The 44,272-nt window shown below is 69.9% G+C and carries 41 protein-coding genes and 1 tRNA gene; 15 read left to right on the forward strand and 27 right to left on the reverse strand.

Annotated features, from left to right (window positions below; genetic code table 11):
- The 11 genes from MFF55_RS10800 to MFF55_RS10850 form a co-directional block, all read right to left on the reverse strand.
- A partial coding sequence (locus MFF55_RS10800) for a UDP-glucose dehydrogenase family protein (RefSeq protein ID WP_238244096.1) occupies positions 1-821 on the reverse strand: 821 nt, incomplete at its 3' end.
- Positions 822-979: 158 nt separating this feature from the next.
- Positions 980-1,180 carry a hypothetical protein gene (locus MFF55_RS10805; RefSeq protein WP_238244097.1) on the reverse strand — a complete coding sequence of 67 codons (201 nt, stop codon included), beginning with the start codon at positions 1,178-1,180 and terminating at the stop codon, positions 980-982.
- A 50-nt stretch (positions 1,181-1,230) separates the two neighbouring features.
- A complete protein-coding gene (locus tag MFF55_RS10810) occupies positions 1,231-2,277 on the reverse strand; it encodes a formate dehydrogenase subunit gamma (RefSeq protein ID WP_238244098.1) in 1,047 nt (348 codons plus the stop codon).
- Between the two features lie 36 nt (positions 2,278-2,313).
- Positions 2,314-2,910, reverse strand: coding sequence for a formate dehydrogenase FDH3 subunit beta (fdh3B, locus tag MFF55_RS10815; protein WP_238244099.1), 597 nt, complete (start codon positions 2,908-2,910; stop codon positions 2,314-2,316).
- A 15-nt stretch (positions 2,911-2,925) separates the two neighbouring features.
- Positions 2,926-5,868, reverse strand: a complete 2,943-nt coding sequence (locus MFF55_RS10820) for a formate dehydrogenase subunit alpha (RefSeq protein WP_238244100.1) — start codon at positions 5,866-5,868, stop codon at positions 2,926-2,928.
- Positions 5,869-5,875: 7 nt separating this feature from the next.
- Entirely contained in the window at positions 5,876-6,109 is a 234-nt protein-coding gene (locus MFF55_RS10825; protein ID WP_238244101.1) for a formate dehydrogenase, read from the reverse strand.
- Between the two features lie 40 nt (positions 6,110-6,149).
- Complete coding sequence (locus MFF55_RS10830; RefSeq protein ID WP_238244134.1) at positions 6,150-6,725, reverse strand: TorD/DmsD family molecular chaperone; 576 nt, start codon at positions 6,723-6,725, stop codon at positions 6,150-6,152.
- Positions 6,726-6,883: 158 nt separating this feature from the next.
- Positions 6,884-7,654: a DUF3306 domain-containing protein gene (locus MFF55_RS10835; protein WP_238244102.1), complete on the reverse strand. Its 771-nt coding sequence runs from the start codon at positions 7,652-7,654 to the stop codon at positions 6,884-6,886.
- Positions 7,654-8,178, reverse strand: coding sequence for a DUF3305 domain-containing protein (locus MFF55_RS10840; protein WP_238244103.1), 525 nt, complete (start codon positions 8,176-8,178; stop codon positions 7,654-7,656). Before MFF55_RS10840 ends, MFF55_RS10835 begins: the two co-directional genes overlap by 1 nt.
- Positions 8,175-9,182 (reverse strand): DUF6352 family protein, encoded by a 1,008-nt coding sequence (locus MFF55_RS10845; RefSeq protein WP_238244104.1) that lies wholly within the window; start codon positions 9,180-9,182, stop codon positions 8,175-8,177. Before MFF55_RS10845 ends, MFF55_RS10840 begins: the two co-directional genes overlap by 4 nt.
- Complete coding sequence (locus MFF55_RS10850; RefSeq protein WP_238244105.1) at positions 9,179-9,742, reverse strand: DUF6505 family protein; 564 nt, start codon at positions 9,740-9,742, stop codon at positions 9,179-9,181. Before MFF55_RS10850 ends, MFF55_RS10845 begins: the two co-directional genes overlap by 4 nt.
- 180 nt (positions 9,743-9,922) lie before the next feature.
- On the opposite strand from MFF55_RS10850, the gene MFF55_RS10855 reads away from it, so the two are divergent.
- The 3 genes from MFF55_RS10855 (at position 9,923) to MFF55_RS10865 (ending at position 12,790) form a co-directional block, all read left to right on the forward strand.
- Positions 9,923-11,044 (forward strand): FAD-binding domain-containing protein, encoded by a 1,122-nt coding sequence (locus MFF55_RS10855; RefSeq protein ID WP_238244106.1) that lies wholly within the window; start codon positions 9,923-9,925, stop codon positions 11,042-11,044.
- A gap of 184 nt (positions 11,045-11,228) precedes the next feature.
- Positions 11,229-11,483, forward strand: coding sequence for a helix-turn-helix domain-containing protein (locus MFF55_RS10860; RefSeq protein WP_238244107.1), 255 nt, complete (start codon positions 11,229-11,231; stop codon positions 11,481-11,483).
- The gene (locus MFF55_RS10865; RefSeq protein WP_238244108.1) at positions 11,483-12,790 is read left to right on the forward strand and encodes a type II toxin-antitoxin system HipA family toxin; all 1,308 of its coding nucleotides are present in this window, start codon (positions 11,483-11,485) and stop codon (positions 12,788-12,790) included. Before MFF55_RS10860 ends, MFF55_RS10865 begins: the two co-directional genes overlap by 1 nt.
- A gap of 57 nt (positions 12,791-12,847) precedes the next feature.
- Here MFF55_RS10865 and MFF55_RS10870 read toward each other — a convergent pair.
- From MFF55_RS10870 to MFF55_RS10890, 5 genes are all read right to left on the reverse strand, one after another.
- A tRNA-Ile gene (locus MFF55_RS10870) sits at positions 12,848-12,923 on the reverse strand.
- A 59-nt stretch (positions 12,924-12,982) separates the two neighbouring features.
- Entirely contained in the window at positions 12,983-13,375 is a 393-nt protein-coding gene (locus MFF55_RS10875; protein ID WP_238244109.1) for a hypothetical protein, read from the reverse strand.
- 143 nt (positions 13,376-13,518) lie between these two features.
- Positions 13,519-14,178 (reverse strand): 3-oxoacid CoA-transferase subunit B, encoded by a 660-nt coding sequence (locus MFF55_RS10880; protein ID WP_238244110.1) that lies wholly within the window; start codon positions 14,176-14,178, stop codon positions 13,519-13,521.
- 14 nt (positions 14,179-14,192) lie between these two features.
- Positions 14,193-14,930 carry a CoA transferase subunit A gene (locus MFF55_RS10885; RefSeq protein ID WP_238244111.1) on the reverse strand — a complete coding sequence of 246 codons (738 nt, stop codon included), beginning with the start codon at positions 14,928-14,930 and terminating at the stop codon, positions 14,193-14,195.
- Between the two features lie 285 nt (positions 14,931-15,215).
- Positions 15,216-16,235, reverse strand: coding sequence for a magnesium transporter CorA family protein (locus MFF55_RS10890; protein WP_238244112.1), 1,020 nt, complete (start codon positions 16,233-16,235; stop codon positions 15,216-15,218).
- Between the two features lie 254 nt (positions 16,236-16,489).
- Here MFF55_RS10890 and MFF55_RS10895 point away from each other — a divergent pair, with 254 nt between their 5' ends.
- Entirely contained in the window at positions 16,490-17,962 is a 1,473-nt protein-coding gene (locus tag MFF55_RS10895; RefSeq protein ID WP_238244135.1) for a carbohydrate porin, read from the forward strand.
- Between the two features lie 4 nt (positions 17,963-17,966).
- Here MFF55_RS10895 and MFF55_RS10900 read toward each other — a convergent pair whose 3' ends face one another.
- Positions 17,967-18,437, reverse strand: coding sequence for an SRPBCC family protein (locus tag MFF55_RS10900; protein ID WP_238244113.1), 471 nt, complete (start codon positions 18,435-18,437; stop codon positions 17,967-17,969).
- Positions 18,438-18,467: 30 nt separating this feature from the next.
- On the reverse strand, positions 18,468-18,878 hold the full coding sequence (locus MFF55_RS10905) for a VOC family protein (protein WP_238244114.1): 411 nt from the start codon (positions 18,876-18,878) through the stop codon (positions 18,468-18,470).
- Positions 18,879-18,941: 63 nt separating this feature from the next.
- On the opposite strand from MFF55_RS10905, the gene MFF55_RS10910 reads away from it, so the two are divergent.
- Positions 18,942-19,130, forward strand: a complete 189-nt coding sequence (locus MFF55_RS10910; RefSeq protein WP_238244115.1) for a hypothetical protein — start codon at positions 18,942-18,944, stop codon at positions 19,128-19,130.
- Between the two features lie 100 nt (positions 19,131-19,230).
- Here the strand turns inward: MFF55_RS10910 and MFF55_RS10915 are convergent, their stop codons facing one another.
- From MFF55_RS10915 to MFF55_RS10925, 3 genes are all read right to left on the reverse strand, one after another.
- Positions 19,231-20,496 carry an RNA polymerase sigma factor gene (locus MFF55_RS10915; protein WP_238244116.1) on the reverse strand — a complete coding sequence of 422 codons (1,266 nt, stop codon included), beginning with the start codon at positions 20,494-20,496 and terminating at the stop codon, positions 19,231-19,233.
- Positions 20,493-20,894, reverse strand: a complete 402-nt coding sequence (locus tag MFF55_RS10920) for a YciI family protein (protein ID WP_238244117.1) — start codon at positions 20,892-20,894, stop codon at positions 20,493-20,495. The genes MFF55_RS10915 and MFF55_RS10920 overlap by 4 nt, the downstream gene beginning before the upstream one ends.
- A 79-nt stretch (positions 20,895-20,973) precedes the next feature.
- Positions 20,974-22,398 (reverse strand): TAXI family TRAP transporter solute-binding subunit, encoded by a 1,425-nt coding sequence (locus MFF55_RS10925; protein ID WP_238244118.1) that lies wholly within the window; start codon positions 22,396-22,398, stop codon positions 20,974-20,976.
- Between the two features lie 144 nt (positions 22,399-22,542).
- Here MFF55_RS10925 and MFF55_RS10930 point away from each other — a divergent pair, with 144 nt between their 5' ends.
- Both MFF55_RS10930 and MFF55_RS10935 read left to right on the forward strand, forming a co-directional pair.
- Positions 22,543-23,073, forward strand: coding sequence for a regulatory protein RecX (locus MFF55_RS10930; protein ID WP_238244136.1), 531 nt, complete (start codon positions 22,543-22,545; stop codon positions 23,071-23,073).
- 544 nt (positions 23,074-23,617) lie between these two features.
- Entirely contained in the window at positions 23,618-24,898 is a 1,281-nt protein-coding gene (locus MFF55_RS10935) for a leucine-rich repeat domain-containing protein (protein WP_238244119.1), read from the forward strand.
- A 31-nt stretch (positions 24,899-24,929) separates the two neighbouring features.
- Here the strand turns inward: MFF55_RS10935 and MFF55_RS10940 are convergent, their stop codons facing one another.
- A complete protein-coding gene (locus MFF55_RS10940; RefSeq protein WP_238244120.1) occupies positions 24,930-25,814 on the reverse strand; it encodes an HpcH/HpaI aldolase/citrate lyase family protein in 885 nt (294 codons plus the stop codon).
- Positions 25,815-25,994: 180 nt separating this feature from the next.
- Between MFF55_RS10940 and MFF55_RS10945 the strand changes: the two genes are divergently transcribed.
- Positions 25,995-26,999 carry a DUF2336 domain-containing protein gene (locus MFF55_RS10945; protein WP_238244121.1) on the forward strand — a complete coding sequence of 335 codons (1,005 nt, stop codon included), beginning with the start codon at positions 25,995-25,997 and terminating at the stop codon, positions 26,997-26,999.
- 28 nt (positions 27,000-27,027) lie between these two features.
- Here the strand turns inward: MFF55_RS10945 and MFF55_RS10950 are convergent, their stop codons facing one another.
- The 3 genes from MFF55_RS10950 to MFF55_RS10960 all read right to left on the reverse strand — a co-directional run bounded on the left by MFF55_RS10950 (position 27,028) and on the right by MFF55_RS10960 (position 29,220).
- Positions 27,028-28,374, reverse strand: a complete 1,347-nt coding sequence (locus tag MFF55_RS10950) for an MATE family efflux transporter (RefSeq protein WP_238244122.1) — start codon at positions 28,372-28,374, stop codon at positions 27,028-27,030.
- A gap of 191 nt (positions 28,375-28,565) precedes the next feature.
- Positions 28,566-28,829, reverse strand: a complete 264-nt coding sequence (locus tag MFF55_RS10955; protein WP_238244123.1) for a hypothetical protein — start codon at positions 28,827-28,829, stop codon at positions 28,566-28,568.
- A 58-nt stretch (positions 28,830-28,887) separates the two neighbouring features.
- Positions 28,888-29,220, reverse strand: coding sequence for a DUF6460 domain-containing protein (locus MFF55_RS10960; RefSeq protein ID WP_238244124.1), 333 nt, complete (start codon positions 29,218-29,220; stop codon positions 28,888-28,890).
- A gap of 210 nt (positions 29,221-29,430) precedes the next feature.
- Between MFF55_RS10960 and MFF55_RS10965 the strand changes: the two genes are divergently transcribed.
- Genes MFF55_RS10965 through pdeM form a run of 3 tightly spaced genes read left to right on the forward strand, consistent with a single transcriptional unit; the run spans position 29,431 to position 33,747 of the window.
- Positions 29,431-30,393 (forward strand): alpha/beta hydrolase, encoded by a 963-nt coding sequence (locus tag MFF55_RS10965; RefSeq protein ID WP_238244125.1) that lies wholly within the window; start codon positions 29,431-29,433, stop codon positions 30,391-30,393.
- Positions 30,386-32,992, forward strand: a complete 2,607-nt coding sequence (locus MFF55_RS10970; RefSeq protein ID WP_238244126.1) for a ligase-associated DNA damage response DEXH box helicase — start codon at positions 30,386-30,388, stop codon at positions 32,990-32,992. The genes MFF55_RS10965 and MFF55_RS10970 overlap by 8 nt, the downstream gene beginning before the upstream one ends.
- Before the next feature lie 41 nt (positions 32,993-33,033).
- Positions 33,034-33,747 carry a ligase-associated DNA damage response endonuclease PdeM gene (pdeM, locus tag MFF55_RS10975; RefSeq protein ID WP_238244127.1) on the forward strand — a complete coding sequence of 238 codons (714 nt, stop codon included), beginning with the start codon at positions 33,034-33,036 and terminating at the stop codon, positions 33,745-33,747.
- Here pdeM and MFF55_RS10980 read toward each other — a convergent pair.
- Positions 33,744-34,181: a DUF3429 domain-containing protein gene (locus MFF55_RS10980; protein WP_238244128.1), complete on the reverse strand. Its 438-nt coding sequence runs from the start codon at positions 34,179-34,181 to the stop codon at positions 33,744-33,746. The genes pdeM and MFF55_RS10980 overlap by 4 nt on opposite strands.
- Positions 34,182-34,338: 157 nt before the next feature.
- Positions 34,339-37,677, reverse strand: coding sequence for a tetratricopeptide repeat protein (locus MFF55_RS10985; RefSeq protein ID WP_238244129.1), 3,339 nt, complete (start codon positions 37,675-37,677; stop codon positions 34,339-34,341).
- Positions 37,678-37,958: 281 nt separating this feature from the next.
- Between MFF55_RS10985 and MFF55_RS10990 the strand changes: the two genes are divergently transcribed.
- The 4 genes from MFF55_RS10990 to MFF55_RS11005 all read left to right on the forward strand — a co-directional run bounded on the left by MFF55_RS10990 (position 37,959) and on the right by MFF55_RS11005 (position 44,041).
- The gene (locus tag MFF55_RS10990) at positions 37,959-39,752 is read left to right on the forward strand and encodes an acyl-CoA dehydrogenase C-terminal domain-containing protein (protein WP_238244130.1); all 1,794 of its coding nucleotides are present in this window, start codon (positions 37,959-37,961) and stop codon (positions 39,750-39,752) included.
- 217 nt (positions 39,753-39,969) lie between these two features.
- Entirely contained in the window at positions 39,970-41,178 is a 1,209-nt protein-coding gene (locus tag MFF55_RS10995) for an acetyl-CoA C-acetyltransferase (protein ID WP_238244131.1), read from the forward strand.
- Positions 41,179-41,291: 113 nt separating this feature from the next.
- Positions 41,292-41,774, forward strand: coding sequence for a hypothetical protein (locus MFF55_RS11000; protein ID WP_238244132.1), 483 nt, complete (start codon positions 41,292-41,294; stop codon positions 41,772-41,774).
- 65 nt (positions 41,775-41,839) lie between these two features.
- Positions 41,840-44,041 (forward strand): 3-hydroxyacyl-CoA dehydrogenase NAD-binding domain-containing protein, encoded by a 2,202-nt coding sequence (locus MFF55_RS11005; RefSeq protein ID WP_238244133.1) that lies wholly within the window; start codon positions 41,840-41,842, stop codon positions 44,039-44,041.
- Positions 44,042-44,272: the final 231 nt, after the last annotated feature.

Here is a 44,272-nt window from a genome sequence, read left to right on the forward strand (position 1 = left end):
GTCTTGACCAGCGCCAGGATGTCCTTGGGGAAGCAGGAGCCGCCGTAGCCCGGCCCGGCATGCAGGAACTTCGCGCCGATGCGGTTGTCGAGCCCGATGCCGCGGGCGACCTCCTGCACGTTGGCGCCGACCTGCTCGCAGAGGTCGGCGATCTCGTTGATGAAGGTGATCTTGGTGGCCAGGAAGGCGTTGGCCGCGTACTTGGTGAGCTCGGCCGTGCGCCGGCCCGTCACCAGGATCGGCGCCTGGTTGAGGTAGAGCGGACGGTAGATCTCGCGCATCACCTCCGCCTCGCGGGCGCCCTCGGCACCGATGACGATGCGATCGGGCCGCTTGAAGTCGGCGATCGCCGCGCCCTCGCGCAGGAACTCGGGGTTCGACACCACGGCGACCTCGGCCTCGGGCCGCACCTCGCGGATGATGCGCTCGACCTCGTCGCCGGTGCCGACCGGCACGGTCGACTTGGTGACCACCACCGCGTAGCCGGTGAGCGCCTGCCCGATCTCGCGGGCCGCGGCGTGGACGTAGGAGAGGTCGGCAAAGCCGTCGCCGCGGCGGGACGGCGTGCCGACCGCGATGAACACGGCGTCGGCGCCCGCGACCGCCTGGGGTAGGTTGGTGGAGAAGGTGAGCCGGCCCTGGCGGACATTGTCGGCGACCAGCGTGTCGAGGCCCGGCTCGAAGATCGGGATGCGGCCGGCCTCGAGCGCGGCGATCTTGTCGGGATCCTTGTCGACGCAGGCCACCACGTGCCCGAAATCGGCAAAACACGCCCCGGACACCAGGCCGACATAGCCCGACCCGATCATCGCGATCTTCATGCGATTGCCATCCCGCTCCGCGTCGGCCCGCCGTCTCGGCGGGCAGGACGCCCGACAGGCCCTATGCCATCGAAACGCCGCGCGCGGAACGTCCGCGCCGACAGGCGCTCAGCGATGGAGCGGGGATGCGAAGGCTGGATGACAGGGCCGGCAGCGGCTCACGAGCCGTGGGACTTGTGCTCCGCCCCGCCGGCATTGCCGGACCATTGCGGGCCCACGAGGTTGCTGCCCGGGTGGGACACGCGGGCGCCCGAGGTGGCGTAGGCCTCGTAGGCGAATTTCTGGTTCTCGTTGAGGAGGAACGAGGCCGCGACCGCGAGCGCGACGGCGGCGATCACGGACACGAGGAAGACCTTCATCGCACACTCCTGACTGTCTCAAGGCCCGACCGAGTTCGGCCGGGCGCCGCTCATTCCGCCGGAACCTGGTGAGGGCTGACCGGGCGCTTGCCGACCTGAGGCCCGCTCGCGGTCTTGGCCTGCTGCTCCTCGACCCAGAGGTCGTGGTGCGACTTGGCCCAGCCGAGATCGACCTTGCCGCTGCCCATGGCGTCGTAGGCGCCCTCCATCCCGATCGAGCCGATGTAGATGTGGGCGAGGATGCCGGCGATGAACACGACGCCGATGAGCGAGTGGATCACCTGCGTCACCTGCATCCCGTTAATGTCGGTGACCGAGAAGGGGAACATCATCACGAGGCCCGTGACGCTCATGGCCGCGCCGAAGCCGACGACCATCCAGAACACCACCTTCTGACCGGCGTTGAAGCGCCGCGCATGCGGATGGCCGCGGCCGACGAGGCCGCCGCCGGCCTTGATCCACTCCCAGTCGAGCTTCTCGGGGATGTTGTCCCTCACCCAGACGACCAGCATGATCGCGATGCCGAGCATGAAGGGCCAGGCGAGGTAGAGGTGGGCGTACTTCGCCCACTGCGCGAGGGCGCCGAAGGCTTCCGGTCCGATCAGCGGCATGAGCAGGCGCTTGCCGAAGATGTAGTTCAGGCCCGACAGCGACAGGATGATGAAGCAGGTCGCCGTCATCCAATGCGCGAAGCGCTCGAAGCTGTTGAAGCGCAGGATCTTCTTGCCCGTGTCCGGCCCCGGGTCGTCCAGCGGGATGCGCCCCCGCAGCAGGAAGAAGGTCGCGAGCAGGCCGAGGATGCCCAGCACGGCGATGCCGCCGATCCAGGGCAGGTAATCCTCACGGAAAGCCCGGTACTCGCGCCCCTGCGGCTGGATGAGGTTCGCGGATTTCTGATCGGGGATGCTGACCCGGCCGCCGATCTTGGGCTCCTGCTTGAACAGGAACTCCTCGTTGACGGAGTTGGCGGTCGGGTTGGCGCCCGTCGGGTTCAAGCCGTCCTTCGTCATCTGGGCGGAGCTCGGCGCTAAGGCGCCCGCCGCCCAAAGGCTGAGCGCTACGATCCCGGTCCTGACGAGTCCTGACACCCGCGCCATCGGCATTCCCTCTCGAAATCTGACCTGCGGCCGGCGTTAGATCGCGACGGTCTCGCGGTAGGCGGTCTTCCAGCCCCAGGCCCCGGAGCCGTAGCCGCGCTTGACCACCCGCTCCTTGTAGATCTGGGCGATCATCTCGCCGTCGCCGGCCAGCAGCGCCTTGGTCGAGCACATCTCGGCGCAGAGCGGCAGCTTGCCCTCGGCGAGCCGATTCGAGCCGTACTTCTCGTACTCTACGGTCGAGAGGTCGGCCTCGGGGCCGCCGGCGCAGTAGGTGCACTTGTCCATCTTGCCGCGCGAACCGAAGTTGCCGACCTTCGGATATTGCGGCGCGCCGAACGGGCAGGCGTAGAAGCAGTAGCCGCAGCCGATGCAGATGTCCTTGGAGTGCAGCACCACGGCGTCGGCCGTCGTGTAGAAGCAGTTCACCGGGCACACCGCCGCGCAGGGCGCGTCGGTGCAGTGCATGCAGGCCATCGAGACCGAGCGCTCGCCGGGCTTGCCGTCATTGAGGGTGACGACGCGACGGCGGTTGATGCCCCAGGGCACCTCGTGCTCGTTCTTGCAGGCCGTGACGCAGGCGTTGCACTCGATGCAGCGATCCGCGTCGCAGAGGAACTTCATGCGAGCCATGACGACGAGATCTCCTTAGACGGCCCGGATCTGGCAGAGGGTGCACTTCGTTTCCTGCATGCCCGTCACAGGATCGAAGCCGTAGGTCGTGGTGTTGTTCGAGCTCTCCCCCAGCACCACAGGATCGGTGCCCTCGGGATAGAACTTCCGCATGTCGTCGCCCTGGTACCACCCCGAGAAGTGGAAGGGCATGAAGGCGACGCCCTTGCCGACGCGGTCGGTGACGAGGGCCTTCACCTTCGCCTTGGCCCCGTTCTCGGGGCCGGTCACCCAGACGAACTGACCGTCCTTGATGCCCCGCTCGGTCGCGTCGCCGGTGTTGATCTCGACGAACATGTCCTGCTGCAGCTCGGCGAGCCACGGGTTCGAGCGGGTCTCCTCGCCGCCGCCCTCGTACTCGACGAGGCGGCCCGAGGTGAGGATGATCGGGAAGTCCTGGGCGACGTTCTTCTCCACGGCCGCCTTCTGCACCGAGAAGCCGATATTCGGCATCCGGAACTGGCGGTCGTCGGGCCGCGTCGGGTACTTCGCCACGAGGTCGGGGCGCGGCGTGTAGATCGGCTCGCGATGCACCGGCACGGGATCGGGCAGGTTCCAGGCATTCGCCCGCGCCTTGCCGTTGCCGAACGGGATGACGCCGTGGTCGAGGCAGACCCGCTGGATGCCGCCCGAGAGGTCGGTCGCCCAGCTCACCGCGTCGATGTTGTTGCCGCCGATCTTGGTGATCGTCGCCATCTCCTCGGCCGTCAGGTCCTTGTCCCAGCCGAGCTTCTTGAACACGGCCATCGTGAATTCCGGGTAGCCGTCGGTCAGGTCCGAGCCCTTCGTGAAGGAATCCTCGGCGAGCAAGGTCTGGCCGTTGCGCTCGACGCCGAAGCGCGCCCGGAAGGTGCTGCCGCCGTCCTTCACGTGCAGGTTCGTGTTGTAGAGGATGTGCGAGCCCGGGTGCCGAAGCTCGGGCTTGCCCCAGCACGGCCAGGGCAGGCCGTAATAGTCGCCGCCCACCTCGGGATCGTCCTTGGGCGCGCGCAGGGTGATCAGGTCGAACTTGTGCTGGTTGCGCATATGCGCCTTCAGCCGCTCGGGCGACTGGCCGCAATAGCCGGTCGACCAGCCGCCGCGGTTGATCTCGCGCAGGATGTCCTCCGCGGCCGGCACGTTGTTCTCGACCTTGACGTGCTTGAACATCGCTTCCGCGAAGCCGAGCTTCTTGGCGAGCAGGTACATCACCTCGTAGTCGTTCTTCGACTCGAAGGCCGGCTTCACGATCTGCTCGCCCCATTGCAGCGAGCGGTTCGAGGCCGTGCGCGAGCCCTCCATCTCGAGGGAGGTCGCGATCGGCAGGAGGTAGGTGTTGTCGCGCCGGGCATCGAGCGCCGCGAAGGTGGTCGGATGCGGGTCGGCGACGACGAGGAGGTCGAGCTTGGCCAGGCCCTTCACGGCCTCCGGCAGGCGGGTCACGGTGTTGCCGCCGTGGCCGAACACCATCATCGCCTTGATGCCGGTGCGCTGGTCGATCTTGTCCTCGGGCAGGTTCACGCCGTCGAACCACCGCGTCGAGGTGATGCCGGGCGCCTCCATGCTCTCCTTGCGGGTCTTGCCCTTGCGTCCGTCCTTGGCGGGCACCTCGTCGAAGCGCGATTGCAGCCACTCGTAGGGCACGTCCCAGACGCGGGCCCAGTGCTTCCAGGCGCCCTCGACGAGGCCGTAATAGAGCGGCAGCGTCGTGACATCGAGGCCGAGGTCGGTCGCGCCCTGTACGTTGGTGTGGCCGCGGAAGATGTTGGCGCCGGTGCCCGGCTTGCCGACGTTGCCGGTGGCCAGGCACAGGATGCAGAGCGCGCGCACGTTGGCTGTGCCGACCGTGTGCTGGGTCGCGCCCATGCACCAGATCAGGGTGGCAGGCTTCTCGGTCGCGAAGAGCTTGGCGACGCGCTTGAGCTGCTCGCCCGGCACGCCGGAGACCCGCTCCACCTCCTCAGGGTTCCACTTCTCGACCTCCTTGCGGACGTCCTCCATCGCGTAGACGCGCTGGGCGATGAATTCCTTGTCCTCCCAGCCGTTCTGGAAGATGTGCCAGAGGATGCCCCAGATCACCGGGATGTCGGTGCCTGAGCGGATGCGGACGTAATCGGTGGCGTGGGCCGCCGTCCGGGTGAAGCGCGGATCGACGACGATCACGTTGGCCCGGTTGATCTCCTTGCCCGACAGCACGTGCTGGAGCGCCACCGGGTGTGCCTCGGCCGGGTTGCCGCCGAGGATGATCATGGTCTTGGCGTTGCGGATGTCGTTGTAGGAATTGGTCTGCGCGCCGTAGCCCCAGGTGTTGGCGACGCCCGCCACCGTGGTCGAGTGGCAGATCCGGGCCTGGTGGTCGACGGAGTTCGTGCCCCAGAAGGCGCCGAGCTTGCGGAACTTGTAGGCCGCCTCGTTCGTGAACTTGGCCGAGCCGAGCCAGTAGACGGAATCGGCCCCGTGCTGGTCGCGCAGCGCGGTGATCTTGTCGCCGATCTCGTTGATCGCCTGATCCCACGAGATGCGCGTCCACTGCCCGTCGACGATCTTCATCGGGTACTTGAGGCGCCGGTCGCTCGACACGAGCTCGCGGATCGCCGCGCCCTTGGCGCAATGCGTGCCGCGGTTGATCGGGCTCGCGTAGGAGGGCTCCTGCCCGACCCAGACGCCGTTCACGACCTCGGCCGTGATCGTGCAGCCCACCGAGCAGTGGGTGCAGATGTTCTTCTTGATCGCGACGGCCTCGCCGCTCACCGAGGCGCCGGCGGCCTGCGCCTGGCGCATCGCGCCGAGCTGGATCGACCCGGCCGCGGCGAGGCCGCCGGCCACGAGACCCGATTGCTTCAGGAAGGCGCGGCGGTCGACGGCGGCCGGCGCCTGATGACCTGCCACGATCCCCGAACCGGTGCGGCTCGGGCCGCCGCTCTTGCGCTTGATCAGCATGGCGCTCTCACTTCTTCAGGGTCTCGTAGCCGTTGCTGCGGTAGAAGGCCTTGACGTGGTCGGTCTCGCGGTACCGCGCCTTGGTCTCGTCCGCGCCGGGGTCGTAGGCCTGGGCGCTCGTCGCGGTCATCGGCTGGGTCGCGATCGCCGCCGCGGCGGCCACGGATCCGCCGCCGAGCGCGCGAAAGAACTGGCGCCGGCCCAGCCCGTCCTTCCGATCCCCTTGCCGATCCTCTGACATCCTCGTCCCTCCCAATCCGCAATCCCCTCGCACGCGATCGTCACGCGTCGAGGGCGTAGGCCTCGGCCTCGATATCCATGAACGCGCGGCCGAGCCCGCCGACGGCGCGGTAGAAGCGGGCGGCCTTCGCCCCCTCCACATCCGCGAAGAAGCGGGCGGCCCAGGGCTTCAGGTGCCGCTCGAAGAAGGCGCGGTCGACGCCGGGTTCCGCCTCGAAGCGGCCGGAGGCGAGCCCCGCCATCGCCTCGAGCAGCATGGCGATGTGATCCTCGGGCTCGCTCATGCCGCCCGTGCTCTCGAGACCGAGCCGGGCGAGGTCGTCCCGCACCCGGGCGAGCGGCCGCTCGTTCAGGAAGCCCGTCAGGTAGTAGGAGGCGAAGGGCACGAGCTCGCCGCGCCCCACGCCCACGAATAGATCGAAGAATTCCCGCTCGACCGCGTGGACCCTCGCGTCCGCGGCTGCCGCAGCCAGCGCGGTGCAGGCCTGGCCCAGCGGGCTCGCATCGCCCCGGAGGCCGGCGAGCTGGTCCAGGATCTCCTGCGAAGGCGTGCGGCCCAGGATGGCCGCGAGAAGGTCGTAGTGCCGGGATCGAAGCGCGTCGATCTCGTCGATCATCGGCGTTTGGGAACTCGCACCCGACACGCCCTCGCACCCGATGTCGCGAACCAACTCGAGCGGACGCATCACATTCCTCGCGCCCCTTCGCGGGGCCTTGCTCACGTTCCCGTCATCATAGCCGGGATCGGGAGGTGCGCAATCCAGTTTTTAACGGCTCAAATCGGCACGGCACCGCCATGTCGCCGCACCCGGGCCGGTTCAGGCGTGCCGGTCTCGGCCGGACCGGACTCACGAACGGCGTTGCCGCCCTGCGCGGGAACCGAGACGGGCTCCCCCTCCCACGGGGAGGGGGCTGGGGCGAGGGGAGCGAACTCTCCGGTAAGCGCACCCCCCTCACCCTGTCCCTCTCCCCCTAGGAGAGGGGACCCGCGCTCGACCTGACGGGCGCTCTGGAGGTGTTCGCGATGGTCCTCGGCTGAGATGCCTGACGACCGTGAGACCTCGGTCTCCGTCCCAGCCGTCCCAGCAGGCTCCGCGCTCTCGATCCCCCCCTCCGCAACGGGTTGAGGCTCGACCTCTTCGATCACGTCCGTCCCCGCGAAGACCTGGCGGAGCATCCCCTCGACGTCGTCCGTCGGGAGCAGGGGACCTTGCCCGGGCACGCCGCCGACGACGTTCCAGTCATAGGCGTACTCGCGGGCCTCGCAGAGGTAGTCCCGAATGCTCGGGTCGAGGGACCACATCCGCCGCAGGGCGGCGTTGCGCAGCACGTGCGGAACGCCGGCGCGCAGGAACTGGCCGATGTCCGATTCCGCCGTCAGGCTCTCGATCGGAGGCAGCGCCGCGATCGCCTCGGCCGTCTCCGCATCGGGTTCGGAACCCTCCTCGAGGGGCGCGTCGGGGGCCGCGACCTCGGGCGCCTTGCCCTCCGCCTCGATGATCTCGCGCTTGCGGCGCGACCAGCGGCCGAGAAACCCGTCGCTCATCACGGCTCCTCCTTCCGGCGGGTGCCCATGCCCTGGCGGGCGAGCGCCTCCGGGTCGGCACGGTCGCGCTTGCGCTTGTGGAAGGAACGTTCCACGTGAAACCTGTCGAAGAAGGCCGCGACCCAGGCCTGGACCTCCGCGGGCATCGGCACGGCCTCGACGATCTCGCCGATTCCCTCCGCCATCGCCTCGCCCTCGTAGGGGTCGGCCGTCACCGCCGCGATCTCGTAATCCTCGCCCCCCGTGGAGCGGAGGGCGATCCAGAGCGAGGGCCGGCCGGAGACGAGGTTGTCGCGGTAATGCGAGGTCTCGGCCGGGTGCAGCGTCACCTCGTAGGCGCCGGCGTAGAAGGTCTCCTCGTCCTCGCTCGCCGAGAGCCTGGTCCAGGGCGCCGCCGCGGGCACGGCCGGCAGCGCCGCGACGGGCAGCCAGGCATGGCTCGCCCAGATGCCCTTGAGCCTGCGCTTGGCGACGATGATGCCGACCGTGAAGCCGTCATCCGGTGGGCTCTGGGTTTCGCTCACGCGCTCTGCCCTCCGGCGACGAGGGGCAGGCCCGCCACGAGGTTCTGGGGCTTCAGGGTCACGCGCTTGTCCGCATCCATGGCGAGCAGCAGGTACACGGGCCGCCCGGCCGCCCTGGGGTCCACCGGCGTTCCGTCTGCAAAAGCGAGGCGGAACAGGGCGAGCAGCCGCGACTGCACCGCCGCGTCGAGGGCCTCGCCGTTCCAGAGAGCGTTGCCGATCCGGGTCGCCTCAGCGTCGAGGCCGACGAACCAGCGCCAATCGGGGTCCTCCATGGCGAGGATCGGCTCGACGCGGCATTCCGCGTTGAGGAGGTGGCGGATCCAGGCCTCCACCGCCCGCGCCAGCCCTTCGCGGCTGCGGGGATTGGCGCCGAGATCCAGCACCATCGAATGGGCGTCCGAGCGGCTCCAGTAGCTCCAGGCGTTCTCGTCGACGAGCACGTCGAGCTCGCTCGCCGGCTCGTGGCCGAACATGGCGAGCAGCGGCGATTGCCCGCCGGCCTCGCGCGCCTCGATCACCTCGGCATCCGCCAGGAGGACGCGGCCCTCGTGGAACGACACGCGCTGAGTCCGGAAGAACAGCTCGCCGGCCCGCAGCACGTAGGGGTCCTCGCAGCCGTCGAGCGCGTTGCGCAGGATGAGGTGGACGAGCTGGTTGAGGAAGAGCGGCGGCGTGCCCTTGAGCCCGTTCCGGACGAGATCGAGATACGCCGCCTCGACGGAGCGGGCGGCGAGCAGCCGCTCGCGGAAGGCGAGCATCATCGCCCAGTTCTCGCGGGCATCGGAATCGGCCAGACCCGCGACCTCCTCCGGCGCGACGGGCCGGCGCGGTTCTGCGAGCAGCGTCGCGTGCAGGTCGCGCTCGGCCGGGCAGGCCTCCTCCGGCGGCACCAGCTCGGGCCTTGCCAGGTAGGCGAGGATCAGTTCGTCGGTGACGGCGAGGCCGCCGCCCTCCGTGCGACCGGCGAGGTGGTGCCCGCTCGCGACCCAGAATTCCCTCATCGCGGGCCCGCCTTCAGGAGGCCGATCAGGTCGGCCCGTTCCTCCGGCTCCTCCTCGTCGGTCTCGACGAAGTGGAAGGCGCGGGCATGGGCGTGCAGCCGGTCCGCGCCCGGGATGCCCTCCCGCGGCCGCAGGGTCCGGAAGGCCTCGCGGATCTCGCCCGCCTCGACCGTGCGGTGCATCGCGAGCACGGTGCCGACCTCCGGCGCGCAGAGAGAGGCCGCCACCGCGATCTCCTCCCGTGCGGCGGCGAGTGCGGCCTCCTGATCCGGCGCGCCGAGGCGCTCGTGGATATGGCGGGCGAGCGTCGCCACGGCCGCCTCCCGCTCCGCCTCGCTCACCTCGCTGACCACCACGAGGGTCGAGAAGCCGAGCGAGGTCACTCCGACGAAGGCGGACCGGAACGCGGCCTGGGCCTTGCCCGTCAGGTCCCCCGCCTCGACGTCGAAGAACAGGAACGAGCCCGTCACCGCCCATTCGCCGGGCTCGGCCGGGTGCTCGAAGACGAAGGTGTCGGACGGGTCGAGGCGAAGCGTGCGCGGCAGCTTCAAGTGGGGCATTCGGTCTCCGGAAGAGCCGCGAGCGGCGGCCTTCGCCACATCATAAGCCTGCCGCGTCGGCCCGTCACGCAGGCGTGATCGCGCGCACGCCTGTCCTTCGGTCGCGGCGCAGGCCGGAGGTCTCGGCCGGACCCCGCCGGCACGGCGCCCTATCTCGCCGGCATGGATCGCACTTTCCCCATGACCCGCGCCGCCGGGCTCGACCGCCTCGCCCGCTTCACCGAGCATATGGGCGCGGCCTATGCCGGCGGCCGGAATACGGATCGGGGGCCGGACCAGGAGGCGTCGACCTCGGCCCTCTCGCCCTACCTGCGCCGCCGGCTCATCACCGAGCAGGAGGTCGTCGCGGCCGCGCTCGCCGCGCACGGGCCGGAGGGGGCGGAGCGCTTCGTCCAGGAGGTATTCTGGCGGACCTACTTCAAGGGCCACCTCGAAACCCGTCCCGCGCTGTGGACGCAGTACGAGGGGCTGGTCGCCGAGGGGCATCGACGACTGGCCGCGGAATCCGGCCTGCGCAGGACCTACGAGCGCGCCGTCGAGGGCCGCACCGGGATCGACGGGTTCGACGACTGGGCGCGCGAGATCGTCGAGACGAACTGGCTGCACAACCACGCCCGGATGTGGTTCGCCTCGATCTGGATCTTCACCCTGCGCCTGCCCTGGGCGCTGGGCGCCGCGTTCTTCCTGGAGCACCTCGTCGACGGGGACCCGGCGAGCAACACCCTGTCCTGGCGCTGGGTCGGCGGTCTCCACACCCGCGGCAAGCACTACCTCGCCCGGCGCGAGAACATCCGCCGCTACACCGAAGGGCGCTTCGATCCCGCCGGCCTCGACGAGGATGCGGAGGCCCTGCGGGAGCCCGAATCGCCCCCGGCGACGCGGCTTCGACCCACCGATCCCGTCCCCACGGGCCAGGTCGCCCTGCTGCTCCACCTCGACGACCTCCACCCCGAGAGTCTGCCGCTCGGCGGCGCCGAGGTGGTGCGGGTCGGCGGCCTCCTGTCGCATGCGGCGGGCGCGGTCGAGCGCGTGCGCCGCGCGGATCGCGAGGCGATGGACGACGCCCTGGCGCGGGCGGCCGCGCATTTCGGTTGCCCGGCCGGCCCCGTCGAGGCGGATTGGGCCGGAACGCTGCCGGTCGTCGCGGCCTGGGCCCCCGTTGGCCCCTCGGCCGCAGCCCTGCCGCCCTGCGCAAGGGTCCAGCGAGACTGGGACCGCCTAATCTGGCCCCGCGCCACCCGCGGGTTCTTCCAGGTCAAGGCGGCTATTCCGGAGATTCTCGCTGCGGTCGAGGTGCGATAGCCGCTCCCTTCATCCGTTCCGGTTGCGTGGTCCTCGGCTGGTTCCCGAATTGAGCCGACGGAGCGGCCTCGCGATGCAAGGTGGCAGGCCACAGCAGACGGACTCGCGTATATATTGCCCTCATGCGCGAATGCGTATATCTCGGTTTTATGCGCAGATGCGTATATCGCCAGTTGAGGTCGCCATGAGGGAGCAGATCGCCAGGACCGAGAAGCAGCTCGGAGCGATCCTGCGTCGCGCCCGCAAGCAGGCTGGCTTGACCCAAGGCAGCCTGGGAGACCGCATTCACCTCCGGCAAGGCACCATCTCTCGCCTCGAGGCGGGCGAGCCCGCCGTCCAGCTCCGGACCCTCATGGAAGTGCTCTCAGCGCTCGATCTCGAACTGGTCGTGCGGCTGCGCAGCCAAGGAAGCGATGCGGATATCGAGGATCTCTTCTGATGTCTCGACGTAGGATGCATCGGCCACTGAACGTCTTTCTGAATGGACGCTTCGTCGGCATCCTCCGCCGCGAAAGCACCGGCGCCATCGATTTTCAGTACGCCCGCGATTGGCTCGACCTGCGAGGCACGTTCCCCGTTTCTCTGTCCTTGCCGCTCCGGGAGGACCGCTACGTCGGCGGCGCCGTCACCAATGTCTTCGACAACCTCCTCCCCGACAGCGACCCGATCCGGCGCCGGGTCGCCGAGCGTGTCGGAGCCGAGGGCACCGACGCCTACAATATGCTCGCCGCGTTGGGGCGCGACTGCGTCGGGGCTCTGCAGTTCCTGCCGGACGGCGTCGATCCCGGCCCCGTCGGCGTCATCGTCGGCGAAGCCGTGTCAGATGACGAGATCGCCGACCTCCTCGGCAACCTCGCCACTGCCCCGCTCGGCGTCGGGCAGGATGAGGATTTCAGGATCTCCATCGCCGGCGCTCAGGAGAAGACCGCGCTCCTCCGCCGAGACGGCCAATGGTTCAAGCCGACCGGCACAACACCGACGACGCACATTCTCAAGCCACAGATCGGTCGATTGCCAAACGGCGTGGACCTCTCGAACAGCGTCGAAAACGAGTATCTCTGCCTCACGCTGATGGCGGCGCTGGGCGTACCGGCCGCTCGAGCGGAGATCGCGGATTTCGGAGGCCTGCGCACGCTCGTCGTCGAGCGCTTCGATCGCCGCTGGGCGAGAGACGGCCGATTGCTCCGCCTTCCCCAGGAGGATTGCTGCCAAGCGTTGTCGGTGCCGCCGACGCGCAAATATCAGTCGGACGGCGGCCCCGGCATCCGCGACGTGGTCTCTCTCCTGAAAGGCAGCGACACTCCGGAGGCCGACATCGCCACCTTCCTGCGGGCCAACGTCATCTTCTGGATGCTCGGCGCGACGGATGGGCACGCAAAGAACTTCAGCGTGTTCATCACTCCGGGCGGCCGGTTCCGGATGACTCCTGCCTATGATGTTCTGACAGCCCAGCCGAGCCTGGATGCGGGGCGGATACAGCCCAAGACGTTCAAGCTCGCGATGTCCGTCGGGAAGAACCGGCACTACGGCGTGCATGACATCCTGCCGCGCCACTTTCTGCAGACGGCGGACCTTGCAGGCGTCGGATTCCCGCTGGTGCGTGTCATCTTCCAGGAGCTCGCAGGAACGGCGTTGGCGAAGGCCGCCGTCGCGGTCGAGGAGCTTCCCTCGGGCTTCCCCACTCAGCTTATCGATTCCGTGATGGCGGCCATCGAGCACCGAGCGCGGCTACTGGGCGATGCCTAGCGCGTCGATCCGAGAAGCAGTCAGCGTTCGGAGGATTCCGGCGCGCCGGCCGGTAGGTGGTGGGCCCGGCAGGACTTGAACCTGCAACCAGACCGTTATGAGCGGCCGGCTCTAACCATTGAGCTACGGGCCCGGCACCGCGGGCGGCGAGGTTCAGTAATCCGTCCCGCCGCCGCCGTCACCCCGGAGGAGTCAGGCTGGCCGATCGAACAGGAAATCGTCGATGGCGGGGATCGTCACCGCGAGGCTCGCGCCGTAGCTCGCCTTCGAGAGGCGCCAGGGCCGCTCGCCCCGCGCCCGGATCGCCTCGGAGGGGCGCAGGCGGCGGTGGCCGCCGTCCTCCTCGACCTCGTCGATGGCGAGGAAGCCGTAGACCTGCAGGCGGGAGGCGATGAGCTTGGTCTCGCGGTCGCCCGCCGCCACGGCGAGCGTCCCGGTGGCGTAGACCGCGTCCATCAGGGCGCGCTGGTCGCCGCGGCGCGCGGCGGCCGAGCCCGCCTGGCGCAGGATCGGCGAGGACCTGGCGGAATGCCCCGCGCGCCGGAACGGCACGACGTTGTCCATCGACGCAGGAACACCACGCATACGCTATCCTCGCCAGGCTCGACACGGCCGGGGGCGGCGGGCGCCCCCGGAGATGCCGAGGTTTCGACGAGTCGGCTTAACGTCCGCTTAGCCATGCGCGCCCGCGGAAGGGCGGGATCGTCCCGAAACGAACCGCGCGCGGCTCAGGCAAGGGCGACCGAATAGGCGGCCTCAGTCTTGGCGCGGACCTCCGCCTCGGTGACGCCGGAGGCGAGCTCCACCAGGCGCATGCCGCCCTCGCCCTTCTTGTCGATGGTGAAGACGCCGAGATCGGTGATGACCATGTCTACGACGCGGGTGCCGGTCAGCGGCAGGTCGCAGGCGGCGAGCAGCTTCGGGCTCTCCGAGCCGTCCTTGCCCTTGGCCACGTGCTCCATCACCACCACGACCTTCTTGACGCCGGCCACGAGGTCCATGGCGCCGCCCATGCCCTTCACCATCTTGCCCGGGATCATCCAGTTGGCGAGATCCCCGTTCTGGGCGACCTGCATGGCGCCGAGGATCGACAGGTTGATGTGCCCGCCCCGGATCATCCCGAAGGAATCGGCCGAGGAGAAGTAGCTCGTGGTCGGCAGGGCCGTGATCGTCTGCTTGCCGGCATTGATGAGGTCGGGGTCCTCCTCGCCCTCGTAGGGGAAGGGGCCCATGCCGAGCATGCCGTTCTCCGACTGGAGCTGCACCGACATGCCCTCGGGGATGTAGTTCGAGACGAGCGTCGGGATGCCGATGCCGAGGTTGACGTAGAAGCCGTCCTCGAGCTCCCGGGCGGCGCGCGCCGCCATCTCTTCGCGGGTCCAGGCCATGATCGTCTCCCTGATCAGATCGCGCCGCCGCCGGCTGCGGCCGGGGCGGTCTCGTTGCGCGGGCGGGTGGTGCGCTGCTCGATCCGCTTCTCGCGGTTCGGCACGTGGATGATGCGCTTGATGAAGATGCCGGGCGTGTGGATCGAGTCCGCGTCGATCTCGCCGGGCTGCACCAGGTGCTCAACCTGCGCCACCGTCACCTTGGCGGCCGAGGCCATCATCGGATTGAAGTTCCGCGCCGTGCGCCGGTAGACGAGGTTGCCCTCGGTGTCGCCCTTCCAGGCATGGACGATGGCGAGATCCGCGAAGAGCCCGCGCTCCATCACGTAATCCTCGCCGTCGAATTCCCGCACCTCCTTGCCCTCGGCGATGAGCGTGCCCACGCCCGTCTTGGTGAAGAAGGCGGGGATGCCCGCACCCCCGGCCCGGATGCGCTCGGCCAGCGTGCCCTGCGGGTTGAACTCGATCTGCAGCTCGCCGCCGAGATACTGGCGGGCGAATTCCTTGTTCTCGCCGACATAGGACGAGATCATTTTCGCGATCTGACGGGTCTGGAGGAGGACGCCGAGGCCCACGCCGTCGATGCCGGCGTTGTTCGAGATGACGGTGAGCTCCTTCACCCCCGAATCGCGGATCGCGGCGATCAGCACGTCGGGGATGCCGCAGAGGCCGAAGCCGCCGGCCATGATCGTCATGCCGTCCTGGAGCAGCCCGGCGAGCGCGGCCGTCGCGTCGGAATGTACCTTCTTCATCGCCGTTCCTTCGAGCCTCCGTCCTCAAGGGACTTTTCGCGCCGACGCAGGGACGAGGCCAGCCGGCCCGTCCGCAGGCAGGCTTGTCCCCGCGCCGCTGTCTTTGGTTCAGAAGGGCCCGGCGGGCAAGCGCTTACGGCGGTTCAACTCAGGTGAGACGGCCGGCTCGCGGTAGCGCGGCGCCTCGCGTCACAGTCGCGACGGTCTGCCTGGCAATCTTTCCGTGACGTTGATCGTCCAGCGATCCACCCAGAGTTATCGAAGCGGTGTAAAAGGCTCGAATTCCTAAAGCCAGCGCTTCATCTTGAAATAATAATAGGGGGCGATGGATGACAGGACCATCAGGAATATCGCCAGCGGGTACCCATATTCCCATTTCAGCTCGGGCATCTTTTCGAAGTTCATGCCGTACACGGTGCCGACGAGCGTCGGCGGTAGGAAAAGAACCGCCGCGATCGAGAACACCTTGATGATCCGGTTCTGCTCGAGGTTGATCAGGCCGATCGTGGCTTCATGCAGAAATGCGATCTCCGCCGACAGCTGGGTCTCGTAGGCGGTCAAGGATCGCAGGTCGCGGTCGAGCTGTTTCAGGCGGGCGGGTCCGCCATCGGCCAGCCAGGTCGCGGCACCCTGCTTCACGTAAGGCACCAGACGGACGAGCGACAGCAGGCTTACCCGCAGGATCGCCAATGTCAGGTTCTGACGGCCAAGCAGCCTGATCGTGTTCTGCAGGTCGTCGGCGACAGGGGGCGCCTTCCCGGGCACCCCGGCACCGTCGATGAACAGGCGGGTGGAGACGTCGTTCAATCCGGCCTGGACGGATTCGAGCACGTCCGCGGCGCGTTCGATGATGGATTCGAGGAGGGAGGTCAGAACACGGTCGCCCGTGGTCTGCTGGCCGGGCTGGCGCTGGCATTTCGCTTCGAAGGTTCGAAACGGCACCGGGTCGGCGTAGCGCACCGACACCAGATGCGTCGGCGTCAGGACGAACGTCACCGGTGCCCGCGCCGGCCGGCCTTCGGCGATGCCCGTGATCACCACCGCCGTCATGACGAGCGCGCCGTTCTCCTCGTAGAGCCGCGCCGAATCCTCGATCTCCGCCATCTCCTGCCGGGTCGGGACCTGAAGCCCGAGCAGGCGCTCGACGCCCTTCTCCTCCTCCGTCGTCGGATCGACAAGGTCGATCCATAGGGCGTCGTCGGCGGAGGCCAGGACCGTCGCACCGCCGGAGGGTTCGCCGACCTTGTCCGAATGGGTGGCGTTGCGCAGCAGCCGGTCGTCGCGCAGGGCGTAGAAGTCCATCATCGGCGAAGTCTCAAGCTCGGAAAGCCGACAGGCTCGACCCCGCCTCGCGCAGGCCCGATCATCGTGCCAGGCACCCTTCGGCCGGTGTCAGTCGGACATGTCAGGAAGATGACGCGCCGCTGCGGGTCCCGGGCCCGGCCCGTCGGTTGCCAAGCCGTCCGCAAAGCCGGATAGGAAGCGTGACGACGAGGACGTCGAAGCCGCGCCGGCGCAGGGGGATCTCTCAGGTGCAACGCTTGCAGCGCACCTCCGCCATGATGCTCGCCGTGGCGATGGCGGTCCAGCCCTCGGCCGCCCAGACGCCCTCCGAGGAAGCGGCCCGGATCGCCGCGGAAGGCGTACGCATCGGCTCGAACCGCGGTGCCGGCAACGACCCGCAGACCTCGGTCGCCCAGCCCGAAGCCTCGGCCAAGCCCTCGGCGAACCTGAACACCTCGATCCAGGATCAGCTGGGCGATGCCGGAGATCCCGGCGGCCTGCGCGCCTTCCTGAAGAGCCGCGGCATCACCTACAGCCTCACCTATATCGGCGAGAGCTTCGGCAACGTCACCGGCGGCTCGCGGCGCGGCGGCATCTACGAGGGGCGCCTCGACTTCCAGTTCGACGCCGACCTCGACGCCCTGATGGGCTGGCAGGGCGCCACCATCCACTCCAACCTCTACCAGATCCACGGCACCGGGATCTCGCGCTACTACGTCAACAACTTCATCACGGTGAGCGCCATCGAGGCGCTGCCCTCTTCCCGCCTCTACGAGCTCTGGTTCGAGCAGAAGCTCTTCGACGGGCAGCTCGGGATCCGGTTCGGCCAGCTCGCCGCGGACACCGAGTTCGCGGTGAGCCAGACCGGCACCCTGTTCATCAACTCGACCTTCGGCTGGCCCAACATCATGGCCGTCATCATCCCGAGCGGCGGTCCGATCTATCCCCTCGCGGTGCCGGCCGTGCGCGCCAAATACGTGCCGAACCCGAACTTCTCCCTGCAGGTCGGCGTCTTCGACGGGGACCCGGCCGGCCGGGCGCAACCCGACAACGACCCCGATCCGCAGCGGCGCAACCGCACCGGCACCAACTTCCGCACCAACGATCCGGCGCTGGTCATCGCGGAGGCGGCCTACGCCTACAACATCGAGCGGGACGATCCGGGCGAGCCGGGCACGGTGACGCTCGGCGGCTGGTACCATTTCGGGCGCTTCGACAGCCCCCGCTTCGATCTTTCCGGACGCTCGCTCGCGGACCCCGACACCAGCGGCGTCGGTCGCCGCTTCCGGGGCAACAGCGGCCTCTACGGGATCATCGACCAGACCATCTACCGCGAGCCCGACGACCCGAACGACGGCGCCAGTGTCTTCCTGCGCCTGTCCGGCTCGCCGACCGACCGCAACCTCCTCGATTTCTACCTCGATGCCGGCATCGCCTACAAAGGCCTGCTGCCCGGCCGCTCCGACGACACCGTCGGCATCGCCTACGCGCTGTCGCGGATCTCCCGCGCCGCGCGGGGCTTCGACACGGATTCGATCTTCCTCACCGGCGTCGCCGGCCCGCGCCGCAGCAGCGAGGCGGTAATCGAGGCGACCTACCAGGCCGTAATCGGCCCCGGCATCACGGTGCAGCCGAACTTCCAGTACGTCTTTCGTCCGAGCGGCGGCATCCCCAACCCGCGCGACCCCGAGGGCGGGCGGATCAAGAACGCCGCGGTGTTCGGCCTGCGGGCGATCATCCGGTACTGAGCGCTCAGCCCCGCGTGACCAGGGCGGCGAGCTGTTCGGCGCAGACGCCCCAGCCCTCGTGGAACCCCATCGCCTCGTGCGCCTCGCGGTCGGCCACCGTCCAGTGACGGATTCGGGCCGTGTAGCGGGTGCCGCCCTCCTCGGCCTCGAAGGTGAGGATCAGGGTCATGAAGGGTTTTTCCGAGGGGACCCAGGCCTCCGTGAACGCGTCGGTGACGACGAGGCGCTCGTTCTCGACGACTTCGAGGTAGACGCCCCGGTTCGGCATGTCCTGACCGTCGGGAGAGCGCATGACGATGCGATTGGCGCCGCCGGGCCGCACGTCGAGCTCGGCGAAGGGGGTCGTGTAGGGCAGGGGCGCGAACCATTGCTTGAGCAGCTCGGGATCGGTCCAGGCCCGGTAGATTGCCGCCGGCGGCGCCGCGATGTGGCGGGTCAGGACGAGCTCGCGGTTCTCGGTGGGATCGTCGGTCATTGAAGGTCTCCGGGCTGGCGAGCGGCGGGGTCAGCGCTTCTGCTGGTTCATGGCCCAGAGCACGCCGAAGGGGTCGCGCAGCTGGCCGTAGCGGTCGCCCCAGAACATCTCGGAGGGCGGCATCACGCTCTCGGCGCCGGCCTCGACCGCGTGCGCGAAGCGGGAATCGATGTCGTCCACCATGAGGGTCATCGTGAAGCCCTGCGGCGCCTGCCAGGGATGACCGTGGTCGGGGAAAGCGTCGCTCAGCATCAGCGAGGAGCCGTTGACGTGCAGGTGGACGTGCATGGTGCGGCCCTGATCGTCCACCGGCATGGCGGCGGCGATCGTGGCGCCGAACGCCCGCTCGTAGAAGGCGGCGGCCTTCATGGCGCCGTCGACGGTCAGGTAGGTGACGAGGCCGCCCTTCACCTCGGGGGCCGCGTAGGTCTGCGTCGTCATGGATGGTCTCCCTCGTGCTGAGCTTTTCTCGGTCGCGCGCCTTCAAGACGAAGCTGGGCCGCGATGTCCGACAATCGCGGCGAGATTTTCTTGCGGCTGGCCTTGGAGGGCATACGGTTTCCGGTCAATTCGAATGGTGGCCTCACGCATGCCCTTTCCCGGACGGGCGGAGCGAAGCGGAACCCAATCCGGGACCCGGCGCAGGAAGTCGCGAAGCGCCCGACCTTCCGTGCCGTGGTCATGAGCCGCTGATGCGGCCTTTGTTGCACCGGATTCCGGATCGCCTTGCGCTGACGCTCCAGGCGTCCGGGAAAGGGCGGAAGTAACCCGAAGCGACCAGCCGGAAACCGTATCAGACCCTTTCCCCTTCCGCCGCCGGCGTGTGCGCGCGCATCAGGCCGTCGAGGTGGCGGCGGATGCGGGCGGCCTCCGTGACGGAGCCGGCGAGCGCGATGGCCCGGTCGAAGGCGGCGCGCGCCTCGCCCGCCCGGCCGAGCTGCAGCAGCAGCCCGCCCTTCACCCCGAAGAAGTGGACGTAGCCCGAGAGCCGGGCGTCGAGCGGCTCGATCATCGCGAGCGCCGCTTCCGGCCCGTGGACCTTGCCGAACGCGACCGCCCGGTTGAGGGTCACCACGGGCGAGGGCTGCAGCCGCTCCAGCGCGGCGTAGAGCGCGTCGATCTGCGCCCAATCCGTCTCCGCCGGATGCGGGGCGCGGGCGTGCAGCGCGGCGATGGCGGCCTGGATCTGGTAGGGGCCGGGCCGGCGGTGGCGCATGGCCTTGTCGAGGAGGGCCAAGCCCTCCGCGATCATGCGGCCGTCCCAGAGCGCCCGATCCTGATCCTCGAGGAGCACGATCTCGCCGTCCGTATCGTGCCGGGCGGCGGCGCGGGAATGCTGGAGCAGCATCAGGGCGGCCAGCCCCATCATCTCGGGCTCGGTCTGGAACAGGCGCAGGAGGAGGCGCGCGAGCCGGATGGCCTCGTCGCAGAGCTGCGCGCGCACCGAGCCGTCGCCCGCGTAGTAGCCCTCGTTGAAGACGAGGTAGACCATCGCCGCCACCGCTCCGAGGCGCTCGGACCGCTCGGCCGGGCCCGGCGCCTCGAAGGGCACCTCGGCGCCCGCGATCCGGGCCTTGGCCCGGGTGATGCGCTGCTCCATCGCCGCCTCGCTGACGAGGAAGGCTCGGGCGATCTGCTTCACGCTGAGGCCGGAGACGATGCGCAGCGCCAGGGCGATCTGCTGGGCCGGCGGCAGGTCCGGGTGGCCGCAGACGAAGAGGAGCCGCAGGATATCGTCCCGGTAGTGCGCGCCGTCGAGGCGCTCCGCCAACGGTGTCTCGGCGTCGTCGAGGTCCGAGATCGCCGCGTCCTCCGGCAGCGGGTCCTGCCGATTCCGGCGGCGCAGGCCGTCGAGGGCGGCGTTGCGGCCGACGAGGATGAGCCAGGCTGCGGGATCGCGCGGCGGTCCGTTGACCGGCCAGGATTTCAGGGCGCGCAGGCAGGCGTCCTGAAACGCTTCCTCGGCGGTGTCGAGATCGCGGAAGTAGCGCAGCAGGGCGCCCACCGCCTGCGGGCGAGCCGCGACCAGGGCGGCGTCGATCCAAACGGCCTCGCTCATGCCCGCGAGGCCTCGCGCGCTTCGGGCAAGCCCCCGCGGGCATCGGGAATGTAGAGGGCGATGGGCCGAATCTCGTAGGCCCCGCCGGGATTGGCCGCGGCCAGATCCCGGGCGACCCCGAGCGCCTCGTCGAGGTCGGCGACCTCGATCAGGTAGAAGCCGAGCAGCTGCTCCTTCGTCTCGGCGAAGGGACCGTCGATGACGAGCGGCGGGTCCTGCGACTTGCGCAGCGTCGTGGCCGCCGTGGTCGGCAGGAGCCGCAGGGCCGGCCCGAGCCTGCCCTCCCGCGTCAGCCGCTCGTGCACGACGCCGAGCCGGGCCATGACGGCCTCGTCCTCGGCCTTGCTCCAGGACCAGACCACGTCCTCGTCGTTGTAGCAGAGGATGGCGTAGAGCATCCCGACCCCTCCCGTGTCGCCCGAGGACGCAGGGATACGCCTGCAGCCGACAGGGGCGCACGAAAATTTCGTGGGCCGTCTACTCCGCCGCCGGCCGGTGCAGGCCGAGCACCCGCGCGGTTCGCGCGCGCGCCTCGCCGGGCTCGGCCTCGGCCCCGCTGAGGGTGCGGCGGGCGTCGTTGACCGCGGCGTGGACCGCATCGATGGCCAGGATCAGCGCGCTCACCGTGCGGTTGTCCATGTTGCGCTCCCGCGCCTGGCGGACGACGTCGGCGACGAGGTCGTCGGTCTCCGCCACGAGCCCGTCGAGGTCGGCCTTGCTCCGGGCGGCGCGGACCTCCTTGAGGATGTCGAGGAGCCGGTCGAGCACGACGTCGACCCGCTCGCGGCGCTTGCGGGCGAGCCGCTGGCCGAGCCAGGCGACGCCCGAGCCGATCGTGCCGCCGAAGAAGGCGAGCAGGTAGATGTAATCCTCGTAGCGCTCGAACAGGGTCTGCTGCTCGCGCTCGAAGTAGTCCACGGCGCCCGGGTGGTTGGGCAGCCGCGCGCTGGTGGCCGCCACCGTCGATTCGAAGTCCGGGGCCTTCATCTGGTTGGCGAGCGGCGCCACCGGGGCGAGGCGTCCCCGCCATTCGAACAGGTGCTGGGTGACCGAGGCGACGGCGTAGCGGTTGACGTTGCCGCGTGCCATCAGCCTGTAGCTGGCCCCGACGGTCTTGATGTCCTCGTCCGGGCGCTGCGGCCGCCCGCCGAAGGTGCCGGCGGGGATCGTCGTCGCCTGCAGCTCGGGGCTGCGCTGGATGATCGCCTCGCTGTCGGGCACCGCGATCAGCGTGACCCCCTTGTCGGCCGAGGCCGCCTCGACGGCCCGGACCGTGGAGATCGCGGGCTTCGAGACCGGCGAGGCGATCACCGCGACGGCATCGACCCGGCCCTCCTCGAGCGCCCGGGTCACGTCGCCGGCCCGCAGGGTGACGAGGGCGACGCGGCCCGCCGGCAGGAGCTTGCCCGGCTCGGTCTCGGCCTCGCTCGCCGCGGTGAAATCGTAGAAGGTCAGGAGGTTGGCGACGAAGGCCTGGTCCGCGCCGTGGCGCTCCACGATGCCGAGACGCTTGCGCGAGAGGTCCGGGAAGCTCGCGATGCCGCTGGCAGAGGGTGCGGCGAGGATCAGCGCCTCCTCGTGCAGGACGGCGAGGGTGAGGCCGTTCTCGGGGAGCAGCACGTCGGGCCGCACCACCGCGAGGTCGGCCTTGTTCGCCTGGAGCGCGGCGGCGCTGTCGCGCACGTCCGCGTATTGCAGCACCTTGAGGCGGATATCCTCGCGGTTGCGGGCGAGCGCCTGGGCGTAGGCGGTCATCAGCCCAGCCTCGGCGCCGTCGCGCGGCCCCACGGCCACCGTCAGGGTGTTCGGCCGCGACAGGTAGACGATGGTGGCGGCCACCACCGCGAGGCCGAGGGCGAGCAGGATGAGGAGCCACTCGCGCCGCAGGAGGATTGACGGCATCCCCGATCCTCTCCCTTCGTGAAAGCGTTAACGATACCGACCGTGACCCCGAAAGCTGTCTGGACCGTGAAGAACCCGGCGACCTCGCGAAGTGTTGCATCGCGCCACGACGCGGAGGCGAAGCCGCGCAAGCCGCCCCGCCCGGTGAGCGAGGCCTATCTCGAGCGGGCTGCCCTGCACTACCTCGAACGCTACAGCGCCTCGGTCGCGATGCTGCGTCGCACGCTCCTGCGCAAGGTCGAGACGCGCTGCCGCCTGCGCGGCGAGGAGGCCGAGCCCTTCGCCCCGATGGTCGAGGCGGTCGTGGCGCGCGCGGTCTCCTCCGGCCTCGTCGACGATGCCCGCTTCACCGCCGCCCGTGTCGCGACCCTGCGCCGGCGCGGCACCTCGGCCCGGGGCCTCGCGGCCAAGCTCGCCGCGAAGGGCGTCGCCCGGGACCTCGTCGAGGCGACGCTCTCGGCCGAGCGGGACGCGGAGGAGGGCGGCGACGCCGAGGCCGCCGCGGCGCAGGCCTATGCCAAGCGCCGCCGGCTCGGTCCCTGGCGGCGGCCCGACACCCGCGAGGCCCACCGCGAGCGCGACCTCGCGGCGCTCGCGCGAGCCGGGTTCCCCTACGCGCTGGCGCGCCGGACGATTGAGGCTCACTCGGAGGAGGCGGGCCCAAAAGACGTGTAATAGAAATCTATGGTTGCGCTTCCGCTTTCAGGCGTGGGAACTGGGAAGTAGCAACGCTCTCGAACTCTGGCCCGTACATGCCGAAGCTTAGCTATACCGCGCCGCCGCCTTCCTTAATGAGAGAACTACGCGAGGTGGCCATTGATGCGGGTAGGCTCGCAGAGGAACTCGCCCGCGCCAACCGGCTGCCGCCGGATTTTCCGATCGAGCAACTTCAAGACCTTATCGCCGGCCTCTGCGTGCTCCCGACTGGCACGGCCGAGGGCTGTCGCGCCCCCCTCGAATATGCCCGCTCGCGCCTTCCTGCGATCCGGCGCGCATTCATTCAGACCGAGGAACAGTCGCGCCTTCCGCGTGCGGACGAAGAGGCGCCCCCTCCGCTCACACGCGGCATGGTGATCGACCAGAGGCTCGGTGCATTGATCAGCTCCGTTACCACGGCGCTCGACGAGTACCGCGACCTAGCGTCCCTCGCTGAGGACGATGTTGCGGATACCGCTCCCTCCGTCCCCAGGACCCGGAATCGCGCGAGGCGGTCGCTGCGATGGCGGCGGCTAGGGATGCGGAGAGCGGGCTCGGCCGAGCGGCCGAAGAGGTCGGTCGTCTTGCCATTCCCGATTCGGTTCGGGCGGATGACCTGAAGCGGCAGATGCGTGATGCAAGCGGCATGCTGCGGCTCGCTCGGGTCGAACTCCGTATGCCGGATTTCATACCGCGCTGGTACCGCAAAGCTCTTAATACGCTTAAGGATTATCCAATCCTGCTGATCAATTCAACGAAAATTGTGCAGCGCGGTGTCGACATTGCGCAGCCCCTTTGGGAGGCTTGGAGTCGTTTTAACGACGACGTTTTGCGCGCCGGGTTCAACCGCGTCCGAGAGGCGACCGAAAGTCTAGAAGCTGTCGGGCAAAAGTGGGCAGCAAAGAGTATGGAGGCGGCCGACCTTCCCACCGATTTTGATCTGAACGCCGTTCATCGCATGATCCTCGCTGGCGAAGAACCATCACAGGCATGGAGGCCTTGGATCAATGAATTGAATTTTTCCGACAGCGATCTTCGAGAACTCACCCCGCTCGCAGGTCTCACAAGCTTGCATTCGCTTTATCTCCTTTACACGGAGGTCAGCGACCTGGCTCCGCTTTCGAGCCTCACCACCCTCCAGTCACTTGACCTCGATTCCCCGCTTTCGAGCCTCACCGCCTTGAAGGCGCTTAATCTCAGCAACACGCAGGTAAGCGACTTCTCCCTGCTCTCGCTCTCCACCGCGCTGCAGACCCTCGATCTCACCGGCACGCCAATCAGCGACCTCGCCCCGCTTTCGAGCCTCACAGAGTTGCAAACGCTCAATCTCAGCAACACCTCGGTCAGCGACTTTTCCCCGCTTTCGAGCCTTACCGCGTTGGAGACGCTTAATCTCAGCAACAAGCCGGTCAGCGACCTCACTCTGCTCTCGGGCCTTACCGCGTTGGAGACGCTCAATCTCAGCAACACGTCGGTCAGCGACTTCGCCATGCTCTCGCTCTTCACCGAGTTACGGACACTCGATCTCACCGGCACGCCAATCAGCGACCTCGCCCCGCTTTCGGATCTTATCGAGTTGCGGACGCTCGATCTTGCCGACACGCAGGTCAGTGATCTTGCCCCGCTTTCGGGCCTCACCGCCATGGTGATGCTCGACCTGAGTGGCACGCAGGTCACCGATCTCACCCCCATTTTAGGGCTGTCTAGTTTGGAAGCCGTTTATGTCGAGAGCGGACGCCGTCGCGAGTTGCTCGCAAGCACCATAGGCAAGCGCGGCGAAATCGTTGTGGTCTTACCCGCATAAGCGGGGGACGCAGGCGCTCTCTCGTCAGCCCTCAATACCCCTTCGCCGCGATCGCCTCCGACCACGTCACCGCGCGGCGCGCCATGCCGATATGCTGGCGCTCGTACATGCGGCCCTCGACCTTGATGGCGCCGCGCTTGGCGTTCTCCGGCTGGTCGAAGGCGTCGATGACGAGGCGGGCGCGGCGCACCTCCTCCTCGGTGGGGGCGAAGGAGGTGTTGGCCGGCTCGATCTGGTTGGGGTGGATCAGGGTCTTGCCGTCGAAGCCGAGGTCGCGGGCCTGGCGGCACTCGGTGCGGCAGCCCTCGACGTCGGCGATGTCGTTCCAGACGCCGTCGAGGATGGTCAGGCCCTCGGCGCGGGCGGCGGCGAGCGTGAACATCATCCAGGGCAGCATCGGCACGCGGCCGGGCACGAGCTGCGCCCAGGTGTCCTTGGCGAGATCGTTGGTGCCGAGCACGAAGCAGGTCAGCCGGGTGCGCCGGTCGCGGCGCGCCCGCGCGATCTCCTGGATGTTCAGGATCGCCGCCGGCGTCTCGATCATCGCCCAGATCGCGATGGTCTCGGGCGCGTCGAGGGCCTCGAGGTGGTTAGCGATGCTCTCCAGCACCGCCGGCGAGGACACCTTCGGCATCAGGATCGCGTTCGGCCGCGCCTCGATCGCGGCCTTGAGGTCGGACTCGCCCCACGGCGTCTGCGGGGCGTTGACCCGGATGACGAGCTCGCGGTCGCCGTAGCCGCCGCCTTTCACCGCGGCGCAGACCTGCTCGCGGGCGAGCTCCTTCTCGTCCGGGCCGACGGCGTCCTCGAGGTCGAGGATCAACGAATCGGCCTGCAGGGTCTTCGCCTTGTCCATGGCCCGCTGGTTGGAGCCGGGCATGTAGAGGACGCTGCGGCGAAGACGAAGATCGGACATGAGGCATTCCCTGCTGGCCGGCACAGCTTAATGCAACGGCGTCGCCGCTGCATCTCGCTCAGGACGAAACGCGTGTCCATCAGGGCCGCGCCGGCCCAGGAATCTTAACCCTCATCGGGCATCCTGGCGCGATGCCCGCCGGCGGATCCCCTTCCGGCCGGCGCGAAGCGGCCCCGGCCCATGGCGATTGCCCTCGGTTCGATCCTGGAGGAGCTCGAAGGCGCCGTCGCCCGCGGCGGCCTCGACCGTCGCGCCGCGCTCCTGCGCAATCTCGCCGGCCTGTTCACCGACCAGGCCCCGCGCCTGCGCGAGACCCACGTCGCCGCCTTCGACGCGGTGCTCCTGCACGTCGCGCGGGACGCCGGAGGGGCGTCCCGGGCCGAACTCTCCGAGCGCCTCGCGGACGTGGCCAACGCACCGCGGCGCGTCGTGCGCGACCTCGCCTTCGATCCGACGCCCGCCGTCGCCGAGCCGGTCCTGACCCGATCGCTCAGGCTCACGGAGGCCGACCTCCTGGCGCTGGCGGGCGGGCAGGGTCAGGCCCACCTGCTCGCGCTGTCGCGACGGCCCGTGCTCGCGGCGAGGGTCACCGACCTTCTCGTCGTTCGCGGCGAGGCACCCGTCCTGCGCTCGGTCGCGGGCAATGCGGGCGCCCGCCTCTCCCGCGACGGCTACGAGATCCTCGGCAACCGGGCCGCTGGCGACGCCTTGCTGGTGACGCGCCTGCAGGTGCGCCCCGATACGCCCGCCGAGCTGCGCTCCCGCCTCTCGGCCCTGGCCCAGATCGCGGGGGAGGCGCCCCAGGCCGGGTCGGGGATCGTCTCGGGCGAGCGCCTGCTCGCGGCCGAGGTCTTCGTCAGCACGCAGGCGCGCAAGGGCGCGCTCGACGAGAACCGGGTGGTGAGCTGGCTGAACTCGGGCCGCGAGACGGAGGCGCTCGTGGCGCTGGCGCGGCTCGCCGGCGTGCCGAGCGCCATGGCGATCGCCGCCTACCATGCGGAGACCTACGACGCGCTCCTGCGGCTGGTCCGCTCGGTCCGGTTCGGCTGGCGCATCCTGACGATCTTCCTCGCGACCAGGGCGGGCGGCGAACCGCCCGCCGAGATCATGCAGGCGATGATGGCGGCCTTCCAGGGCCTGCCGGTCACGGAGGCGCAGCAGGCGTTGCGCCGCGCCGCGGCTTAGTTCGAAGGCGCGTGATCGCGGGCGCGCGTCAGGCCGTCGCCCGCCCGGCTCCGCGCTCGGGGAACGTCCTCCGGGCCAGCGCGGGAAAGGCGAGGGCCTGCCCGATTCCCCGTCCCGCCAGGAAGACGAGGAAGGCGAGCCAGAGGCCGCCATTGCCGAGCCCGGCCGCCTGGGAGCCGACGAGCGCGAGGCCGTAGACCAGGGCCGCGGCGAGCATCAGGTCCCGCATCGCCCGGGTCCAGGTCGCGCCGATGTAGATGCCGTCATAGGCGAAGGGCAGCGCCGCGACGAGGGGCGCGAGCGCGGCCGGAAGCAGGTAGGCGCGGGCGGCCTCGCGGACCTCCGGGCTCGTCGTCACGGCGTCGATGAAGGCGTGCCCGGTGCCGAGGAACAGGGCGGCGACCGCGACCCCGAAGGCGAGGCACCAGGCGAGGCTCAGGCGCACCGCCTGCCGGAACCCGGCCCCGTCCCGGGCGCCGACGGCCTGCCCGCAGAGGGTCTCGGCCGCGTTGGCGAAGCCGTCGAGGAAGAAGCCGCCGATGAGGAAGAGATTCCAGAGGACGGCGTTGGCCGCCAGCGTCACGTCGCCCATCCGCGCGCCGAGCGCCGAGAAGGCGGCGATGCCCGCCACGAGAAGCAGCGTGCGCACAAGGATGTCGGCGTTGACGCTGAGCATGCGGGCGAGCGCCAGCGGATCGCGGATGGCGCCGAGCGGCACCGCGAAGGGCCGCGAGCCGAGCCGCGACAGCACGAGAAGGCCGAGAGCCGTCCCCGCCGCCTCGGCGGCGAGCGTCGCGAAGCCCGCGCCGACGACGCTGAGGTCGAGGCCGAGCACCAGGATGAGGGTGAGGACGATGTTCGCCAGGTTGATCGCGACCTGAAGCAGCAGGCCGAGATCCGTCCGCCCCCGCCCGAGCACCGAACCGAGGATGGCGTAGTTCGCCAGCGTGAAGGGCGCGGCGAGGATGCGGACGTGGAAATAGGCGGCGAGGCCCTCGATCACCGCCGGGCTCGCGCCGCTGATCAGGAACGCGGCGGCGGCGATCGGCCCCTGCAGCAGCACGATGGCGAGGCCGACGAGGCCGGCCGCCGCGAGCGCCCGGGCGAGGGTGCGGTCGATCTCGGCCGCGTCGCGGTCGCCGAAGGCCTGGGCCGTGAGCCCCGCCGTCGCCATGCGCAGGGAGCCGAAGGACCAGAAGATCGCGTCGAAGATCACGGCGCCCAGCGCCATCGCCCCGAGCAGGGCGGCGTCGCCAAGCCGCCCGATCGCCGCCGCGCCGATGAAGCCGAGGAGCGGCGTCGTCACGTTGGCGAGCGTCATCGGCAGGGCGAGCGCCAGGACGCGGCGGCTCGTCGGCGGGGAAGTAGGTGTCATGAGACGTGACTGACGGAGACATGCCGCTCAGACGGCACCAGGGAGATACGGAGGCGAAGCTCCCTCGGAGGCTTGACGGTGATCCTATCGCGCTCAGTCGCGGGACTGATGCTGATCCCATCGCATCGCCGCATATCCCATCGCGAGGATCACGAGAGGAAGAACCACGTTCGCGAAGATCCAAAGCCCGGTCATCTGAGCCTCCCGAGAACTTTGCGCGCCATGGCGTGAAGCGATGCTGCCACGCTCAACCACAATAGGGCACCCAGTCCGAACAAGATACCGTTGGTGCCCAACAGGTCTGTCCCGACACCATATAGGGATGCTGCCGTCGGTCCCAAGACGCCGACCGTGAGACAGGCGGTCGAGGCACGGTCCAAGGCGTTGGCTAGCAGCTTCGCTCGTTCGTTGTTGATCGCGACCTGCCGACGATGTCTCCCGTCCTCGTCGGTCATTCGCCCCCACCGCAACTCCTGGTGGAGGAGTTACGCGCGGGAGCTTCCCGGCTCAAGCCTACTTTGACACCGCCAACAACCGCGCGATCAGCCAGATCGGCACCACGACCAGCGCGCCGGCGACGATCCAGCCGCCGAAATCCTGGAAGGCGTCGAGGCCGAGATGGAGGAGGGCCTGCAGGGTGTCGTAGGCGTGCCGGAACAGAGCGCCCGGCGTCAGGCCGAGCATCGCCATGCCGGCGCCGACGAGGATCGACAGGAACAGGAGCTTGACCAACACCGCCGCCGGCGAGCCGCCGAGGAAGCGGTGAAGCGCCGAGCGCGGCCGGCCCGGATAGGCAGGTCCGGGATAGGGCTGGCCCGTGCGCGGCGGTTCGTGGTCGAGGATCATCGGTCTCATCCTTGCGGGCGGCTCCCTTCGCCGCCCGGCGTGGCGGAAGCGTGACCGGCGCGACACACCGCGCCGAAACCGCACGGGGCCTGGAGCGTTACGCCGTTTCGTGCCAGGAGCCGAGATGGCATCCGGGCCCCGATGATCCAAGATCGCCGGCCGAACCAGCGACGGGAAGCGGCCTTTCATCCAGGCGGGACCACCCAAGTCATGATCGACCACGCCCTGTTCGATCCGGCGACGATCGATCCGGAGACCAAGCGGCTCAACGCCGAGATCGTCGCGGCGCATGCGGCACAGGAGGATCCCTGGTCCCTGCCGATCGCCGAGGTGCGGGCGCGGCGCCGTCGCGGCACCCAGGCCTCCCCGGCGATGCCGCGCAGCGCCCGGGCCGAGACCCTGACGATCGACGGGCCGGGCAGCCCGATCCTGCTGCGCGTCATCCGCCCCAACGCGCGCAAATGGCCGAAGGCGCGGGGCGCCTACCTCCATATCCACCGGGGCGGCTGGGTCTGGGGCGCGGCCGACGAGCAGGACCCCTGGCTCGAGCGCATCGCCGATTGCTGCGGCTTCGTCTGCCTCTCCGTCGAGTACCGCCTGGCGCCGGAGCATCCCTATCCGGCGGCCCTGGAGGATTGCGAGGCGGCCGCCCTCTGGCTCGCGGGACCGGGCCGGACCGATCTCGGCGTCACGGCCCTGACGATTGGCGGCGAATCGGTGGGCGCCCATCTCGCGGTGATGGTGCTCCTGCGCCTGCGCGACCGGCACGGCCTGCCCCGCGCGTTCCGCGGCGCCAACCTCAATGCCGGCTTCTACGACCTCGGGCTGACGCCGAGCGTGCGGCACTGGGGCGAGGAGCGCCTCGTCATCAACACGACCGATCTGACGCGCTTCGCCGACGACTACGTCCGCGAGGGCATCGACCGGCGCCGGCCCGACGTCTCGCCGCTCTACGCCGACCTGAAGGGCCTGCCGCCGGCGCTCTTCACCGTCGGCACCAGCGACCCGCTGCTGGACGACACGCTCTACATGTCCGCCCGCTGGGCGGCGGCCGGTAATGGCGGCCACACCGCGGTCTATCCCGGCGGCTGCCACGTCTTCATCCGCTATCCCGGCCCGCTGACCGAGCGGGCGCTGGAACTGATCGACCGCTTCCTCACGGCCCTTGCCTGAGGCGGCGCTCCCGGAGCGCTTCGCCGCTTGGTTCGCCTCGCGCGGCTGGAGCCCGCGACAGCACCAGCTCGACCTCGTCACGATTGCGGGCGCGGGCCGCTCCGCGCTTCTCGTGGCGCCGACGGGCGCGGGCAAGACGCTGGCCGGGTTCCTGCCGAGCCTGATCGCGCTGGCGGGCCCCCGAAGGACCAAAGGCCTGCACACGCTCTACGTCTCGCCCCTCAAGGCGCTCGCCGTCGACATCGCCCGCAACCTCGAGGCGCCGATCGCCGAGATGGACTTGGGCATCCGGGTCGAGACCCGCACCGGCGACACGCCCTCGCACAAGCGCTCGCGCCAGGTGGAGCGCCCGCCCGACATCCTGCTCACGACGCCGGAACAGCTCGCCCTGCTGATCGCGCATCGCGAGGCGGCCGAGCTTTTTTCCGGGCTTTCCTGCGTCGTCCTGGACGAACTGCACGCGCTCGTGACCTCGAAGCGGGGCGATCTCCTGTCGCTGGGCCTCGCCCGCCTGCACCGGCTCAGCCCCGGCCTGACGGCGATCGGCCTGTCCGCGACGGTGCGCGAGCCGGACGATCTGCGGCGGTATTTGGTGCCTCAGAACCATCGTCGTACGGGCGCCTCTCCTCCCCCTTGTGGGGAGGAGTTGGAGATGGGGGTGGTTCCGCCTGGCTCAGGCCAGGGTCACCCAGCCACCCCCACCCCCGACCCCTCCCCACAAGGAGGAGGGGAGGTGTTCATGGCCGACCTCGTCGTGGTCCACGGCGGGGCGGCACCGGACCTGCGCATGCTGGAGACCGGAAGGGCCCTGCCGCTCGCCGGGCACACCGCGGGCCAGGCGATGCCGGCGATCTACGAGCTGATCGGGCGGCACCGCACGGTGCTCGTCTTCGTCAACACGCGGCTTCAGGCCGAGTACACCTTCCAGGAGCTCTGGCGCCTCAACGAGGACGCGCTGCCGATCGCCCTCCACCACGGCTCGCTGGACGCCTCGCAGCGCCGCCGGGTCGAGGCGGCGATGGCGGCGGGGCAGCTGCGGGCCATCGTCTGCACCGCGACGCTCGACCTCGGCATCGACTGGGGCGACGTCGACCTCGTCATCAACATCGGCGCACCGAAGGGCGCGAGCCGGATCATGCAGCGGATCGGGCGCGCCAACCACCGCATGGACGAGCCCTCGAAGGCCTATCTCGTGCCGGCGAACCGCTTCGAGATGCTGGAGTGCCGCGCCGCCCTCGACGCCGTCGAGGAGGCCGCCCAGGACACGCCGGATGCGCGGCTCGGCGCCCCCGACGTGCTCGCCCAGCACGTCCTCGGCATGGCCTGCGCCGACGCCTTCGACCCGAACGCCTTCTACGAGGAGATCACCTCGGCCGCGCCTTACGCCACGCTCTCGTGGGAGGCATTCGAGGCGGTCGTCGACTACGTCGCCACCGGCGGCTATGCGCTGCGGGCCTACGAGCGCTTCGCCAAGATCCTGCGCGGGCCGGACGGCCTCTGGCGGGTGCGCGACGCCCGCACCGCCCAGCAATACCGCATGAACGTCGGCACGATCATCGAGGCGACGAAGGTCAAGGTCCGCCTCGCCCGCCAGATGCGGGCTAAGCCGGGAACGATCATGCCGCGGGGCGGCCGCGTGCTCGGCGAGATCGAGGAGGATTTCGCCGAGACCCTGACGCCGGGCGACACCTTCCTGTTCGCCGGCGAGGTGCTGCGCTTCGAGGGTCTCTCCGAGGACGAGGCGCTGGCCACGCGCGCGGGTCCCGGCACCGATCCGGCGATCCCCTCCTATGCCGGCGCGAAATTCCCGCTCTCGACCTTCCTTGCCGCGCGCGTCCGGGCGCTGATCGCCGACCCCTTCGAGTGGGACCGCCTGCCGCGTCAGGTCACCGAGTACCTCCTGCAGCAGCGCCGCCGCTCGGTCCTGCCGGGCGCGGCCGACCTCCTCGTCGAGACGTTTCCGCGCGGCGGGCGCTACTACCTGACCGCCTTTCCGTTCGAGGGCAGGCTCGCGCACCAGACGCTGGGCATGCTCCTGACCCGCAGGATGGAGCGGGCGCGCCTCCGCCCTCTGGGCTTTGCGGCCAACGATTACGGCATCGCGATCTGGATGGCCCGCGATCCGCGCGAGCGGATCGCGGAGGAGCCGGGTTTCCTCGAAGCGCTCTTCGCCGAGGACATGCTCGGCGACGACCTCGAGGCCTGGCTCGACGAGAGCTCGATCATGAAGCGGACCTTCCGCCAATGCGCGGTCATCGCCGGGCTGATCGAGCGGCGTTATCCGGGCCAGAAGAAGACCGGCCGCCAGGTCACGATCTCCACCGACCTCGTCTACGACGTCCTGCGCAAGCACCAGCCCGACCACCTGCTGCTGCGCGCCGCGCGCCAGGATGCGGCAACCGGACTCGTGGACGTGGGCCGCCTCGGCATGATGCTAAGGCGCATCCAGGGGCGAATCATCCACAAGGCGCTCGACCGCGTCTCGCCGCTCTCCGTCTCCGTCATGCTCGAGATCGGGCGTGAGCGGGTCTACGGCGAGGGGGCCGACGAGATTCTGGCCGAGGCCGAGGCGCAGCTTCTCGAAGAGGCGCTGGCGTGACCCGCGGTGGAGCCCCCCTTTCTTCAAACGAGGATGCGATCTTGGCGCTCGGCCAGAGACTCGAACGATCGAACAAGCTGCCCGGCCTGACCCTGGCGGGCGAGGCCCTGTCCCTCGACCTCTCGGGCGGCCTCTGGCTCGCCGCCCACCGGACCCTGGTCGTCTCCGACCTGCACCTCGAGAAGGGCTCGGCCTATGCCTCGCGCTCGGGCCAGTTCCTGCCGCCCTACGACACCCGCGAGACCCTGGCCTGCCTGCACGAGGTGGTGGCCCGGCTCGACCCGGCCTGCGTCGTGGCGCTCGGCGATTCCTTCCACGATTCCCGGGGCCCGGAGCGGATGGAGCCCGGCGATCGCGCGATGGTCGCCGCTCTGCAGGAGGGGCGCGACTGGGTGTGGATCGCCGGCAACCACGATCACGCGGTCAACGAGGGCGTCGGCGGCCGCTACGCCGATACCCTAGCGCTCGGCGGCCTGACGCTCCGGCACGAACCGGTCGCGGGCGCCGCCGAGGGCGAGGTCGCCGGCCACCTGCATCCCTGCGGCAAGGTCGCGATGCGCGGACGCGCCGTGCGGCGGCGCTGCTTCGTCAGCGACGGGCACCGCCTCGTGATGCCGGCCTTCGGCGCCTATGCCGGCGGGCTGAACGTGCGCGACCCGGCCTTCGACCCGCTCTTCCCGAAGGGGTTCACGGCTCATCTGTTGGGCGACGGCCGGGTGTTCGCGATCGGGCGGGCGATGCTGGCGCGGGACTAGGCCGCCACCAGCAGCGCCGCGCCGGCGACGCCCGACAGGGCGAGCCGCAGCCAGCCGAGCCAGCGCGGCACCAGCCCGCGGCGCGGCAGATCCTGGTCGATCAGCCCCCAGGCCAGGACCAGGATGCCGAGCACCCGCAGATCCCAGGGCGCCGGCAGCGCGAGCGCCGTCCAGGCGATGAGCGAGGGCAGGATCGCGACGAGATAGTCGAGGTTGCTGCCCTCCCGCGCCGCCGCCGCGCCCCAGCGGATGCCGCCGAGGAACGAGGCGATCACCGCCCCGTAGGCCGAGAGGATGGTGCGGGGCGAGAGCCCTATCGTGCTCAGGCCCCCGTCATTGCCGCTGATCGACAGGAACGCGAAGCCGAGGAACGGGATCAGGCCGGCGATCCCGAGGACCAGCGCCAGGGGAGGTACGGGTGTCGCGCGCGCCATCGACCCTTCCGGCTGCCCTCCGCCGGTGCCCGGCGGCGTGTTCCTCGTCGGGTGCAATACACGCGCGCCCGGCCAAGGTTCCCCCCGGCCGGGCGCGATGGACGACGAAGGACACCGGGTCGCAGGCCCGCGCCCGAGCGCGGGTCGGACCGCGGCCTCAGGTGCGGCGGCCCGCGGCCGGGGGCGTCGCGGGAAGAGGCGAGCCGAGCAGGGTCATCGTGTTGCCGGCCGCGCTCTGGGCCGGCGCCTCGTTGATCGCCGGGTCGGCGACCTTGGCCTTGAAGTTGGCGGCGAGCGCCTTCGCGGCGGCGAGGTCCTTCGGCGCGAGCTTGCCCGCCACGTCGTCGCGCTTCTTGGCGGCGTCGTCGTCGCCCTGCGCCCCGGCGGCCGAGAACCAGGCGTAGGATTGCACGAGGTCCTGCTGCAGCCCGAGCCCGCGGGCATAGAGCACGGCGAGATTGTACTGGCTGTCGCGGATGCCGTGCTCGGCCGCCTGGCGGAACCATTGGGCCGCGGCGGCGAAGTCGGGCTTGCCGTTGGCAGCGGGGTTCTCGGCATGGAGCACGGCGAGGTTGTGCATGGAGCGGGCATGACCCTGCTCGGCGGCCCGGCCGTACCAGGTCTTGGCCTGCGCGACGTCGCGGACCAGGCCCGAACCCTTCTCGTACTGGCTGGCGAGCTTGTACTGGGCCGGCGCGTAGCCTGCGGTCGCAAGCTTCTCGTAGAGCTTGGCCGCGAGCGCCAGATCCCGGGTCATGCCGCGTCCGTCCGCGTGGCGGGCGGCGAGCTCGAAGATCGCCGCGCCATCGCCCTCGAGGGCGGATTGGCGGAGCTTGGCCAGCCCGGCCGGCACGTTGGCAAGGTCGGGGCCGAGCGAGGCGGCGGAGGGCACGCGGGGAAGGCCGCGGGCGGCCGGCCGCTCGGTCCGCCCGACGGATTCGGCCGGCGCCGGGGGAATGGGGTCGGACGCGGCGCCGGGAGACGGCAGGGCCTGGGTCGTCTGCGGATCGGCGCGCGACGCGGCGACCGATGCGCCCTCGCCATCGGGCCGAGCGGCCGCAACCCCGTCCGAGGCGCCCGCAGGCTTGGCCGGGGCTTCGACCATCGGCGGCGAGGCCGGCTCCGGGTTGCCGGGCGTCCACAGGCTGAACGCCTGCAGCGCGCCGAGCGCCAGGACGACGGCGGCGAGGCCGAGGAGGAGGGGCCGGCGCCGGCGGTCGATCTCGGCGCGCAGGCGCGCGGCACGTCCTCCCGCCCTGGCGGTGAGGCCGATCGGGACGGATTCGGCGCCGCCCCGCAGGTCGCTCGTCACTTTGGCGGACGCCGAGGCCTCGGCCTGCGCCGCCTGGGCGGCGCGCCGGGCGGCGGCGATGAAGCTCGTCTTGATGTCGCCGCCGGCCGCGGCGCCATCTTCGGGCAACTCGACGGCGGGCGCGGGGTCGCGCAGCGGCCGGCCGGCGCCGGGCTCCAGCAGCTCGTCCTTGGCCCTCGCGAGATCGACGGATTTGGCGAGGTCAGCGGATTTGGCGATGTCGACCGTCGCGGCCGGTCCCGGCACGCGCGGCGCATCGGGGCGCCGCACGGCCGGGGCCCGCGGCTTGGGCGCGCTCGTCGACGAGAGGAGACGCTCGGTCAGGGGCTCGCTCTCGCGGCGCGGGCCGGCACCGAGCGCGCCCTCGCCCTCCAGGCTGCCGAGCCGGCCGACGAGCCGATTCAGAACGGAATGCACGCCTTCGAGCGTCGCCTGCATGCGCTGCTCGGCGGCGGCCTGCTGCGAGCGCAGGTCGGCAAGGCCCGCGCGGAGCAGGCCGATCTCGCTACTCCCGCCCGCCTCCGCCCGCCCGCCCGCCATGGTTTCGGCGACGGCATTGCGGGCCGCGCGCTCCATCGCTGCTTCGAGGGGCGCCTCGTCGCGCAGAGCCGAGACCTGGGCGAGCAACTCGCCCATGGTCCGTTCGAGGCCGGCCAGCGCCGGGTCGGCGCCGCGGCTGTCGATGCGCCGCGACAGCGCGAGGACCTGCTGCTCCAACCCGTCGAGCCCCTCGGCCGAGGTGCCGGAATCGCCGACGCGGTCGATCTTCTCGGCGAGGTCGCGCAGCATCCCGTGGATGGAGGCGAGCTCGCCGCCCGTCTGAGGGGGCTGCCGCAGCGTGGCGCCGAGATCCTCCAGGCGCCCGATCAGGTCCCCGACCGGGTTGACGCTCGCCCGCTCGACCTTGTCGGCCAACGCGTCGATGCGATGGATGATGGCGTCCGAATCGGTGCCGCCCGTCGCGTTCTGCGGCTTGAGGGCGTCGAGCTTGACGCCCATCGCCCGGATCTGCTCCTCGATGCCGCGGCCCTCGGGGCGGCGCAGGTCGCTGCGGATCTCCTCGAGGAGGGGCCGCAGCTCCGCCACGCCCGATTCGTCGCGCGCGGTGCCCTGGAGCTGCGCGATCTGCGCGCTGATCGCCTGCATGCCCTGGGCGAGGCTCTGGATCCGCTCGGGCCCGGCGAGGGCGCCGATGAGCCGGCGGATCTCCTCGAGCTCCCGGAACAGGGCGGCCAGCGCCTCGCGATCGGCGGAGGCCGAGCCGCCGCTCAGGGCGCCGTCGACCTTGGCGGCGAGCCGCTCGACGTCGGAGGCCACCCGCGCATGGACGTTCTCGGCGACGTCCTCCGCGAGGCGGGCGACCTGGACCCGAATCAGTTCGATCGGAGCGGCGATGGCGGCGAGCTCGGAGGGCTCCTGCGCCTGCTGGACGCCGGTGGCGAGCGACAGCATGGCCTGTTCCAGCGCGCTCACGTCGCGGCCGGTGGCGAGGCCGCCGATCGATTCCCGCAGGCGACTCGTCTCGATCTGCAGTTCGGAGATCACCAGGGAGGATGCGCCCGGTGCGGGCGCGGCGGCCTGCACGGCGGGCTCGGTGGGTTCGGCCCGGCCCCGCCCCTCGAGCTCGCGCTGACGCTGCCGGATCTCGCTGACCGCGTCGCGGACCTCCGCCTCCGGCGGACGGCCGCGGCGGCCGAGGGGACGCGGCGCCGCGAGCTGGCCGGCAAGCTCCGTCATCCGGCGCTCGATGTCGCCGAGGCGCTCGGCCATCTGGGTTGCCGGCGACAGGCCGGTCTCGAGCACGGCGCCGATGCGCGCCTCGATGCCGGCGATGGTCTGGCTGGCCGCCGCCTGCGCGGCCTCGCGCTCCTCGGCGATCCGGCGGTCGAGCGCGTCGAGGCGGCGCATCATCTGCGTGATGGCGGTCTCGTCCGCTCCGCTCGCGACGGGAACGGGCTGGGTCGCGGGCTCGGACACGCGCTGCCGGGGCGGAGCCTCGGCGGGCCGCTCGGTCGAACGGACCGGGCGCCGGCGGCGACGCTGCTGCTGCGCCTTCTCCTCCGGCGAGAGCACCGAGGCGATCCAGGCCTCGACGGGGAGGCCGGCGCGGGAGGCGACCTCGCGGGCCGCTTCGACGATCTCGGGATCGAAGCCGTCGAGGCTCAGCGTCGCGTTGCGTTTCATCGTCAAACCTGCGGCGAGTTCGGTGACCGGTCGCCTCGAACGATCGCCCGGGACGCTCGCGCGCCGGACGCCGCCTTCCGGATCGGTTGCGCTCGACTTTTCTCACTCTTGGTAAACAGTGGGTTAAGGGCTGTCCCAAACCGGTAAAATCGGTTGCGCCGCCGCGGCCCGGATGCGACCCCTTTGCAAACGCCGCTCGATAGTTTACATGTGAACTATCGAGCGGGCCGGCGGTCGGATGCGACCAGCGACAGGTCCGCCGCTCTTGTGGGAGAAGCGAGATGCCGAGCTATCGGGCCCCGGTCGAGGACACGCTGTTCATCCTGAACGACGTGCTCGGCTTCCATCACCACGACAACCTGCCCGGCTTCTCCGACGCCTCCCCTGACGTGGTCGAGGCGGTCCTCTCCGAGGGCGCCAAGCTCGCCGACACGGTGCTCGCGCCGCTGAACGCCATCGGCGACAAGGAGGGCTGCAAGCGCCTTCACGACGGCAGCGTCACGACGCCCAAGGGCTTCAAGGCGGGCTACGACGCCTTCGCCCAGGGCGGCTGGATGGGTCTCTCCGTGCCGGAGGAATACGGCGGCCAGGGCCTGCCGCACACGCTCAACAGCGCGATCCAGGAATTCGTCTCCGGCGCCAACCTCGCGCTCGGCATGTATCCGGGCCTGACCCAGGGCGCGATGGCGGCCCTCCTCGTCCACGGCTCGGAGGAGCAGAAGCAGGCCTACCTGCCCAAGATGGTCGAGGGCGCCTGGACCGGCACCATGAACCTGACCGAGCCCCATTGCGGCACGGATCTCGGCCTGCTCAAGACCAAGGCGGTCCCCAACGGCGACGGCTCCTACAGCCTGACGGGCACCAAGATCTTCATCTCGGCCGGCGAGCACGACATGGCCGAGAACATCATCCACCTCGTCATCGCCCGCATCGAGGGCGCGCCGGCGGGCACCAAGGGCATCTCGCTCTTCGTCGTGCCGAAGTTCCTGATCAACGAGGACGGGTCGCTGGGGACACGAAACGGCGTGTCCTGCGGCTCGATCGAGCACAAGATGGGCATCCACGGCAACTCGACCTGCGTCATGAACTACGACGGGGCCAAGGGCTGGCTGGTCGGCCAGGAGAACCGCGGCCTCAACGCGATGTTCGTGATGATGAACGAGGCGCGGCTCGCCGTCGGCATCCAGGGGCTGGGCCAGTCCGAGGTCGCCTACCAGAACGCCGTCGCCTACGCGAAGGACCGGCTCCAGGGCCGCTCCCTCACCGGCGCCAAGGCGCCGGACAAGGCCGCCGATCCGATCATCGTCCACCCGGACGTGCGCCGCACGCTGATGACGATCCGCGCCTTCAACGAGGCCGGCCGCGCCCTCATGCTCTGGACGGCGCTCAAGGCCGATATCGGCCACCGCTCGCCCGACGCCGCCGAGCGCCAGGCCGCCGAGGACCACATGGGCCTGATGACGCCGGTGGTGAAGGGCGTGCTGACCGACAAGGGCTTCGACAACGCGGTCGCCGCCCAGCAGATGTTCGGCGGCCACGGCTACATCGAGGAATGGGGCATGTCTCAGTTCGTGCGCGATGCCCGCATCGCCATGATCTACGAGGGCGCCAACGGCATCCAGGCCATGGACCTGATCGGCCGCAAGCTGCCCAAGGACGGCGGCCGGGCGATGATGACCTTCCTCGGGGAGGTCCAGACCTTCATCAAGGACCACGACGAGGACGAGGCCATGAAGCCGTTCACCGGGCCGCTCCAGGCCGGGCTGAACGACCTCCAGGCCGCGACCATGTGGTTCATGCAGAACGCCTTCTCGAAGCCCGACAACGCGGGCGCCGGCGCCACCGACTACATGCACCTCTTCGGCCTCGTCGCGATGGGCTACATGTGGGGCCGCATCGCCAAGGCGGCGATCGCCAGGAAGGCGGAGGATGCGGGCGCCGCCGAGCGCATGGACGTCAAGCTCGTCACCGGCCGCTTCTACATGGAGCGCATGCTGCCGGAGACCGCGACGCGCCTGACGCGCATCAAGGCGGGCGCCGAGACGACGATGGCCCTGGCCGTCGAGGCCTTCTAGGCGGCTGATCCGCCCCCGCTTGTCATACCGGGGCCGCGAAGCGGAACCCGGGACCCAGAGCCGCCGAGGCGGCAAGCTGGAGCACAGTCAGTGGTAATGGGTTCCGGACTCGCCTGCGGCGCCTCGGAATGACAAGCGTGCTGTTGAAGGGTGAAAGCCTGCCAACCCGTTGGGTTTCGGCGGCGGGCCACGAAAACGGTCAACAAGGGAAGCGCACATGCCGGAGGCCTATATCTACGATCACGTCCGCACCCCGCGCGGCCGCGGCAAGCCGGACGGCTCGCTCCACGAGGTCTCGGCGCTTCGCCTCGCCGAGACGGCGCTCCGCGCCATCAAGGACCGCAACGACCTCGACACCAAGCGCGTCGACGACGTCGTCCTCGGCTGCGTCGATCCCGTGGGCGAGGCCGGCGGCGACATCGCCCGGGCGGCGGCTTTGGTGGCCGATTACGGCATCCACGTGCCCGGCGTGCAGATCAACCGCTTCTGCGCCTCGGGCCTCGACGCGGTGAACTTCGCCGCGGCCCAGGTGATGTCGGGCCAGCACGACCTCACCGTCGGCGGCGGCGTCGAATCCATGAGCCGCGTGGGCCTCGGCGCCTCGGGCGGCGCCTGGCCGGTCGATCCGCACATCGCGATCAAGTCCTGGTTCATGCCCCAGGGCGTCTCGGCCGACCTCATTGCGACGAAGTACGGCTTCACCCGCGACGATTGCGACGCCTACGCCGTCGAGTCGCAGAAGCGCTCGGCGAAGTCCTGGGCGGAGGGCTACTTCAAGAACTCGGTCGTGCCCGTGAAGGACGTGAACGGCATCACCCTGCTCGCGACCGACGAGCACATGCGCCCCTCGACCGACATGCAGTCGCTGGCGAGCCTCAAGCCCTCCTTCGTGCAGATGGGCCAGATGGGCGGCTTCGATGCGGTTGCCGTCGACGCGCATCCCGACGTCGAGGCCGTCGACCACGTCCACCATGCCGGCAATTCCTCGGGCATCGTGGACGGCGCGGCCGCCGTCCTGATCGGCTCGAAGGAGGCCGGCGCTGCGGCCGGCCTGAAGCCCCGCGCCCGCATCCGCGCCTTCGCCAATATCGGCTCCGACCCGGCCCTGATGCTCACCGGCCCCGTCGACGTGACCCGGAAGGTGCTGGCGCGGGCCGGCATGACGACCGACGACATCGACCTGTTCGAGCTCAACGAGGCCTTCGCCTCCGTCGTGCTGCGCTTCCGGCAGGCCTTCGACGTCGATCCGGCCAAGCTCAACGTGAACGGCGGCGCCATCGCCATGGGCCATCCGCTCGGCGCCACCGGCGCGATGATCCTGGGCACCGTCCTCGACGAGCTCGAGCGCACCGGCAAGGAGCGGGCGCTCGTGACGCTGTGCATCGGCGCGGGCATGGGCACCGCCACGATCATCGAGCGGGTCTGAAACCCGCGTCAGGGGCGACCCTGCCGCGTCAACCGAAACACTGATAGAGGCGGCGCACCCGACGCCGCCGCAAGCGGCGCGGTTCGACAATCCGATCGGGAGCACGCCCCAAGATGATCAGACCCTTCGCCGCCCTCTGCCTCGCCGCCGCGCTGGCCGCGCCGCTCTCGGCTCGCGCCGACGACGCCTCCGACCGTCTCGCGGCGGCCAAGGCCCTCGTCCAGACGACCGTGATCAAGACCCTCGAGACCGGGTTCGCCGGCGCGCTGGAGAAGACCGTCGTCTCGATGCCCGCCGACAAGGCCGACAGCGTCCGGACCGAGGTCCGTGCCGAGTTCGAGAAGCAGCGCGGGATCCTGATCGAGGGCCTGTCGAAGGAATATGCCGAGAAGTTCAGCCTCGACGAGCTCAAGCGCATCCAGGCCGTCTACGACGACAAGACCTACCAGAAGTTCCAGGCCCTGAACGCCGACCCGGCCTCGACGATCACCCTGATCTCGCAGAACGCGGTCACCAAGATCCTGAACCTGCTCTCCCTCGTCGCCGCCAACGACGGCGGCGGTCAGCAGGCGCCGACGCCGATGCCCGGCCGCTGAGAGGCGGCCTTCCGTTTTCGCTGTCGGCGGCCGCGCGCGGCCGCCGCCAATCCCGAGGACCCGCGATGAACCTGACCAATTTCCGCTTCGAGACCGATGCCGACGGCATCGCGCTCGCGACCTGGGACATGCCGGGCCGCTCGATGAACGTCATCACCACCGAGGTGATGCAGGAGCTGCATCAGGTCATCGACGCCGTCGTGGCCGACGCCGCGGTCAAGGGCTGCGTCATCACCTCGGGCAAGGACAGCTTCTCGGGCGGCGCCGACCTGACCATGCTCCAGGGCCTGGGACACGCCTACGAGACGCTGAAGGCCGAGAAGGGCGAGGAGGAGGCCATGCGCCACTTCTTCGAGGAATCGCGGAAGCTCACCCTGGTCTTCCGCAAGCTCGAGACCTGCGGCAAGCCCTTCGCCGCGGCGATCAACGGCGTCTGCCTCGGCGGCGCCTTCGAGCTCGCGCTCTCCTGCCATCACCGGGTGCTGTCGGACGACGACAAGACCCGCGTCGGCCTGCCCGAGATCAAGGTCGGCCTCTTTCCCGGCGCCGGCGGCACCCAGCGCGTGCCCCGCCTGATGCAGACGGGCGACGCCCTGCAGATGCTGTTCAAGGGCGAGCAGATCCGGCCGCTGATGGCGCGGAACATGGGCCTCGCCCACGAGGTCGCGCCGAAGGCCGAGATCGTCGAGAAGGCGCGTGCCTGGATCAAGGCCGGCGGCTCGGCGGTCGCCCCCTGGGACGTGCCGAAGTTCAAGGCGCCCTCGGGCAAGGTCTACTCGCCCGCCGGCATGATGATCTGGCCGCCCGCCAACGCCATCTACCGCCGCGAGACGCACGACAATTACCCGGCCGCCAAGGCGATCCTGAACGCGGTCTACGAGGGCCTGCAGCTGCCGATGGACCAGGCGCTGCGGGTCGAGAGCCGGTACTTCGCCAAGATCCTGCGCTCGAAGGAGGCGGCGGCGATGATCCGCACGCTGTTCCTCTCCATGGGCGAGCTCAACAAGGGCGCCCGCCGTCCCAAGGATGTGGCGCCGACGAACGTGAGGAAGGTCGGCGTGATCGGCGCCGGCTTCATGGGCGCGGGGGTCGCCTACGTCTCGGCCAATGCCGGCATGGAGGTCGTGCTCGTCGACCAGTCGGCCGAGGCTGCCGAGAAGGGCAAGGCCTACGCCCACAAGCTCGTCACCGGCCAGATCAACAAGGGCCGCGCCAAGACCGCCGACCGCGACGCGCTGCTCACCCGCATCACGCCGACCGACGACTACGCCGCCCTCAAGGATTGCGACCTCGTCATCGAGGCCGTGTTCGAGGATCCGCGTGTGAAGGCCGAGGTCATCGCCAAGGTCGAGGCCGTGATCGGCCCCGAGGTCATCTTCGCCTCGAACACCTCGACCCTGCCGATCACCGGCCTCGCCAAGGCCTCGGGCCGCCCCGAACAGTTCGTCGGCATCCACTTCTTCTCGCCCGTCGAGAAGATGATGCTCGTCGAGATCATCAAGGGCGAGAAGACCGGCGACCGCGCCATCGCGACGGCCCTGGACTACGTCCGCGCGATCAGGAAGACGCCGATCGTCGTCAACGATTCCCGCGGCTTCTTCGCCAACCGCTGCGTCACGGCCTACCTGCTGGAGGGGCACAAGATGTTCCTCGAGGGCATCCCCGCCGCGATGATCGAGAATGCGGGCCGCCAGGCTGGCATGCCGGTGGGGCCGCTCTCGCTCAACGACGAGGTCGCCCTCGATCTCGGGCTCAAGATCGCCAAGGCGACGGAGGCGGAGCTCGGACCGGACGCTGTCGATCCGGGCCAGAAGACGCTGCTCGTGACCCTCGTCGAGGAGCAGGGGCGCCTGGGTCGCAAGAACGGCAAAGGCTTCTACGACTATCCCGAGGGCGCGCCGAAGCGCCTGTGGCCGGGCCTCAAGGACCTTCAGTCCAAGCATGTCGATCCCGACGACGTCGACTTCGCGGAGCTGAAGCACCGCCTCCTCGTGGTGCAGGCGCTGGAAGCGGCCCGTACCGTCGGCGAGGGCGTGGTGACGGACCCCCGCGAGGCCGATGTCGGCTCGATCCTCGGCTTCGGCTTCGCGCCGTTCACCGGAGGCGCGCTGTCCTACATCGACTTCATGGGCGCCAAGACCTTCGTGGCGCTGGCCCGCAGCCTGGAAGCCAAGCACGGGCCGCGCTTCGCGGTGCCCGAGAACCTCCTGGCGATGGCCGAGACCGGCGGCACCTTCTACGGCGAGGCGGCCAAGAAGGCCGCCTGATCCCTTGCGGCCTGGGGGCCGTCGCAGCTCCGGCCTGCGGCGGCGAGGCGCGCCTCCGATCGCCAACCAGTGAGAGGGGCGCCGGCCGCCCCGACGATTTCTCTTGCTATTATTCCTAAGCTGTGTTTCTAATCCGTCACCTGCTGCCTGGCACTGAGGGTGTCTGTTCGGTGACCGACCGGGCGGGCTTTGGGCGGCAGGGCGGTGCCCGCGTCGGAGGCTCGGTCCCTC

This window comes from Methylobacterium iners, assembly GCF_022179305.1.
Lineage (GTDB): Bacteria > Pseudomonadota > Alphaproteobacteria > Rhizobiales > Beijerinckiaceae > Methylobacterium > Methylobacterium iners.

Excerpts from the sequence above, each read along its gene's own strand:
- MFF55_RS10990 (WP_238244130.1), top strand. The coding sequence starts at position 37,959 with ATGCCGAGCTATCGGGCCCCGGTCGAGGACACGCTGTTCATCCTGAAC.
- MFF55_RS11005 (WP_238244133.1), top strand. The coding sequence starts at position 41,840 with ATGAACCTGACCAATTTCCGCTTCGAGACCGATGCCGACGGCATCGCG.
- MFF55_RS10885 (WP_238244111.1), bottom strand. The coding sequence starts at position 14,930 with ATGAAGAAGGTACATTCCGACGCGACGGCCGCGCTCGCCGGGCTGCTC.
- MFF55_RS10920 (WP_238244117.1), bottom strand. The coding sequence starts at position 20,894 with ATGCTCTACGCCATCCTCTGCTACAACGACGAGGACGTGGTCTGGTCC.
- MFF55_RS10960 (WP_238244124.1), bottom strand. The coding sequence starts at position 29,220 with ATGATCCTCGACCACGAACCGCCGCGCACGGGCCAGCCCTATCCCGGA.
- MFF55_RS10910 (WP_238244115.1), top strand. The coding sequence starts at position 18,942 with ATGTCCGACAATCGCGGCGAGATTTTCTTGCGGCTGGCCTTGGAGGGC.
- MFF55_RS10940 (WP_238244120.1), bottom strand. The coding sequence starts at position 25,814 with ATGTCCGATCTTCGTCTTCGCCGCAGCGTCCTCTACATGCCCGGCTCC.
- MFF55_RS10945 (WP_238244121.1), top strand. The coding sequence starts at position 25,995 with ATGGCGATTGCCCTCGGTTCGATCCTGGAGGAGCTCGAAGGCGCCGTC.
- MFF55_RS10850 (WP_238244105.1), bottom strand. The coding sequence starts at position 9,742 with ATGCCCCACTTGAAGCTGCCGCGCACGCTTCGCCTCGACCCGTCCGAC.
- MFF55_RS10890 (WP_238244112.1), bottom strand. The coding sequence starts at position 16,235 with ATGATGGACTTCTACGCCCTGCGCGACGACCGGCTGCTGCGCAACGCC.
- MFF55_RS10955 (WP_238244123.1), bottom strand. The coding sequence starts at position 28,829 with ATGACCGACGAGGACGGGAGACATCGTCGGCAGGTCGCGATCAACAAC.
- MFF55_RS10880 (WP_238244110.1), bottom strand. The coding sequence starts at position 14,178 with ATGGCCTGGACCCGCGAAGAGATGGCGGCGCGCGCCGCCCGGGAGCTC.
- MFF55_RS10825 (WP_238244101.1), bottom strand. The coding sequence starts at position 6,109 with ATGTCAGAGGATCGGCAAGGGGATCGGAAGGACGGGCTGGGCCGGCGC.
- MFF55_RS10950 (WP_238244122.1), bottom strand. The coding sequence starts at position 28,374 with ATGACACCTACTTCCCCGCCGACGAGCCGCCGCGTCCTGGCGCTCGCC.
- MFF55_RS10995 (WP_238244131.1), top strand. The coding sequence starts at position 39,970 with ATGCCGGAGGCCTATATCTACGATCACGTCCGCACCCCGCGCGGCCGC.
- MFF55_RS10925 (WP_238244118.1), bottom strand. The coding sequence starts at position 22,398 with ATGCCGTCAATCCTCCTGCGGCGCGAGTGGCTCCTCATCCTGCTCGCC.
- MFF55_RS10830 (WP_238244134.1), bottom strand. The coding sequence starts at position 6,725 with ATGATCGACGAGATCGACGCGCTTCGATCCCGGCACTACGACCTTCTC.
- MFF55_RS10965 (WP_238244125.1), top strand. The coding sequence starts at position 29,431 with ATGATCGACCACGCCCTGTTCGATCCGGCGACGATCGATCCGGAGACC.
- MFF55_RS10860 (WP_238244107.1), top strand. The coding sequence starts at position 11,229 with ATGAGGGAGCAGATCGCCAGGACCGAGAAGCAGCTCGGAGCGATCCTG.
- MFF55_RS10810 (WP_238244098.1), bottom strand. The coding sequence starts at position 2,277 with ATGGCGCGGGTGTCAGGACTCGTCAGGACCGGGATCGTAGCGCTCAGC.
- MFF55_RS10915 (WP_238244116.1), bottom strand. The coding sequence starts at position 20,496 with ATGAGCGAGGCCGTTTGGATCGACGCCGCCCTGGTCGCGGCTCGCCCG.
- MFF55_RS10855 (WP_238244106.1), top strand. The coding sequence starts at position 9,923 with ATGACCCGCGCCGCCGGGCTCGACCGCCTCGCCCGCTTCACCGAGCAT.
- MFF55_RS10900 (WP_238244113.1), bottom strand. The coding sequence starts at position 18,437 with ATGACCGACGATCCCACCGAGAACCGCGAGCTCGTCCTGACCCGCCAC.
- MFF55_RS10835 (WP_238244102.1), bottom strand. The coding sequence starts at position 7,654 with ATGAGCGACGGGTTTCTCGGCCGCTGGTCGCGCCGCAAGCGCGAGATC.
- MFF55_RS10865 (WP_238244108.1), top strand. The coding sequence starts at position 11,483 with ATGTCTCGACGTAGGATGCATCGGCCACTGAACGTCTTTCTGAATGGA.
- MFF55_RS10905 (WP_238244114.1), bottom strand. The coding sequence starts at position 18,878 with ATGACGACGCAGACCTACGCGGCCCCCGAGGTGAAGGGCGGCCTCGTC.
- MFF55_RS11000 (WP_238244132.1), top strand. The coding sequence starts at position 41,292 with ATGATCAGACCCTTCGCCGCCCTCTGCCTCGCCGCCGCGCTGGCCGCG.
- MFF55_RS10820 (WP_238244100.1), bottom strand. The coding sequence starts at position 5,868 with ATGCTGATCAAGCGCAAGAGCGGCGGCCCGAGCCGCACCGGTTCGGGG.
- MFF55_RS10875 (WP_238244109.1), bottom strand. The coding sequence starts at position 13,375 with ATGCGTGGTGTTCCTGCGTCGATGGACAACGTCGTGCCGTTCCGGCGC.
- MFF55_RS10980 (WP_238244128.1), bottom strand. The coding sequence starts at position 34,181 with ATGGCGCGCGCGACACCCGTACCTCCCCTGGCGCTGGTCCTCGGGATC.
- MFF55_RS10935 (WP_238244119.1), top strand. The coding sequence starts at position 23,618 with ATGGCGGCGGCTAGGGATGCGGAGAGCGGGCTCGGCCGAGCGGCCGAA.
- MFF55_RS10985 (WP_238244129.1), bottom strand. The coding sequence starts at position 37,677 with ATGAAACGCAACGCGACGCTGAGCCTCGACGGCTTCGATCCCGAGATC.
- MFF55_RS10895 (WP_238244135.1), top strand. The coding sequence starts at position 16,490 with ATGATGCTCGCCGTGGCGATGGCGGTCCAGCCCTCGGCCGCCCAGACG.
- MFF55_RS10805 (WP_238244097.1), bottom strand. The coding sequence starts at position 1,180 with ATGAAGGTCTTCCTCGTGTCCGTGATCGCCGCCGTCGCGCTCGCGGTC.
- MFF55_RS10845 (WP_238244104.1), bottom strand. The coding sequence starts at position 9,182 with ATGAGGGAATTCTGGGTCGCGAGCGGGCACCACCTCGCCGGTCGCACG.
- fdh3B (WP_238244099.1), bottom strand. The coding sequence starts at position 2,910 with ATGGCTCGCATGAAGTTCCTCTGCGACGCGGATCGCTGCATCGAGTGC.